We start from the raw sequence: 57,379 nt of genomic DNA, 5'->3' as shown, positions 1-57,379 counted from the left end.
GATTGATGCGTCGTTCGGCATTGGTGAAGGTGCCGTCCTTCTCAAGGAAGGTCGAGCCCGGCAGGAAGACATGGGCGTAATTGGCGGTCTCGTTGAGGAACAGATCCTGCACGACGACGCATTCCATCGCCGCAAGCCCGGCCGCGACATGTTTGGTATCGGGATCGGACTGGAGGATGTCTTCGCCCTGGATGTAGATGCCTTTGAAGGAGCCGTCGACTGCTGCATCCAGCATGTTCGGAATACGCAGGCCCGGCTCGTTGTTGAGCTTCACGCCCCAGAGCTTTTCGAAGATATCGCGCGTCGCATCGTCGGAAATGTGCCGGTAGCCCGGCAGTTCGTGCGGGAACGAGCCCATGTCGCAGGAGCCCTGCACATTGTTCTGGCCGCGCAGCGGGTTCACGCCGACGCCGGGACGGCCGATATTGCCGGTCGCCATCGCCAGGTTGGCGATGGCGATGACCGTGGTCGAGCCCTGGCTGTGTTCGGTGACGCCGAGCCCATAGTAGATCGCGCCATTGCCGCCCTTGGCATAGAGCCGTGCCGCACCGCGCAGATCCGCCGCCGGCACGCCGGTGAAGATCTCGGTCTCTTCGGGACTGTGCTGCGGTTCGGCGACGAAGGCGGCCCAATCCTCGAACTCCGACCAGTCGCAGCGCTCGCGGATGAACGCCTCGTCAAAGAGGCCTTCGGTGACGATCACATGCGCCAGCGCCGTCATGACCGCGACATTGGTGCCGGGCTTCAGCGGCAGGTGATAGGAGGCCTCGATATGCGGCGAGCGGACGATATCGGTGCGGCGCGGGTCGATGACGATGAGCTTGGCGCCCTGGCGCAGCCGCTTCTTCAGCCGCGAGCCGAACACCGGATGTCCGTCGGTCGGATTGGCGCCGATGACGATGACGACGTCGGAATGCTCGACGCTGTCGAAATCCTGCGTGCCCGCCGACGTGCCGAAGGTCTGGCCGAGGCCGTAACCGGTCGGTGAATGGCAGACGCGGGCGCAGGTATCGACATTGTTGTTGCCGAAGCCGGCGCGGATCAGCTTCTGCACCAGATACGTTTCCTCATTGGTGCAGCGCGACGAGGTGATGCCGCCAATCGCCTCGCGGCCATATTGATACTGGATGCGGCGGAACTCCAGCGCCACATGCGCGAAGGCTTCATCCCAGCTCACTTCCCGCCAGGGATCGCTGACCTTTTCGCGGATCATCGGATTGAGGATGCGGTCCTTATGGGTGGAATAGCCATAGGCGAAGCGGCCCTTGACGCAGGAATGGCCGCGATTGGCCTGACCGTCCTTCCACGGCACCATGCGCACCAGTTCCTCGCCGCGCATTTCCGCCTTGAAAGAACAGCCGACGCCGCAATAGGCGCAGGTCGTCACGGCCGAATGCTCCGGTTGGCCGATCTGGATCACCGACTTCTCCGTCAACGTCGCCGTCGGGCAGGCCTGGACGCAGGCGCCGCAGGAGACGCATTCGGAATCGATGAAATGCTCATGCATGCCGGGCGAAACGCGCGAGCCAAAACCGCGCCCCTCGATCGTCAGCGCGAAGGTTCCCTGTACTTCCTCGCAGGCGCGCACGCAGCGCGAACAGACGATGCACTTGGAAGGATCATAGGTGAAATAGGGATTGGACTCGTCCTTCGGCATCCATTTCAGATTGATGTCGCCATTGCTGCGCGCCTTGACGTGATTGTCGCCCTCATAGCCGTAGCGCACATCGCGCAGGCCGACGGCGCCTGCCATGTCCTGCAATTCGCAATCGCCGTTGGCTGCGCAAGTGAGACAGTCGAGCGGATGGTCGGAAATATAGAGTTCCATCACGCCGCGGCGGATATCCTTCAATCGCCCCGTCTGCGTGTGCACCACCATGTTTGCCGCCACCGGCGTCGTGCAGGAGGAGGGCGTGCCGTTACGGCCCTCGATCTCGACGAGGCAGAGCCGGCAGGAGCCGAAAGCATCGACCATATCGGTGGCACAGAGCTTCGGCACCTTAATGCCAGCCTCCATTGAGGCGCGCATGATCGAGGTGCCCTCGGGCACGCTGATCTGCTGTCCGTCGATGGTAAGCGTCACCATGGCCTCGGATTTGGAAGCCGGGGTGCCGTAGTCGATTTCATGGATGAGAGACATGATGGGTCTCCTTGCTTGAGATGGTGAGGTCAGCGCAGGCGTTCCATGAAAAACGCGTCATTCCGCCGCCTCCACCAGAGGTGCCGGCGAAAAATCCTCGGGGAAATGCGTCATGGCGCTCATCACAGGATAGGGCGTGAACCCACCCAGCGCACAGAGCGAGCCAAACTTCATCGTGTTGCAGAGATCGGCAAGCAGCACCCGGTTCTTTTCCGGCTCGATGCCGCGAGCGATCTTGTCGGCCGTCTCCACGCCGCGCGTCGAGCCGATGCGGCAGGGCGTGCACTTTCCGCAGCTTTCGACGGCGCAGAATTCCATGGCGAAACGCGCCTGCTTCAGCATATCGGCCGTGTCGTCGAAGACGACGATGCCGGCATGGCCGATCAGCCCGTCCTTGGCGGCGAAGGATTCGTAATCGAACGGCGTGTCGAACAGCGCCCGGGGGAAATAAGCGCCGAGCGGTCCACCGACCTGCACGGCCTTGACCGGCCGTCCCGTCGCCGTCCCCCCACCGATCCTGTCGACGATATCTCCGAGCGAAAGACCGAAGGCCGTCTCAAAGAGGCCGCCATATCTGACATTGCCGGCAATCTGCAGCGGGATGGTGCCGCGTGAGCGGCCCATGCCGAAATCGCGGTAGAAGGCCGCGCCCTTTTCCATGATGACGGGCACCGAAGCCAGCGAGATCACATTGTTGATGACGGTCGGACAGTTAAACAGCCCCTTATGCGCCGGCAGCGGCGGCTTGGCACGCACGATACCGCGCTTGCCCTCGAGACTGTTGAGCAGCGCCGTCTCCTCGCCGCAGACATAGGCGCCGGCGCCGGTGCGCACCTCGATTTCGAAGGCGCGGCCGGAGCCGAGAACCGATGGTCCGAGAATGCCGGCCTGGCGTGCGATGCCGACAGCCTCGGTCATGACAGCGATCGCATGCGGATATTCCGAACGCGTATAAATGAAGCCCTTGGTCGCCCCGGTCGCGAGCCCTGATATCGCCATGCCCTCGATCAGCACGAAGGGATCGCCCTCCATGATCATCCGGTCGGCAAAGGTGCCGCTGTCGCCCTCATCGGCATTGCAGACGATATATTTGCGTTCGCCGGCGGCATCGAGAACGGTCTTCCACTTGATGCCGGTGGGAAAGCCGGCGCCGCCGCGTCCGCGCAAGCCGGAATCGGTGATTTCCTTGACGATATCGACTGGTGTCATCGAGATGGCGCGGCGAAGGCCGGCAAACCCGCCATGCGCCTCGTAATCGCCAAGCGAAAGCGGATCGGTGACGCCACAGCGGGCGAAGGTCAGGCGGGTCTGTTCCTTGAGGAACGGGAGGTCTTCAACCTCCCCGAGACAGAGCCGATGCTCGCCTCCATCAATCATCCCGGCATCGAACAGATCAGGCACATCCTTCGCCTTCACCGACCCGTAGCCGATGCGCTTGCCGGCAACCTCGACCTCCACCAGCGGCTCCAGCCAGAACATTCCGCGCGAGCCGTTGCGCACGATCTCGGCATCGAAGCCGCGGGCGGCGATCTCCTGGGCGATCGCCTTTGCCACCTTTTCGGCCCCGAGCGCCAGCGCTGCGGCATCGCGCGGAACATATATCCTGACCGTCATCGGCGTGCCTCCGCGACGAGTTCCGCCGCCGTCTGATCGTCGACCCGGCCATAGACCTCGCCGTCGAGCATAACTGCCGGCGCGCAGGCGCAGAGCCCGAGACAGTAGACCGGCTCCAGCGTCACGCCGCCATCGAGCGTCGTTTGATGAAAATCGATGCCGAGCAGCGCCTTGACGCGTTCAGCCAGCGCATCGCCGCCCATCGACTGACAGGCTTCGGCGCGACAGAGCTTCAGCACATGCCGGCCGGCGGGATGGTCGCGATAATCGTGATAGAAGGTCACCACGCCATGCACCTCAGCGCGAGAGAGGTTCAATTCCTCCGCGATAACAGGCATGGCTTCCTGCGGCACGTAGCCAAATTCTTGCTGAACCTCGTGCAGAATGGGAAGCAGCGGCCCTTCGAGAAAGCGAAGATCGGCGACGATGGCTCGGGTGCGTGCTGCAATATCGCCTTCGGCGATATGAATGGTCATAAGGCAGCCCTCCCAGCGGCTTGCTCGTTGCGGAATAGCGGGCCTCCCCCGGCCGAGTGCTATTCCGTCACCACCATCTCAGGGAAGCAGCCGGCGATCAATAAAGCTATCTCGTTGCTTGATAGGTTTTCTCTATCAAAGTTCTTCATCTTGCACGAGCACTCTCGCTTCATGCAGCAAGGCCGAGACAAGCGGCGTGAAGGGCTCGCGATAAGGCGCAACAAGGCCGACCAGATGATGCGCCTCCGGCTCGACGATCGGGATCATGCGGATTTCCACTGGAAATCCGAAGGATTTGGCGACGTTGCGCGGCATGATGCTCGCCCAGCGTCCAGTCCTGACATGCGAGAACAACACAATCATCGAGTTCGATTCGAGCGTCGGATGCGCGGTGGCGCCTGCTTCCGTCAAGTGGCGGTTGATGATCCGGCGGTTCTGCATGTCGGCAGTCAATAGACAAAGCCGAAGGTCGCCGATCTCCCGCCAGGTCACGTTGTCGCGATCAGATAGCGGGCTGCCGGCAGCCGTGATCAGATTATAGCGCTCGGCATAAAGGGGAACGGTCGTGACGCGGCCGAGCGGTTCGTTTTCGAGATAGGTGATGCCGGCATCGATTTCGAGGTTTTCGAGCATGCTCAGCACCTGCAGCGAATTCCGCGAGACGATCGAGAAGGTCACGCCGGGATGGCGCTCCTGAAAAGGCGTGGTGATGCGCGACAGCATCGCGAGCGCGGTCGGAATGGCGGCGAGGCGGATGTGGCCGGAAAGACCGCGGCGCGCGGCGCGCATCTCCTCGCGCATGGTGCGGGCATCGCCGACGATGCGCCGGGCCCATTCGAGCACGCGCTGCCCCTCCGGCGTCAGCCCCTGGAACCGCGAACCGCGCTGCACCAGCATGACGCCGAGCTGATCCTCGAGCTGCCGGATGGCGGCCGAAAGCGTCGGCTGCGAGATCCCGCACTCCTCCGCGGCGCGGCCAAAATGCTTTTCATTGGCAAGGGCGATGAAGAATTCCAGCTTGTCGATCATCCGGTCTCCCGATCCGGCGTGACATCGTCCGGGTCAGTTTATCTTCGACGCAGCAGCCGTGTTCCGCAAGGGCGATCTCTAGATCAGGATGATTTTAGGCCCGATCGGCCTAAAATCTGAATTCTGATCTAAATCAAAGAAATAGAGCATGATGTCGTCCGAAAACCGCGCACACTTTTCGGCATCATGCTCTAGCTGTTTTCTGCAGCCGGGAAAAGATGGAACACCGATTCGAGGAAGGCAAGCACGCTGACATTGCCGATGCTGTAATAGACCAGCCTGCCCTGGCGGCGCGTATGGACCAGGCCTTCGAGCCTTAACCGCGCCAGCTGCTGCGAAACCATTGCCTGTTGGATGCCGAGGATATTTTCGATTTCACCCACCGTGCGTTCCTCGTTCGCCAATATGCAGAGGATCAGAAGTCGGGTCGGGTGCGCTAGCGCTTTCAGCAGATCGCTCGCTTCATGGGCTTTTCCAGCGAGTTTGTGCAATTCCTGGCCGGACATCCCCGGCTCGGGTTTGGGCAACGGCATCGGGTATCTCGGAAGGGAGGCAATGAGTAGATCAGCACAATAGCATATTCACACAAGCGAATTGGTCAAAAGTGATGAAATGTCAAAAAAAGTCCAAACAAATCAGCAGATAAGCTGACCTCCATTGATCTCGATCACCTGTCCGGTGATGTAGCCCGAGAGCGAGGGAGCCGCCAGGAACAGATAGGCGGGAGCACAATCCTCCGCCGTGCCGAGCCGCTGCAGGGGGATGGATTTTCTCGTCTGCTCCAGCTTTTCGCGGGAGGAATAGCGCTCATGGAAATCCGTCTCGATCGTTCCTGGCGACACGCAATTGACGCGGATGCCGTCCGGTGCAAGCTCACGGGCAAGCGCCTTGGAATAGGTCGCAACAAAGGCTTTCGAGGCCGAATAGATCGAGGAACCGGGGCTGCCGCCGGTCAGCGCCGAAATCGAAACCGTGTTGACGATGGCAGCACCACCAGCCGCCTTCAATGCTGGCAGCAGCGCCCGCGTCAGCGCCACCACCGATGTCTGGTTGAGCCGCACGACCGCCTCATATTCTGCATCGGTGAGTGTGGCGGCGGGAAAACGACCGAGCATGGTGCCGGCATTGTTGACCAGCACATCGACCTTATCGAAGAAGGCGAGAGTATCCTCGGCAAATTGCGCGGCGCCACCGACTGCAGAGAAATCGGCATTAAGCAGCAGCGCCCGTCTTTCGGATTCAGCCGTCAGCAGGAAATCCGGCAGGTCGCGTCCCGGCTTGCGCCCGGTATGGACGATCACCTTCGCGCCGCAGTCCAGGAACTGCCGGGCCACTTCAAGGCCGATGCCGCGGCCGGCGCCGGTCACCACGACATTGCGATTTTCGAACAGTCTGGGATGGAACACGAAGCCGTCCTCCTCGCGGACAGTGCCGCCGGTTGTGTCATTCGCCATTAACATATGAGCGCGCCGACTGAAAGAAAGGCGCGTATCGATCTTTCCCGGTGAAAACAGGGGTTAGTTTTCGGTCTCCAGAAGCCGCGCGCCCGGCCCTTCCTTGCCGAGCCGGTCGCAGGGGTTGCGCAACGGACAGCTTTCGATCGACAGGCAGCCGCAGCCGATGCAGCCGGTCAGCCGGTCGCGCAGCAGGCTAAGCCGCCTGATTCGCGCGTCGAGATCATCCTTCCACAGCGCCGACAGCGTCTGCCAGTCGGCGACGGTCGGCGTGCGTCCTTGCGGCAAGGACTCGAACGCCGCCTGGATTTCCGAAAGCGGAATGCCGACACGCTGCGCCACCTTGATGATCCCGAGCCGGCGAAGCACATCGCGCCCATAGCGCCGCTGATTGCCGCGGGAGCGGATGCTCGAGATCAGCCCCTTGGTCTCGTAAAAATGCAGCGCCGAGACGGCCAGGCCGCTGCGCTCCGCCACTTCGCCAACCGTCAGGAGCTTGCCGAGCGGCGCTGCCGGAATTGTATCCATCACCTCTTGACCTCAAGAATAGTTGAGGTTTTATAACCCTTGCTCCCGCAATCGTAAAGTTCAATCGCAACAAGGAGCGACGCATGCAAACACCAGATGATGGCGAGGGCTGGAATGGTGGACACGGGCGCTTGTTACCGCCCGCAGCAATCGTCCCTATGCCGACATAGAGCGCCGCGCGTCTTTTCAGACGCGCTAAAGACGCTCTATCACTTTGAATCTACGCATAATCCTTTCCGAAAACCGATTCCGATTTTCGGGGTTATGCGCTAGCCGCCTGAGGCAGGAAGCTCCGGTTCCGTTCCCGGCAGGTACGGAACCATTGGGAACACCCGGACAGGACCTCCGTCCGGGTGTTTCCCGTCACATCAGGCTCATTCCGACCGCACGGACGGGTTCGCAATTTTGCGGTTGCGGGGAGAAACCCCCGGTGATAGTTTCCGCGCAAATAACAGGGGAGCTCCGTATTGCCGGGGCTGAGATGTGAGGCGCAAGCCTCTGGACCCTTCAAAGCTGATCTGGGTAATGCCAGCGGAGCGAGGTTCAGATGTTCTCAGGCGCACAAGTGTCACTCTATCCGATGTCCGACAATTTCGTCGGCATCATTCTCGATGCCGTCAAGGCGCTAGATCCCTATCGCGACCGGCTGCGCATCGAGACCGATGACATCTCCACACTGCTGGTCGGCCCGCCTGACATTCTCTTCGCCGCCATGCACGATCTTTTCATCGCCGCCGCAAAGACCGGCGAGCATTGCGTGCTGTCCGCTGCCGTTTCACGCGGCTGCCCCGGCGAACCCGACGACGCCATCTGCGGCATCAACCCCTCCCTCGGCCAGGCGGAGCCGCTTGCCGAGCGTATAACAGCCGCACTTGCCGCCGTTGAAACCACTGCCGAGACCGGACAGCCGACCGCCGCGCAATTCTCGCTCTACGTCATGGGCACCGGTACCCATATGGACGAGATCTATGGCTGCATCGACTTCCTGAAGCGCTCCGGCACCTTCGACCGTGCCAAGAATTTCTGCACCAGGCTCTCTGGCGATGCCGGCGCGGTCTTCGCCACCATTCGTGAGGCCTTCTTTCGCTTCGGCGAACCCGAAGGGCATGTGACCCTCGACATCACGGTGTCGGCCAATACAGCGCCGCGCGTCTTTTCAGACGCGCAAAGGACGCTGTAACACTTTAGATTGCTGCATAATTTTATCCTTAAATCGATTCCGATTTAAGGAATTATGCAGTGCCCGACGAAAGCTTGAAATCGAACGCTGATGACACCGTCAAAACCATCGGATTCGCGCCTTGCCGCGCTCCGCTCCGCTCTCTACCGGGGCATACCCGCCTTGCTCGCCGGCTGCGCCTTCTTGGCGGCATGGGAACTCTATGTCGATCTATCCGGCATCAAACCGTCCATCCTGCCGGCGCCTTCGCGCATCGTCATCCAGGGCTGGCTGAACCGCGAGTCACTGATATCAAACACCTGGCCGACGCTCGGCGCGACACTCGGTGGTTTCGCCCTGTCGCTTGCCTTCGCCTTCGCCGCCTCGATCCTCATGGATTTCGTGCCTTTCATGCGCCGGGCATTGCTGCCGATCTTCATCGCCAGCCAGACCCTGCCGCTGGTGGCGATCGCCCCCCTCGTCGTCCTCTGGTTCGGCTTCGGCCTGTTGCCGAAGATCCTGCTGGTGGCGCTCGTCACCTTCTTCCCGCTGCTCGTCGCCTTGCTGCAGGGCTATGAATCGACCGATCGCGACATCGCCGAATTGCTGAATTCGATGAAGGCGAGCCGCTGGCGTATTTTCCGCCTGGCACGGCTTCCCTCCTCGCTGCCCTATTTCTTCGCCGGCCTGCGGATCTCGATCACCTATGCCGTCGTCGGCGCGATCTTTGCCGAATATGCCGGTGCCGCCCGCGGCCTCGGGATCTATATCCTCAACGCCAAGAACAACTTCCGCCCCGATCTCGTGCTCGCCGCCGTCGTCGTCAGCGCCGTGCTGACACTCTGCCTCTTCGGAGCGACGCTATTGATCCAGCGCCTCGTCATGCCCTGGCAACAATCCGGGGAGCTGCGCCGATGAGCGATGCAATGGTTGAACTGCACAACATCTCGAAGTCATTCGACGGCATGAAGGTGCTGGGCGATATTTCACTCGCTGTCGAAAGCGGCGAGTTCGTTTCGATCGTCGGCCCATCCGGCTCCGGAAAATCGACGGTACTGAGATTGCTGACACAGGCGCTTCGGCCCGATTCCGGCACCATGCTTTTCAAGGGCGCGCCGCTGGAACAGGCGCCGCATTCCTTCGCCTTCATGCCGCAGCGCGATGCGCTGATGCCCTGGCGCCGGATCATCGACAATGCCGCACTCGGTCTCGAGGTGCGCGGCATGAGCCGCCGCGCGGCCCGCGCCGCCGTCGCGCCTCTGTTCGAGCGCTTCGGCCTCGCAGGCTTCGAGCATCACTATCCCTCCGAACTGTCAGGCGGCATGCGCCAGCGCGCCGCGCTGCTGCGCACCGTCGTCCAGACCCAGGACATGTTGCTGCTCGACGAGCCTTTCGGCGCCCTCGACGCGCTGACGCGCACGCAGATCCAGGAATGGCTGCAGGGCATGTGGACCGAACACCGTTGGACGGCACTGCTGATCACCCATGATGTTCGCGAGGCCGTGTTCCTTTCCGACCGGATCTACGTGCTCTCGGCCCGTCCGGCGCGTATTATCCGCGAATTCCGCGTTCCCCTGCCCCGTCCGAGAAGCATTGCCGATCTCGGCTCGCCGGCGGCCCAGGCGATCGAAACCGAAATCCTGCAAACCCTGCTTCATCCGCTAGAACAGGATGATTTTAGACCGGTCGGCCTAAAATCTGAATCCTGTTCTAAGTTAAAGAGTTAGAGCATGATGTCGTCCGAAAACCGCTCACACTTTTCGGCATCATGCTCTAGAGACCTGAGGAGGTCACCATGCTGCTTCTCACCCGTCGCCAGACGATCTTCGCCGCCATCGCGGCAAGCCTCGCCGGCCACCCCGCCTTCGCCCAATCGGCGCCCGCAAAGGTTCGCATCGCGCTCGACTGGACGCCCAACACCAACCATATCGGCATCTATGTCGCCAAGGCGAAGGGCTTCTATGCCGATGCCGGGCTCGATGTCGAGATTCTTCCCTTCACCGATACCAGCGCCGGAACGCTGGTGTCGAACGGCGTTGCCGATTTCGGCATCAGCAGCGAGATCGAGACCCTGACGCAGCGCGCTGGCGGCGGTGACGTGAAGATGGTCTACGGCGTCGTCCAGACGGAAACCGCACGCCTGATCTTCAAGGGCGGACGCGACGACATCAAGAGCCCGAAAGACCTCGACGGCAAGACCTATGGCGGCTTTGGCGGCACCTGGGAGAGCGCGCTGATCTCCGCGATGATCCGCAATGACGGCGGCAAAGGCGACGTCAAGACCGTCACCCTCGGCACCTCCGCTTACGAGGCGCTGGACAATGGCTCGATCGATTTCACGCTGGAGATCTACACCTGGGAAGGCATCGCTGCCGAACTGGAAAACCGGAAGATCGGCCGCTTCCACTATTCCGATTATGGCATTCCCGATGAGCAGACGACGGTCATCGTCTCCAGCGACGCCTATCTCTCCGCAAGCCGGGAACACGCCCGCGCCTTCATCCAGGCGACACGAAAGGGTTATACCTACTCCGTCGACCATCCCGACGAAGCCTGCGACCTGCTGATCTCTGGAAGCAACGGCGCACTGATGAATACGGAACTGGTAAAGGCTTCTCAGAAGGCATTGATCGAGGGGCACTTCCTGAAATCCGAAGCCGGTGTGATCGGTAAGCTCGACCCGGCAAAAGCCGAGGCCCTCGGCAGCTTCCTGATGGAGAACGGTATTCTGGTCGATGCGAATGGCGCCGCACTCAAGGAGAAGCCGGACTTTTCCACCTATTATACCAACGAACTTCTCGACTGAGCCCAACGCCTGCCTTGCCCGTCGCGGCTTTCCGCTGCAAAATCCTAGATACGGATTCAGATCTTAGGCCGGATCGGCTTAAGGTCCGAATCCGTATCTAAATCAAAGAAGTAGAGCATGATGTCGTCCGGAAACCACTCACACTTTTCGGCATCATGCTCTGGGCAAGGTGGGGAGGCAGGATGCGACTACAAGAGAGACTGGCCGGAGCGGACTTTCTGCGCGCGACGGCCTGTCTGCTGGTGCTCGCCCACCACTTCGCGCTGCGGCTGGATATGCGCAGAATCCCTGATGAACTCGGACCGACCGCAAACATCCTCCGCTTCGGCAATTTCGGCGTCGCCGTCTTCTTCGTCCTCAGCGGCTTCCTTCTTGCCCATCCCTTCTGGCGCGCGCTCGACGCGGGCAGCGACATGCCGAGCCTGCGGCATTATACGATCCGCAGGATGGCGCGCATCGCTCCGGGCTTCTGGTTCGCCGCCACCACCGGCTTCGCCCTCAGCCTGACGCTGCTTGCCCTGCCGCTGACGCCTGAGCTTGTGCTCCGCTACGTCTCCGGGCTGCTGTTCATGAGCCAGTGGCATTGGCGCACCTTGTTTCCTGTCGAAGCCGACGGGCCGCTCTGGTCCATTCCCTTCGAGGTCACCAGCTATGTGCTCCTGCCGGTCTGCTTTCTCCTGCTGTTTCGTTTGCCATTCCTCAGGCAGCGCCCATTGCTTACCCGCTTCGCTTGGCTTTGTGTCATCACGGGCGTACTCCTCGCCCATGTGCTGATCCTGACCCTCTTTCCGCTCGACGACATCGAACGCGGCTGGCAGTACGGCCTGCAGGGCGGGGCGAAGGAATGGATGCCGAGATATAACCCGATCGGCTTCTTCGCCGTCTTCGCGCTCGGCGCGCTTGCCGCCGGCGTCGAGGTCATGCTGCCAAGAAGGCGCTCCTCCTGGTTCGATGCCGCAGCGCTCCTCGGCCTCGCCATTGCCGCCTACCGCCTCGTCATATCACCCGGCGGCTCTGCCGAAGCTTACGGCTGGCTCGAAATCCCCTACGGTTTTCCGGTCTTTCCGCTGGCGGTCGCAACGGCGCTCGTTTCGCTCAGCCATTCGCAACACCTGGGCAGGCTGCTCGACAACGCTCCTGTCCGCTATATCGCAAAGATCTCCTTCGGCATCTATATTTGGCAGGAGATCATTCTGATATTGATCCAGAGGCTCGACCCGGGTTCGTTCGGCGTTTCCTCGGAAAATGTCGTTACCGGCTGGCTGCAGTCTTGCGGATTGGCGGCAGCGCTCATCCTTCTGGTCGCAACCCTCAGCTACTTCCTGCTGGAAAAACCGGCGATCGATTTCGGCAACCGGCTGACATCTCGTCAACCCAATCGGGCTACTCCTTTCAAAGTATAAATTTCCCGTAAGCGCAACTACAGGCGTTAAGGTTAACGCGGAATACTCCCATTTTTGGCATCTTTAGGGTTATCAAATTCTTATTTATACCGATGACAAACGATACGTGACCATGTATTTGTCTCCATGTTGTTCAGTATCGCATCTAAACTTGTGGACCTTGCGTAATGAATGCTTTTACTTCGAAGACGAATCCACGCTTCGATCCGTCTCAGCGTCAGGACAAAACCAAGACCCTGGTTATAGCGAACTCCAACGTTCGCCAGCCGGATAGCTTTTCCCTTATCGAAAGAAAGATGGCTGTGCGGCTCAGCGTGAAGCGGTTGATCGACATCGTCGCCTCACTCAGCGCCCTCATCGTGCTGGCGCCGCTTTTTCTGGCAATCGCTCTTTTCATCAAACTCGACGATGGCGGTCCGGTGTTTTTCCGGCAGATCCGCTGGGGGCTGAACGGCCGGAAGATCACGGTCTTCAAGTTCCGGTCGATGCGCGCAGAAGCTTGCGATCCCAGCGGCATTCAACAGACCGTCAAGGGCGACAGCCGGGTGACAGGCGTCGGCGCGCTGCTGCGCAAGACCAATATCGACGAGCTGCCGCAGCTTTTCAACGTTCTCAGGGGTGAGATGTCGTTGGTCGGCCCGCGCTGCCACGCCATCAATATGCGGGCAGCCGGCCGGCTCTACGAGGAATTGGTGCCGGACTACCACCACCGCCACATCATGCGCCCCGGCATCACCGGCCTTGCGCAGACGCGCGGCTGGCGCGGCCCGACGGCGCGGCCGCTGGCAGCCCGCGCTCGCATCGCCTGCGATATCTATTATGTCAGGAATTTCAGCCTGCTGCTCGACGTGAAGATCCTGTTCAAGACGGTCGTCATCGAGCTGCGCGGCGGCACCGGTTTCTGAGACGATCCGGCATCACTGCCAGAGGTAGGCGACCCCTGCAGCGTCACGCGTCTTTTCAGACGCGCAAAGGTCGCATTAGCCCTTTGAATTGCTGCGGCCGCGTCTTAATTTCAACTCGGCCGATAGCGCTGTTTTCCGTACATCGACAGATAAAGGCAGAAACAAAAAAGCGGCCATCGCGGCCGCTTTTCATGGATCTTACCGATTGTAATCAATCCTGTTGAACGACGCCGCGCAGGTGCGTCAGTTCCATGATGAAGTGTTCGAGCTTCGACTTGTGCTCGTGCAGCTCGGCATGTTCGAGTTCCTTACGGGCGGCCTCGATGCGGCGCGTCAGTTCGTCCTTGTGGAGTTCCTCGACCGGAACTGCGGATTCGGCGAGCAATGTGCAGCCGGTCGGCAGGATATCGGCAAAACCGCCGAACACGACGTAGTCCTGCTTCTTGCCGGAGGCAGAACGCACGCTCACGACACCCGGCTTGATCGTCGTCATCGTCGGCGCATGGTTTGCCATGACCGTCATCTCGCCTTCTGTCGCGGGGATGACGACCTCGGTCACCATCTCCGACAGCAGCAGACGCTCCGGCGAAACGAGCTCAAAGTTGAAATTGTCAGCCATCAGTGACTTACCTTCTCGGCTATGGCTTTCGCATCTTGCAATTTAGTCCCGCAGAACGGGCAGTGCATTATCGCTTGGTCGAGATAACCGAGACCTTCCTCGCTCTGGACCAGCCCCACCACCATCATCAGCACGCCATTATCGGCGCGATAGACGGTCGGCGCTGCCGGTTCCGGAAGATCCGCCACGACCCCTTTCAGGGAGTCGCAGCAGAATATCTCGTCTAGCGCATCGCTCATTAAGCAGCTGCGAGCTTCTTGGCCTTTTCGACCGCTTCTTCCATCGAGCCGACCATGTAGAAGGCAGCTTCCGGCAGGTGATCGTATTCGCCGTTGACGAGGCCCTTGAAGCCCTTGATCGTGTCTTCGAGAGCAACCAGCTTGCCCGGCGAGCCGGTGAAGACTTCGGCGACGAAGAACGGCTGCGACAGGAAGCGCTCGATCTTGCGGGCGCGGGCGACAGCAATCTTGTCCTCTTCGGACAGTTCGTCCATGCCAAGGATCGCGATGATGTCCTGCAGGGCCTTGTAGCGCTGCAGCGTCGACTGGACCTTACGGGCGACGTCGTAATGTTCTTCACCGACGACCAGCGGATCGAGCATGCGCGACGTGGAGTCGAGCGGATCGACCGCCGGGTAGATGCCCTTTTCAGCGATCGAGCGCGACAGAACCGTCGTTGCGTCAAGGTGAGCGAACGAGGTTGCCGGCGCCGGGTCGGTCAAGTCGTCGGCCGGAACGTAGATGGCCTGAACCGAGGTGATCGAGCCGGTCGTCGTCGTGGTGATGCGCTCCTGCATCTGGCCCATGTCGGTTGCGAGCGTCGGTTGATAGCCGACGGCCGACGGGATGCGGCCGAGCAGAGCCGACACTTCGGAACCTGCCTGCGTGAAGCGGAAGATGTTGTCGACGAAGAACAGAACGTCCTGGCCCTGGTCGCGGAAGTGTTCGGCGACCGTCAGGCCGGTCAGAGCAACGCGAGCGCGGGCGCCCGGCGGTTCGTTCATCTGACCGTAAACCAGCGCCGCCTTCGAGCCCTCGCCGCCGCCATGCTTGTTGACGTTCGATTCGATCATTTCATGGTAGAGGTCGTTGCCTTCGCGGGTGCGTTCACCGACGCCTGCGAAAACCGAATAACCACCATGCGCCTTGGCGACGTTGTTGATCAATTCCATGATCAGAACGGTCTTGCCGACGCCGGCGCCGCCGAAGAGGCCGATCTTGCCGCCGCGTGCATAGGGAGCCAGAAGATCGACGACCTTGATGCCGGTCACGAGGATCTGCGATTCCGTCGACTGCTCGACATAGGACGGCGCCTCTTGGTGGATGGAGCGCTTGTGAGCGGTGACCAGCGGACCGGCTTCGTCGACCGGCTCACCGATGACGTTCATGATGCGGCCGAGCGTCTCGTTGCCGACCGGAACCATGATCGGAGCGCCGGTATCGGCGACTTCCTGGCCGCGAACGAGACCTTCGCTCGAGTCCATCGCGATGGTACGGACGACGTTTTCGCCAAGGTGCTGCGCAACTTCGAGAACCAGGCGGTTGCCGTTGTTGCTGGTTTCCAGCGCGTTCAGGATCTTCGGCAGTTCGCCTTCGAATGCAACGTCGACGACGGCGCCGATAACCTGGGTGACTCTGCCGACAGAGCCGATCTTGGGGGTAGCTGCCTCAGCCATTTTCTGACCCTCTTTTCCTAGCCTCAGAGCGCTTCCGCGCCCGAAATGATTTCAATGAGTTCCTTGGTGATCTGCGCCTGACGCTGGCGGTTGTAGCTCAGCGTCAGCTTGTTGATCATCTCACCGGCATTACGCGTCGCATTGTCCATAGCGCTCATCTTGGCGCCCATCTCGCCTGCGACGTTCTCAAGGAGCGCGCGGAAGATCTGGACGGAGATGTTGCGCGGGATCAGATCTTCGAGGATCGATGCCGGATCCGGCTCGTATTCGTAGACGGCGCCTGCATGTGCGGCATCTTCGGTCTGCACAGCTCCCGTTGAAGCCGGGATGAGCTGCTGCGCCGTCGGAATCTGGCTGATCACCGACTTGAACTCGGAATAGAACAGCGTGCAGACGTCGAACTCGCCGGCAGCATACATCTCGATGATGCGCTTGCCGATCTGGTCCGCATTCTCGAAGCCGACGCGCTTGACGTCGCGCAATTCCTTGCGCTCGATGATGAGCGAGGCGAATTCGCGGCGAAGGATGTCGTGACCCTTCTTGCCGACGGTGAAGATCTTCACCGTCTTGCCTTCGGCAAGCAGCTTGCGGACATGTTCGCGTGCAAAGCGTGCGATCTGCGAGTTGAAGCCGCCGCAAAGACCACGTTCGGCCGTGCAGACCACCAGCAGATGGACCTTGTCCTGGCCGGTGCCGGTCATCAGCGTCGGTGCGCCGTCGGCATCGGTGACGGCCTTGGCGATGTTCGCCAGAACCGCACCCATGCGCTGCGAATAAGGCCGGGCGGCCTCGGCCGCCTCCTGCGCACGCCGAAGCTTCGCCGCGGCGACCATTTTCATCGCCTTGGTGATCTTCTGCGTCGCCTTGACGGAGGCGATCCGGTTTTTCAGATCCTTAAGTGAAGGCATCCGTGATCCGTCCTAACTTAGGGCCTGATTACGAGAAAGACTTTGCGAAGCTATCGAGAGCAGCGTTGAGCTTGCCCTTGGTATCGTCGCTGATTGCCTTTTCCGTGCGGATCGCGTCGAGGATGGCGGAGCCTTCCGAACGCAGATATGAGAGGAAGCCCTGCTCGAACTTGCCAACCGAAGCGACCGGCAGCTTGTCGAGATAGCCGTTGACGCCTGCAAAGATCACGGCGACCTGCTCTTCCGTCTTCAGCGGCGAGAACTGCGGCTGCTTCAGGAGTTCGGTCAGGCGTGCACCGCGGTTCAGCAGGCGCTGCGTCGCAGCGTCGAGGTCCGAACCGAACTGAGCGAAGGCGGCCATTTCGCGATACTGGGCAAGCTCGCCCTTGATCGAGCCGGCAACCTGCTTCATCGCCTTGATCTGTGCCGACGAACCGACGCGGGAAACCGACAGACCGACGTTCACGGCCGGGCGGATACCCTGGTAGAACAGGTCGGTTTCAAGGAAGATCTGGCCGTCGGTGATCGAGATCACGTTGGTCGGAATGAAGGCCGACACGTCGTTGCCCTGCGTTTCGATGACCGGCAGAGCGGTCAGCGAACCGGCGCCCTTGTCGTCGTTCATCTTCGCAGCACGCTCGAGCAAGCGCGAGTGCAAGTAGAAAACGTCGCCCGGATAGGCCTCGCGGCCCGGCGGGCGGCGCAACAGCAGCGACATCTGGCGATAGGACACGGCCTGCTTGGACAGGTCGTCGTAACCGATCAGCGCATGCATGCCGTTGTCACGGAAATATTCGCCCATGGCGCAGCCGGCAAACGGAGCCAGGAACTGCATCGGCGCCGGATCGGAAGCGGTGGCGGCAACGATGATCGAATACTTCAGCGCGCCGCGCTCTTCGAGCACCTTGACGAACTGGGCGACGGTCGAACGCTTCTGGCCGACGGCGACGTAGACGCAGTAAAGCTTTTCGCCTTCCGGACCGTTGTCGTGAATGGCCTTCTGGTTGAGGAAGGCATCGAGAAGGATCGCGGTCTTGCCGGTCTGGCGGTCGCCGATGACCAACTCGCGCTGGCCGCGGCCGACCGGGATCAGCGCGTCGATGGCCTTGAGGCCGGTCGACATCGGCTCATGGACCGACTTGCGCGGAATGATGCCGGGAGCCTTGACGTCGACGCGCGAACGGCGCGTCGCGTTGATCGGGCCCTTGCCGTCGATCGGATTGCCGAGCGCGTCGACGACGCGGCCAAGCAGTTCCGGACCAACCGGAACGTCAACGATGGCGCCGGTCCGCTTGACGGTGTCGCCTTCCTTGATGTCGCGGTCGGAGCCGAAGATGACGACGCCGACATTGTCGGATTCGAGGTTCAGAGCCATGCCGCGGATGCCGCCCGGGAACTCGACCATTTCACCGGCCTGGACATTGTCCAGACCGTAGACACGAGCGATACCGTCACCGACGGAGAGAACCTGGCCGACTTCCGAGACTTCTGCCTCTTTGCCGAAATTTTTAATCTGGTCTTTGAGAATTGCGGAAATTTCCGCGGCGCGGATATCCATCAGCCAACCTCTTTCAATGCGAGCTTAAGGGTAGAGAGTTTGGTACGAAGAGACGTATCAATCTGACGGGACCCGACCTTCACGATCAGACCACCAAGAATTGACGGATCAACCGTGACGGCAATCGTCACGTCTTTGCCGGTAACGCTCTTGAGTGCCACCTTCAATTCGGTTTCCTGCGCTTGCGAAAGCGCATGCGCCGAGGTGACCTCGGCGGAGATTTCACCGCGATGGTTCGCGGCGATGATGCGGAAGGCCTTGATCATGCCCGGCAGGGCGAACAGGCGGCGGTTGCGCGCCACGACCTTCAGGAAATTGGCGAAGAAACCGCTGATACCGGCCTTCTCGCTAATGGCGACGATCGCCTTCAGCTGGTCTTCAGCGGAAAAAACCGGGCTTGCGACAAAGCGCTTCAGATCGGCGCTCTCATCCAGCATCGCCTGGAAATGATCAAGATCGGCGGTGACGCTGTCGACGGCGCCCTGCTCGAGCGCCAGTTCGAAAAGCGACGAGGCATAGCGTTCGGCAACACCAGAAGTAAGCTGGGACGTGTCTGCCACTGGCACAAATTTCCCTGATTTCAACCCAAAATCCGGCTCTCGGCGGGCGCCGAACCTATGATCTTGAATTCGTTTTGATTTCCCCCAGAAATCACAAGAGAAGCCTCTTGCTTCTTCCGAAATTCGGGGTCCGTCTAACATAGGATGTTCGGACTCGCAACACGCGTAATGCCCGAATACGCCTTTCGCATGAATTTCTGTCTGCAAAATCGCGCAATGGCCTGAAAGCAGGCCGAACAAGCCGTCTGCGGGCAGCGAGAGTCACGTCTGGATGAAGCCGAAAACGTAGAGCAGCGGTAGCGCGGCCAAAGCGATCTGCACAACCAGGAGTAAATAGTTGACGAGATTACTCCCCTTATCGGACAGGATCGAGACGATCCGGGCAAAGGCCGCCATCGCGAAGGAGGCGCCGAGCGCCATATAGATCGTGGTCTGGGCGAGCATGATCGCCGACAGGCCGAAGCCGAGATAGAAACCACCCATCGAGCGTCCCTCTCCATATCCTTCCGGCCGCCCCTCCTGCGCCTGCAAACCGAGAAGACGGAAAGTATGGCCCGGCGCGAACATCATGATGAAGCCGGCAAGCGCCGTGAAAGCCGCGGAGCAAAAGGCAAGCTGCTCGCCAAGCTCGGTCGGAAAGTAAAACTCCATGCATCAGCCCCAAATCACCTGGATGAATCAGTGTTTTATGGCATGGGCCGAAAAAGGAGGAAATGGCGACTTCACTTGATTTAGAGAAAACTCTGCGGATCGATATCCAGTTGCACCTGCACCGATCCGCGCTCCTTGGGCGATTGCGACAGCATCGCCCGCAGGAACCCCTGCATGTCCGAGTTCCGCCGCCCATGCACCAAAAGACGGAAGCGATGGCGGCCGCGCACCAGCGCAAGCGGCGCTTCGGCCGGACCGAGCACCGAGATGCCTGACACCTGCGGTGCGGCGTTGCGCATGCCGCGCGCATGGTTTTCGGCGTCGTGGCGGGTTTCGGCAGAAACGATGATCGACGCCAGCCTGCCGAAGGGCGGCAATAGGGCGCGTTCGCGTTCGGTGATCTCGCGCTCGTAGAAGGCGTCGGAATCGCCGGAGACAATTGCCTGCATGACAGGATGCTGCGGCTGGTAGGTCTGCAGCAGCCCATGGCTCTTGAGGCCGGTGCGCCCGGCCCGGCCGGTCACCTGCGACAAAAGCTGGAAGGTGCGCTCGGCCGCGCGCGGGTCGCCATTGGCAAGGCCGAGATCGGCATCGACGATGCCGACCAGCGTCATCAGCGGAAAATTGTGGCCCTTTGCCACAAGCTGGGTGCCGATAACGATATCGGCCTCGCCCTTGGCGATCGCTTCCAGCTCCAGCCGCAGCCGCTTCACCCCGCCCATGATATCGGAAGAGAGAACGATCGTTCGCGCCTCCGGGAAATGCCGTTCCACCTCCTCGGCGATGCGCTCGACGCCTGGCCCGCAGGCGACGAGATGGTCGAGCGTGCCGCATTCCGGGCATGCCTCCGGCGTGCGCTCGGCATGGCCGCATTGATGGCATTGCAGCTGCTTGCGGAAACGATGCTCCACCAGCCAGCTCGAACATTGCGGGCATTGGAACCGGTGGCCGCAGACCCGGCAGAGCGTCAGCGGCGCATAACCGCGCCGGTTGAGAAACAGCAGCGCCTGTTCGCGCTTCTCCACCGTCTTGCCGATCGCCCGGATCAGCACAGGCGACAGGAAGCCGCCCCGCTCCGGCGCATGCCTGCGCATATCGACCAGATGCAGGTCCGGCATCGCCGCATCGCCGAAACGCGTCGGCAGGTGGACGGTGCTGTAGCGTCCGCTCTGGCCGTTGACCTGGCTTTCGACCGACGGCGTCGCCGACACCAGAATAACGGGAAAATCACCGATGCGGCCGCGCACGACGGCCATGTCGCGAGCATTGTAGAACACGCGATCCTCCTGCTTGTAGGCGGGATCGTGTTCCTCGTCGACGATGATCAGGCCGAGATCCTCGAAGGGCAGGAAGAGCGCCGAGCGAGCGCCGGCCACCACCCGCACTTCGCCGGTCACCGCCTGGCGCCAGACCTTTTCGCGCATGCGCGGCGCAAGATCGGAATGCCATTCGGCCGGCTTTGCCCCGAAGCGGTCCTGGAAACGCTCCATGAAACTGGCCGTCAGCGCGATCTCCGGCAGCAGGATCAGCACCTGCTTGCCGCGTTTCAGCGTCTCGGCAATCGCCTCGAAATAGACCTCCGTCTTGCCGGAGCCGGTTACCCCGTCGATCAGCGACACCGAAAATTCGCCCTTGCGGACATCGGAAACGATCTCTTCGGCCGCCTGCTTCTGCGGCCCTTCGAGACGTGCTGCGGCAAAATCCGGATCCGGCATCGCGACAACCGGCGGCGGCGGCAGGAATACAGTCTCGAAGATACCGAGCGTGATCAGCCCGTCTACGACACTCGTCGAGACACCCGCCGCATGCGCAAGGCCGCTGCGTGTCCAGGAAAAGCCGTCGGAGGCCGTATCGAGCACCCGGGCGCGCGCCGGCGTCATCCGCTCCGGTTCGCCGCCGACGAGCTTCAGCCCCTCCACCATCGGTTCCGGCTCGAAGGCGTTCGGCGCCCGGAGCGCCATGCGCGCGACGAGGCCGGGCGGCGAGAGCGTATAGGTCGCCACCCAATCGATGAAGTCCCGCATCTCCCTGGAAAGCGGCGGGCAGTCGAAGACATGGCTGATCGGCCGAAGCTTCTTCGGATCGACGCCGTCTTCGCCGCCGTCCCAGACGACGCCGATCACCTGCCGCGGGCCAAGCGGCACCTGCACGACCGAACCGGGCTCGACCGCCATGCCATCCGGCACCGAATAGGAATAGGGTTTCGGCGCCGGCATCGGCACCAGCACGGGAACCGTTCGGTTCGCGGGCGGTGCCTCGAAAAGCGCGCCAAAGAGATCGGACGAATCTGTGCTCATCGCGCGAGACCATGCCCGCAAATCGATGGAATTGGAACCGCAAAGACGGAGCGACGCGTTCCGGGTCGTCGCGACGATTTAAACCGTGAAGCTCAGAAACTGCGCTTCACCTGGCAAGGCGGTCGCCACTGCCGGAAGTGGCTTCATTTGTCTCGGCAGCGCGCTGCCGCAGGCGCAGGATCGCCGATGCCTCACGCGGATTGGGCGGCAGGACCGCGTTCTTCAAGGCGATCGAATAGGCGTGTTTCGGATTTTCCAGCACGTCCCTGGCATCGCCGCTTTCCACCACCACGCCCTTGCGCATGATCACCACACGGTCGGAAATGTAATAGGCCGTCGCAAGGTCATGGGTGATGTAGACGATCGAGACGTTGAGAGCATCACGCAGATCGCGGAAGAGATTGACGATCGACATGCGAAGCGATGCGTCGACCATCGAGACCGGCTCGTCCGCCACGATCAGCTTCGGCTCGGGTATCAGCGCACGGGCGACCGCGATGCGCTGCAATTGGCCGCCTGAAAGCTCGTGCGAGAAGCGGCCCTTTATCTCCGCCATCGACAGGCCGACGCGTTGGAGGGCAACGTCGGCAAGCGCCTCTTTCTCGGCGCGGCTATTTGCTCCCTTGAAGCGATGGGCGGTGGCCAGCAGATACTCGTCGATCCGGGTCAGCGGATTGAAGGCCTCGAACGGATTTTGGAAGACCGGCTGGACCTTGGCCATGAAAGCCTCGCGATCCCTGCGGGACCGGACCGCCTTCACATCCGTGCCGTCGAAATGAATACTGCCCCGATCGGCCTTTTCGCTGCCGAGGATCATCTTCGCCAGCGTCGATTTTCCGGAGCCGGATTCGCCGACGATCGTGAATATCTCGGGCTTGTCGGCGCTGAGCGCGAAGCTGACATCGTCGACCGCCTTCATCTTTTCGCGCGAGAAGAAACCGCCGATCGGAAAGAGCTTGGTCACATGGTCGAGTTCGAGGAGATTGCTGCTCATTGAATCTGGTACTCCCCGGCACGGAAGCATGCGACCCGCCCTCCCGTCGCGCTCGGCAGCATGGCCGGCACTTCACGTGCGCATTTGTCGATCGCGATCGGACAGCGCGGATGGAAACGGCATCCCGAAGGCGGATCCGAAAGTGCCGGCGGCTTGCCCTTAAGGCTCTTTCGCGTCGAGACATCACCGATGCGTGGCAGGCTGCCGATCAGGTGAACGGTATAGGGATGCTGGGGATTGTCGAAGATCGCCTGCGTCGGCCCCTCCTCCGCCAGCCGTCCCGCATACATGATGGCCAACCGGTCGGTGATGGCGGCATGCACGGACATGTCGTGGGTCACGAAGATGACCGAGGACTGCAAGCGGGCCTGCACTTCCTTGATCAGCGCCAGAACGTCCTGCTGCACGAGCACGTCGAGCGCCGTCGTCGGCTCGTCGGCGATGATGAATTCCGGCTCGCAGACAGTCGCGAGAGCAATGGTCAGACGCTGGCGCATGCCGCCGGAAAGCTGGTGCGGAAAGGCCTCGAGCACATGCGGATCGAGATGCAGCCTGGCAAGATGCGCCTCGACGCGCGCCCGGAAGGCGGCGGGATCGAGGTTCATATGGCGGGAGGCGAAATCGGTGAAGGCGTGTTTGACCCTTCTGACCGGGTTCAGCACGTTCATCGAGCCCTGCATGATGTAGGAAAGGTGACGCCACCGTGCCGCCTTCATCTTCGCCGGTTCGCCATAGACATCGATCGGCCCGTCGGCAAAATTGAATTTCACCGTGCCGCCGACGACGCGCATCGGCGGGCGGATGGCGCCGGCAAGCGTCTTGATCAGCGATGTCTTGCCGCTCGAGGATTCGCCGGCAATGCCGTAGATCTCGTTCCTGCGGATGGTCAGGCTGATATCGTCGACCGCGCGGATTTCCCGCCGCACACCGAAATAGTCGTTGACGTAATAGCATTTCAGCCCGTCGATCGTCAGTGCGTCCATGGTGTTTTCGGCAAGGGTCAAAGGCTGCGTCCTCATCAGGTTCTGCATCTCCTCAAGCTCCCATGCGGGCGAGCCGCGAGCGCGGATCGATATATTCGTTCACCGACATGGCCAGCATGAACAGGCCGAGGAACAGGATGACGACGAAGAGCATCGGAAAGGCGACCCACCACCATATGCCCGATACCATCGCGGAATGCGCATTGGCCCAGTAGATCATGCCGCCGATCGTCGGCCGGTTGATGTCGGAAAATCCGAGCACCGAGAGCGTCACTTCGAGACCGATCGCCCAGATCATGTTGTTCATCGTCGTGAAGAAGACGATCGGCATGACATAGGGCAGGTGTTCGCGGATGAGGATCTGCGGTGTGCGCATGCCCGAGAAGACCGCGTGCCGGGTGAATTCCCGCTGACGGAGAGACAGGGCGACGGAACGGATCAGGCGGCTGTCGTGCGTCCATCCGAGCAGCGCTGCGGTGATCGCCAGCATGAACCACGTCATCTGGTCGCGGAGCACGAAGACCAGAAGCAGCAGGATCGGAATATTAGGCAGGGCGCCGAGCGTATCGTTGACCGCCATGATGATCTGGTCGGTCCGCCCACCGATATAGCCGGAGATCAGCCCGACGGCGATGGCGATGATCCGGCTGACGAAGGCGACGATGATGCCGAAGAACAGAGTATTGCGCATCGAGGCGGCGATCTGCCAGAAAACCTCCTGGCCGCGCGAGGTGGTGCCGAGCCAGAATTCGGCCGAAGGCGGCATGTCGGGCGCGACGACATAGATGGCATTCTCGTCATAGGGCGAGAAGAACGACGCCACGATCAGCGCCAGGATGATAGAGATCAGGATGGTTCCGAGCAGGAACTCCTTGTTATAGCGCAGCAGGTCTCTGAGGACTTTGAACATCACGGATTACCCCAGTTTCACGCGTGGATCGATCAGCGGATAGATGATGTCGATCACGAAGACCGCGGCGGCAACCGCGATGATGGCGATTGTGGTGACACCGAGCACGAGGCTGTAATCGCCGGAATAGATGCCGGAGATCAGAAGCTTGCCGATCCCGGGATAATTGAAGACGAACTCGACGATGACGGCGCCGCCGAAGACGTTTCCGAGACTGAGTGCCAGGCCGGTGACCTGCGGCAGCATGGCGTTGCGCGCCACATATTGCGAAAAGATGCTGCGCGAGCGCACGCCGCCAAGTTCGGCATAGACGACGTGGTCGTCGGTGACGATGTTGGAAACCAGCGAGCGCATCGAGATGAACCAGCCGCCGATGCCGACGAGCACGAGGGTTAGGGCCGGGAGGATGCCGTGCTCGATCACCGAGCTGATGAAGGCCCAGTTGAAGGCCGGCGCGAGATTGACCTGCGCGCCGTCGCTGATCGGCAGGATCGGCCAGATGAAACCGAAGAGGATCACCAGGCTGAGACCGATGATGTAGGTCGGGATCGGCTGCAGCGCCATGATGACGATGCCGGCAACCTTCAGCAGCTTGCTGCTGCGGAAATAGCCGGCAAGCGCGCCGAGAAAATTCCCGATGATCCAGGAAATGATCGTTGCAAGCGTCAGGAGCCCGACGGTCCAGGGCAGTGCGCGGCCGATAACGGTCATCACGGGGGTCGGGAAAGAGGAAAGCGACGGGCCGAAATCGCCGGTCAGGACGCGGCCCCAGAAGGTGAAATACTGCTCCAGCAGCGGGCCGCCGGTGCCGTAGAGCTCGCGCAGCGATTCGCGGAGGATTTCGACGGCCTGCGGATCGGTGGAGCCGAAGCTCGTCAACAGCGACACGGTCTGCTCGATCGGATCGACCGGCGAAAAATGTGCGATCAGGAAGGCCAGCGTGATGCCGGTGAAGACCACGAAGAGAAATTGCAGAAAGCGTTTTGCCGCATAGATCAGAAAGCCGTTCATGACATCGACCCTTCAATAGCAGAACGGAAACAGCCGGCGGCCGGCTGCTTCCTTTGTTGTGCCTCGATCAAGGCTTCGGCGCATCCGGATTGGCCTTCAGCCCGACCACCATGTAGCGGATGTTCGACCAGTTCGGACCCGAGGCCGAATAGGGGTTGTCCGCGCTCGGATAGTTGGTCCAGTAGGTCGTATCGAGCGGTGCGAACTTGTTGTAGGCCATCAGCGGGATCATCGGCATTTCCTCGACGGCAAGCTTCAGGAAGTCCTGGCCGAGCTTGGCGACATCCGGCGAATCGAAGGCGATCGATCGGTTCTTCTCGATCAGCTGATCGAGACGCGGATCCTGCCAGCGCTGAAGATTGCGCGGCGGCTGGATCTGCCCGACCGGCTTGATGAACTCCGAATGATAGCTGTCGAGGAAGAAGGAGAGGTCGGGATGACCGCCCCAGGTCTCGATGCTCCAGTAGATCGCGGTCTCGAAATCGCCGGTGCTGAGGCGCTGGCCATTGGTCGGGCCGGCGACATCGACCTTGGTTGCGATGCCGGCTTGCGACCATTGCTGGGCAATCACCGTGCCGGCGCGGGCAAGCGTTGGGATGGCATCGCCTTCCACCTGCAGGCGGATCGTAAAGGGCGTGCCGTCGGGCTTCACCCACTGGCGGCCGCTCTTCTTGAAGCCTGCCTTCTGCAGCAGCTCGGTTGCAGCCTGAACGTCCTTCTTCCACCAGCCGAAGCCGAATGTACGCTGCAGCTTGGCCGGATCGGTCGGGATCTGATCGGCCCATTGGCCGCGCACCATATTGGCGATCTGCGACGAGATATTGGGATCGTAGGGCTTGATCTTGCGGGAACCGGTGTCGAGTTCGAAATTCGTCAGCCAGTCCTGCATCGGTGCGTAATAATCGTCCGGGGCAGAACCCGTCGGCGGCGTGGCAAGGGCGGCGATATTGGCCGCGCCGCGGTAGGAGCCGAGCGCCACTTCGCGGATATCGATCAGCAGAGCAAGAGCCCAGCGAACGTCCTTGTTGTCGAAGGGCGCCTTCTTCGTATTGAAGAGAACGGAAGGCAGCGTCGGGTCCGGATGCGCGAAAGGAAAGCCCTTTAGCCAGGAGGCCGTGCTCTTGCTGTCGCGCATGATCGAGAACATGCCCTCGGGCGCCATGTCGTTGATGACGTCGAGATTGTGGTTGCGCTGTTCGATGACGCGCGCTTCCGGATTGCCGGCGGCCCGATAGACGACGTATTTGACCTCAGGCGGTTGTGCAGCAGCCAGGCCGATCGACGTGCGCTGCCAGTCGTCGCGCAGCTTCCAGATCGTCCAGTTGCCGCCCTTGTCATAGCTCTGCAGCTGGTAGGGCCCGAGCGAAACCGGCGGATTGTTGTTGAAGGACAGCGGATCTGCGGCCTTCTCGAAGACGTGCTTCGGCATGATCCAGGCGGCATTCCAGCGCACCGTGAACAGCGTGTGGAAGCGCGAGTTCGGCTTCTTTAGATGGAAGACGACCGTCTGCGGATCCGGATTTTCGATGCTCGCGACATTGACGGTGAAGGGCGCGCTCCAGGCCATGCCGGGATGGTCGATCTGCGTCTGCACGGTATAGACCACGTCGTCGCTGGTGAATTCGACGCCGTCGCTCCAGAAGATGCCCTTGCGCAATTTCACCGTCATCTCGGTGAAATCGGCATTGTAGCTCGGCGGTTCGCTGGCCAGCGCATTCTGCCAGGCATCCTTGCCGCCCTCGGGATTGATGAACCACAGCGTATCGGTAGTCAGCTGCTGCAGGCCGTTGAGGTTTGCCGCCGCCCCGCCGCCCGGAGCCCAGACGTTGAACCAGTCGGCATTCTGCTGCGGCGTGCCCTGGATGATCAGCGTTTCGTTGCGCGGTATGCCGGCAATGAAATCCTGCGCAGATGCCGGAAGGGCCATGAGAGACAATAAGGCAATGGCTGCATATTTACGGAACTTCATCGGATGTTCCTCCTCCTCAACTCGCCACGGCGAGCGCTTCCCGTAATCAATTGACGATAGCGTCCAGCGAACCCCACCTGCACGTGTCCGGGGACACATGCACTCCTCGGCGGCGGGCGAACTCACGCCACAGTTATCGACAATTTTTTGAGAAACGGCAACTGATAATTTTGACGGTCATAAAAAATAGCGCATTTTCAGGTGTTTTTGCCGCGTGGCGACGATCGACTTTTTTATATTATTGACAAAGTGAGCATTTCGCTTAGCTTTTGCGGCGAGCGCGGCGCCCCTCCCAAGAGGCCGCACTTCATCACCAGACAGGTCGCCTGCTTTCGGGAGGAGGCTTTGGCATGACCGTTCAAGAGGACACCAGGATGAGCAGCCCCTATGACGTGACAATCTCCGTTCACGCCAACCGGCCGACCGGCAAATACGAACCCTTGTGGAACTGGTTCGGATACGACGAGCCGAACTACACTTACTCCCCGCACGGCAGGAAGCTGCTCAAGGAACTGACAGAGCTCAGCCCCGAGCCCCCCCGCATCCGCGCGCACAATCTTCTGACCAGCGGCGATGGCCTGCCTGCCCTCAAATGGGGTTCGACCAATGCCTATACCGAGGATGCGAACGGCAATCCGGTCTATGATTGGACGGTCATCGACAAGATCTTCGACACCTATGTCGAAGCCGGCAACATTCCGCTCATCCAGATCGGCTTCACGCCCGAAGCGCTCTCCGATTTCGACGGTCCCTATCGCCACCAATGGGAGCCGGCCGACAAATACGCAACGATCACCACCGGCTGGACGGCCCCGCCAAACGACCTGAAGAAATGGGGCGACCTGATCGAAGCATGGGCGCTCCATCTGGCCGAAAGATATGGCGAGGACGTCGTTTCAAGTTGGCCGTGGGAAGTGTGGAACGAGCCGGACGGTCACTATTGGACCGGCACCATCCCGCAATTCTGCGAAATGTATGACGTCAGCGCCAAGGCCTTGAAGCGCGCGCTTCCGAAGGCCCGCGTCGGCGGGCCGCACACCTGCGGCGCCTTTGCCAATGAAAAGGCCCAGACCTTTCTGCGTGCCTTCCTCAAGCATGTCGTCGACAACAAGTCGCCGATCGATTTCCTCGCCTTCCACGCCAAGGGCAATCCGGTGATCTACGAGGGTCACGTGCGGATGGGCCTGCACAAGCAGCTCCGCGACATCGAGACGAACCTTGCCATCATCAATGAGTTTCCGGAACTCCGCCACCTGCCCGTGGTGATCGGCGAATCCGATCCGGAAGGCTGTGCGGCCTGCTCCGCACGCGTTCATCCCCAGAACGGCTATCGCAACGGCCCGCTCTACGGCGTCTATGTCGTCGAGAGCATGATCCGCACTTATGAGCTTGCACGACGCGCCAACATCCACATCGAAGGCGCGGTCACCTGGGCCTTCCTCTTCGACGACCAGCCCTATTTCGACGGCTTCCGCGATCTTGCGACCAACGGCGTCGACAAGGCTGTTCTCAACGGCTTCCGTATGCTTGGCAAACTCGGCGGCGAATGGCTGGAATCGGAAAGCGATTATCGCCGCGACATCGAAGATATCATGAGCCATGGCGTTCGCGGCAAGCCCGATGTCAATGTCGTGGCGACCCGCGACGACAAGGGCGTTTCCATTCTCGTCTGGCACTACCACGACGATGATGAAGCCGGCCCGTCCGCCAATATCACGGTCAATCTCGACGGCTGGGGCGACAAGTCCGCCTCGCTCAAGCATTTCAGGATGGACGAGGAGCATTCCAACGCCTTCGGCGTCTGGAAGGCGATGGGCAAGCCGCAGGAGCCGGCCGGCGAAGACTATGCCAGACTGGAAGCCTCGGGAAAGCTCGCCGAGATCGACGGTGAAGCGTCGGTCAAGGTCGATGACGGCAGGATCGCCCTCAAGGTCTCCCTACCGCGTCAAGGCGTGTCTCTCCTGCGCCTCGATTGGTGAGCCGGTAGGCGAAGGGAGCGCAATCGAATGATTGCGCTCCCTTCAAACGAGCCGGTCAATTGTCGCTGACATAGGCAAGATAACGTTTCTTGCTCGGCTGCAAATGGTCGACGCAGAGCTGGGCGAGAACCCAGTTATCCCCACCGCGCAACATCTCGATCATCAGCCGGTGGTGCTCATGCGAGATGCGCAGCGACTCCTTGCTCGACATTGAATTGGCGCGCACCGGCAGGCTGAGCCGCATATAGAGCTCGATCGATTGCACCAGATGGGCATTGCCGCAGGCGCCAAAGAGCGTCAGGTGAAATTTGTCGTTGGCCTCGTGCACACCCCTGAGATAGCCGGATTCGACGTGCCGGCCATGCTCCTCGTGCATCGCCAGCAGTTCCTCGATCAATGCCTCGGGTGCCGGCAGCTTTATCCACAGAGCCGCCTGCCGTTGCAGCAACTCACGCACATCGTAGATTTCCTGAACCTGGCGAGCAGTCAGCGAGCGGACGGTCGCTCCTTTGTTCCGCTCCCGAACCACGATGCCCATCGTCTCGAGCTGCACGATCGCCTGCCGGGCAAAATGGCGCGTGACATGAAAGCGGGCAAGGAGCGTGTCTTCGGTCAGGCGGGTTCCGGGCGCAAGCCGCCCGAAAATGATGTCTTCCTCCAGCGCGCGGGCAATACTTAGATCATCATGCTCGATGCCGTCTTCGCGGCTTTCGTTGAGCGTCTGCAATGTCATCTCCTCTGAAGCATAACCCCGAAAATCGAAGTCGATTTTCGGAAAGGGATTATGCGCCAATTTAATGTGATAGAGCGTCCTTAGCGCGTCCTGTCGGACGCGCGGCGCTCTAACGGCGGGCCATGTTACAGTGGATTGCGTTCCGGGTCGAACCGGCTCAGGCGATAGATATCCTCGACAAGCGCAAGCGTTTTGATGTTATCGCCCGGCGATGTCTCCATCGCGACCTTTCCATCGAGGCTGTCGAGAAAATGCGCAATGGTCGCGTCATAGGCGCCCTGGTAGGTCTCGTCAGGATCGAAGCTTTCCCGGCGCTGCTGCGCACCCTCGGCCGAGAGCAGATTGCCGTTAAGTTCGAGCGTGCCGCGCGCCCCGAAGATGCGCAGGTGATCGCGCGGCGCCGGTGGCGCGCCATGCACGGCGAGATTGGCATTGATGGTGACAAGAATGCCGTCGCTAAGCCGGCGCAGGACGACGCTTGCGACATCCTCTGCGACGATATCGCGATTGCTCCTCTCAAGCCGCGCACTCACCACCTCCATCTCGCCCAGAAGATATCTCAGCGTATCGAGATGATGGATCATGACTTCCATGACCAGCAGCCGCTTTTGTGTCCGGAAGAACGGCTGGCGTATCAGCGCCGGCCTTCTTCCCTCGGCATCCGCGATCATGCCGCTGGACAGGAATTCGAACTGCACCTGGCGGATCTCGCCGGCAAGCCCCTCGTCGAGCCACGCCTTCAGCCGCCGATAATAAGCGCGGAACCGCCAGTTCTCGTGGATCATCAGCCTGCCCCTGCCGGAAAGGCTTGCCACCAGGTCGACCGCCTCGTCGTAGGAGGGTGCGAGCGGCTTCTGGCAGATGATGTCGAGGTCCTTTGCTGCCGCCAGCCGGACCAGTTCGACATGGAATTCCCGCGGCGCGCAGATATCAACGGCATCGAGCTGCTCAGCATCCAGCATCGCCTGCACGCTCGTATAGTTGCGAGCGATATCGAAGGCGGCAAGCCGGGCCTCGATGGCGCTCGGCGACGGGTCGGCAATCGCCACGACCTCGGCTCTTTCCGATTGCCGCATCCATGCAGGCAGATGATAGGCGCTGACCCAGCCGGCACCGATAATGCCGATACGCCGTCGTTCCGTTCCCATCATCGCGCTTCCTCTGTATTCAATTCCATTTTATCAATAATCTACCCTGCTTCTTCGCAAAAGCCAACCGGTTGATTGTCGAACGAAAGCACCAATTTCCGAGATTACCCTTGTATTTTATGGTAATCGCCGAAGAAATCCAAAAATACGATACAGTGGCGCCATCTTATTTATTGACAATCATCCGTATCCCTCTACCCTGACAACACGGCCATGGATCAATTTGGCGAGGGAGGAACAGGTTTGTCGAACGGTCTTCGCCGCAAGCTGACGAGTTATGGCGATCAGGGATTCTCCCTTTTCCTGCGCAAAGCATTCATCAAGGCCATGGGTTATTCGGACGATGCGCTCGACCGCCCGATCGTCGGCATCGCCAATACCTACAGTGATTTCAATCCCTGTCACGGCAATGTGCCGCAACTCATCGAGGCAACCAAGCGCGGCGTGATGCTGGCCGGTGCGATGCCCATGGTGTTTCCGACGATCTCGATCCACGAGAGCTTTGCCTCGCCGACCTCGATGTATCTGCGCAACTTGATGGCGATGGAAACGGAAGAGATGATCCGCGCCCAGCCGATGGATGCCGTCGTTCTGATCGGCGGCTGCGACAAGACCCTGCCGGCCCAGATCATGGCGGCCGCCAGCAGCGAGATACCGGCGATCTTCCTGCCGACCGGGCCGATGGCCGTCGGCCACCACAAGGGCGAACGGCTTGGCGCCTGCACGGATTGTCGCCGTTTCTGGGGACGCTTCCGCGCCGGAGAGATCGACGAGGCCGAGATCGCCGAGGTCAACAACAAGCTGGCCAGCTCGATCGGCACCTGCACGGTGATGGGCACGGCGAGCACCATGGCGAACCTGACCGAAGTCATGGGTCTCTGCCTCCCTCGCGCCGGTTCGGCGCCCGCCGTCGAATCCGAACGTGTCCGCCTCGCCGAGGAGACGGGGCGTGTGGCCGCGCGTCTCGCCATGGATGAGGCTGCCCCGACGGTGCGCGATATCCTGACGCCGCAGGCAATCCGCAACGGTCTCGTCGCGCTGCAGGCAATGGGCGGCTCGACCAATGCCGTCGTCCATCTTGCCGCAATCACCGGCCGCCTCGGCCTGCGCCTCGACATGGCCGAACTCGACCGGCTGGGCCGGAGCATTCCCCTGCTCGTCGACCTGCAGCCCTCCGGCCAGCATTATATGGAGCAGTTCCACGAGGCTGGCGGCGTCCCCGCATTGTTGAAGGCGGTGCGCCATGAAATCGACGGCAGCGCCCCGACGGTCTACGGCAGAACGATCGGCGAGATCATCGACGATGTCGTCGACGAGCCGGGCCAGACCATCATCCGCACCGTCGAGAAGCCGTTGAAGCCGATCGGAACGATCGCCGTCCTGCACGGCAATCTTGCGCCGCGCGGCGCCGTCATCAAACAATCGGCTGCCTCCAAGGAACTGCTGCAGCATATCGGACGCGCCGTCGTCTTCGATTCCGTCGAGGATATGACGCTGCGCATCGACAGCGACGATCTCGACGTCCATGCCGATGACGTTCTGGTTCTGCGCAATGCCGGACCAAAAGGTGCGCCCGGCATGCCGGAAGCCGGCTATCTACCCATCCCCCGCAAGCTCGCGCGGCAGGGTGTGAAGGACATGGTGCGGATTTCCGATGCCCGCATGAGCGGCACGGCCTTCGGCACGATCATCCTCCATATCGCGCCTGAGGCGGCCGATGGCGGGCCTCTGGCGATCGTCCGCACCGGCGATCGCATTCGCCTCGACGTCGAGGGCCGGCGTATCGATCTCGATATCGACCAGGCGGAATTCGATCGCCGCATGCTTGAAGTCGTCAACCGGCCCTCCCCGGCCCCGGCGCGCGGCTATGCGAAGCTCTACCAGGAGCGCGTGCTCCAGGCCGACGAAGGCGCCGACTTCGACTTCCTGCAAAGCGAGGAGCTCGACGCGCGATGAGCGCCGCTGAGATGGAGGCACCGCTTTGCCTGCCCCGCCGGCCGCTAACGCGGCTGCCGCGGGCAACACTGCCGCAAGGTACGGTCGATACGCATTTCCACGTCTTTCGCGCCGGCGCTCCGCTCAACACCCCACGCAGCTACACGCCTGACCTAGCGACGATTGCCGATTGGATCGAATTCTCCGGCAGTCTTGGCATCGCCAGGGGCGTATTGGTGCAGCCAAGCGTCTATGGCCTCGACAACAGGGTGCTACTCGATGCGCTGGCCGCCTATCCAGATCGGCTGCGCGGCATCGTCGTCATCGATCCCGAAACCGCAGAAACCGAGATAGAGCGGCTTGACCGGCTCGGCGTGCGCGGCGTGCGGATCAATACGCGCAACAAGGGCGGCCTCCCACTCGCCGCCGCCAGGACACTGGCGGAAAGCATTGCCCCTCTCGGCTGGTCGCTGCAGTTGCAGATCAATCCCGAACAACTTCCCGATATTGCGGCAACGCTGTCCGGCATCCGCCTGCCCATCATCATCGATCATCTCGGCTTCATTCCGCTTGCCAGAGAGACGAGATCGTTGCATGTCGATGCCCTGAAAAGGCTGATGGACAAAGCCGAGGCCTACGTCAAAGTGACCGCGCCCTATCGTCTGAAGGATGTGAATTACGACGGTTTCACCGAGGTCGGCCGCGCCCTTGCCGCCAGCCATACGGAAAGGCTGCTCTGGGGCAGCGATTGGCCGCACACCGAATTGTGGGACGGCATGCCCGATGACGCTGAGCTGATAGAAACCATGCAGGCCGCCATCGACGACTCCGCGATTGCCGAAAAGATTTTTGTTCGAAATGCCGAAGCGCTGTTCTTCGGCCGCTGAATTGGAGAGCACCAATGGCCAGACTGACTGAAGATGCCAAGGGCGTCTATGTGATCGCCGTAACCCCGTTCACCGATGACGGCTCGCTCGATCTCGCCAGCATCGACAGCATGGTCGATTTCTACGAAGGTGCCGGCGTTACCGGCCTGACCGTGCTCGGCCAACTGGGCGAGGCGCCGAAGCTGACGGCCGAAGAATCGCGAATCGTGGTCGAGCGCGTGCTGAAGCGCCTCGACGGGCGCCTTCCCGTCGTCGTCGGCGTGTCGGCGCCTGGGCTTGCGCCGATGAGCGAACTCGCCGAAGCCGTCATGGGCGGGGGTGCCGCCGGCGTCATGGTCGCGCCACCCTGGACCGTCAAGACCGACGATCAGGCTTTCGCCTTCTACCAGTCGGTCGGCGAGGCCCTGGGCGATACGCCCTTCGTGCTGCAGGATTATCCGCTCACCACCAACGTGACGATCGCGCCCAAGGTCATCGAGCGCATCGTCAACGAGGTACCGAATTGCGTCATGCTCAAGCATGAAGATTGGCCGGGGCTGTCGAAAATCTCAGCACTTCGCGCCGCCAGCGACAAGGGCGCCATGCGGCGTATCTCCATCCTCTGCGGCAATGGCGGGCTTTTCCTGCCCGAAGAGATGGGCCGCGGCGCCGATGGCGCCATGACCGGCTTTTGTTATCCCGAGATGATGGTTGGTGTCGTCGAGGCCTATGCAGCCGGAAATCCCGATCGCGCCCATGCGATCTTCGATGCCTATCTGCCGCTCGCCCGCTATGAACAGCAACAGGGCATCGGCCTTGCCTCGCGCAAATATGTGCTTGCCAAGCGCGGTGTGATCAAGTCCGCCACCCTGCGCAAGCCGGGCGCCAAGCTCTCGACACTGGATATTGCCGATGTCGAGCGCTTGCTGGCGCGCCAGGCCATCCGCCTCAAGGAGATCGGGGCGTAACGCGCTGACGCAAATCCGAAGCTGCTGGATCATCGCTACGACGCTGCAGCTCAAGCAGATGGGTATGTCCATCTCGTCCGTGGGGCTGAAACCCGAGCGATTCCCAGAACCTCGCCGCACCCTCGTTTCCCGCATGAACGGTGACGACAGTGCAGAAGGAACACGCGCGGTCAAGCAGAGCCATGGCAAGCATCCGGCCGATGCCGCGCCCGCGCATTGCGGGACGAATGTAGAAACGCCGCATGCGCAGCGCCCCTGATATGTCGGAGTCGACGGTCATGCCGCCGATGCCGACGAGCGCGTCATCGGCATAGGCGCCAAGCAGCCTTTCGCCGTCACGCTGGAACCTGTTGTCGCCGATCGACCATTCGTCGATAAGGCGGGCGACATGGCGATAGCCTTCCTGTCGAGCTTCGCTTTCGAGATCTGCGATCTCCCGCGGCAATCGATCGCTGAGCCTGCGGATATCGATTGTCATGGCGGTGCCGGTGGTTAGATAGCAGGAACCGGCATCTCGCGGTGCGTAGCCGCAACCGGCAGGCCGACCGGCACGAAACTCGCGTCACCATCTCTAGCCATGTCATGCACCGTATGTTTCTCCAGCGCCTTCGTCACCTCGTTGAGGTCGCCGTCCAGCTGTTCGGCCGGAATGAGATTGCCGATGACGAAATCGAAGCGGTCGCCGCGTTTGTTCAGCAGTTCGTGAAAGACCGTCATGTCGCGAAGCTCCGTCGACCATTTCGCCAGCCAGTAGAACAGGCCGGAATTGCGCGCCGTCATATGGACGGGAAGGATCGGCAGATTGTATTTGCGCGCCAGCCCGACAGCCGAGGTCTTCCATGGACGCTCATTCAGCCGGCCGTTCGCCCAATAGGCGATGCGGCCTGAGGGAAAGAGCACTGTCGCCTTGCCTTCCTTCACCGCATGGTTGGTTAGCTGCAGCGTTTCGCGCGCTTTCAGCTTGCTCTTATGCTCCTCCCGCCATTCGACGGGAATGATCATCTCGGCAAAGCGCGGATTGACGCGGATAGCATCGCGATTGGCAAAGAACATCATGTCCGGCCGGCGCGTTTTCAAAAGATCGAACACGGCAACGCCGTCGGCGATGCCGGTCGGATGGTTGCTGACGAGGATGAAGCCGCCGGTATCAGGAATGCGTTCGCCATTGGTGATGCCGATGTCGAGCTTCAGCACATCGCTCAGATATTCGAACGACTGGAAGCCCGGCATTTTGGCGACCGCATTGGCGAATTCGAGCGCCTTGTTATAGCGCAGCAGCGTGTAGAGGAACGGCCGCATAACCGGCCAAAGCGGATTTTTCACGATCCTCTGGCCGCGTTCAGCAATCAGCGTATCGACGATATGACCGGGCTTTCCCTGTGAAATGAGAGCGATCGCTTCCGCGAGCTGTCCGAAAGCCGTCATGGAATCGCGCCGTGCCATGAAAGATCCTGTCTATGGGGTATAAGCTATCGCAGTTGAATATGATCGAAGGATGACAAAGGCTTGGCCGGCATTATCAATTCCATAACTGTTCCTGCTCCAAATTGGCGGACTTGAAGGCAAAATCAAGGCCCGCAACGTGAACGAACTGCTTGTTATCGCCGATCAGCGCCTGATGGCGGAACGGGCCGCGTGGCTCGAAAACCTCGCCAGTGAGCGCCGTCTTTCCGAGCACACGCTCGACGCTTACGAGCGTGATACCCGCCAGTTCCTGACCTTTCTGACCGGCCATCTCGCCGGCCCGGTGACGCTTGGCGATATCAGGGAGTTGCGCTCCGCCGATTTCCGCGCCTTCCTGGCGGCCCGGCGCAAGCAGGGCTCCGGCGCTCGCTCGCTCGGCCGCAATCTCGCGGGTCTTCGTTCGCTGCTGCGCCACCTCGAAAAGAAAGGCTTGGTCAATGCCGCCGGCGCTGGCGCGGTGCGCTCGCCGAAACAACCGAAATCGCTGCCCAAGCCGCTGTCGGACACCCAGGCGATCACCGTCGTCAGCGACGACGCCCAGCTCCATGACGAACCCTGGATCGCGGCGCGCGACGCGGCGGTCATGACGCTGCTCTACGGCTGCGGCCTGCGCATCTCCGAAGCGCTGGATCTGACTCCCGCCGACCTGCAGAAGGGCGCGACGACGCTCCGCATCACCGGCAAGGGCAACAAGACGCGGCTGGTGCCGCTGCTGTCTGTGGTCTTCGATGCCGTCGAGAGATACCGAGCGCTCTGCCCATATCATCTCGAAAGCGGAGAACCGCTGTTTCGCGGCGCTCGCGGCGGCAAGCTGCAAGCGGCGATCATCCAGCGCACCATGCAGAAGATGCGCAGCGCCTTCGGTCTGCCGGAGACGGCGACACCGCATGCACTGCGCCACTCCTTCGCCACCCACCTGCTTGCCGGCGGCGGTGATCTGCGCACCATCCAGGAATTGCTCGGCCATGCCAGCCTGTCCACAACGCAGGTCTATACCGGCGTCGATGCATCGCGGCTGCTCGAGGTGTATGATCGGGCGCATCCGCGAGCGTAATGGATGTCGCCCAAAAGTGCGCAGCGGTTTTGGGGCAACGACATGCATAAACGATAGGCTTAAAGCGTATCGCATGGATGCGATTGAATGTGAGGCGCTTTAAGCTCTCGTTAAGGCATTCTCTTAAAGGAATATGCGCAAGCCGGGCGTAGAGCATGAAGCCTATAGAGCATGTGATCGGAACACCCATCATGACGACATCAATCGGCCGCCGGACGTCTTACCTCGCAGTGCCGGCCAATCTGTTGCTCTGGCTGATCGCAGCCTTTCACATGCTGCTTCTTGCCGCCCTGTTTGCCGCCTTCCTGACTGCAAGGCCGGCAGCGGCCGAAGACGTCGCCTGCACCGGCCGCAATCTGATGGTCGAGCTGCAGCAGAACGACCCTGCCCGCTACGCAGAGGCGCTGAAGGAAGCCGACGCCACGCCGAACGGCAAGGGCATCTTCTGGAAGATCGAGAAGCCGGGACTTGCACCGTCGTGGCTGCTCGGCAGCATGCATGTCACCGATCCGCGCGTGCTTGCCCTGCCGCCGCGCGCCCAGGCAGCCCACGACGCCGCCGACACGATCATCATCGAATCCGACGAGATCCTCGATGAGCGGAAGGCGACCGCCGCCCTGCTCGCAAAGCCGGAACTGACGATGTTCACCGACGGCACGACGATCGACAAGCTGCTTTCCCCCGAGGATTACACGCGTCTCGAAACCGGCCTCAAGCAGCGCGGTATCCCGATCAGCGCCGTTTCCCGGATGCGGCCCTGGATGATTTCCAGCGCCGTCGCCCTGCCGGCCTGCGAAATCGCCCGCAAGGCAAAAGGCGCGCAGTTCCTCGACCAGAAGATCGCCACCGATGCCATTGCTCAGGGCAAGCAGGTCAAGGGGCTGGAAACCCTTGCCGAACAGATCCAGGCCATGGCCGATCTGCCGGTCGAATTCCATCTGAAATCACTGATCGAAACGTTGGAACTCGGCGACAAGATGAGCGACGTCGTCGAGACGATGACCGACCTCTACCTCTCCGGCAACATCGGCATGACCATGCCGATGCTGAAAACCGTGACACCGGAGGAAGAAGGCGAAAACAGCGATTATGCCGCCTTCGAACAGCGCGTCATCCTTGACCGCAACAAGGTGATGGCTGAGCGCGCAGCGCCCATCCTCGACAGCGGCAACGTCTTCATGGCCGTCGGCGCCCTGCATCTGCCCGGCAAGGACGGTGTCATCGAACTGCTGCGCCAGCAGGGCTTCACCGTGACGGCGGTGAATTAAGGCCGCCGGCGGTCAGCCGAGCGTCATGCGGCGCAGAGCATTGCTTTTCCAATAGAACTGATGGACGAGGGCGCCGGCGACATGCGCCGCGATCAACGCCCAGACAATGATCTTCAGCACATCCGCGTGGAACGAACCGGCGGGATCGATACCGAAATAGTAGGCGGCGATGCCCGAAAGCGGCATCGCGAAGATCAGGATATAGAGGCCAGCATGGGCAAGCCTCGCTGCAAGACGGAAGATCGCCGGCTCCTGCGCGACCTCGTCCGGAACGCCCTTGGCAAAACGCAGCCCGAGCCTGAGGACGGCAAGCAGCAGGATGGCGATGCCGACATAGGCATGGATATTTGCCGACGAAATCTGCTCCAGTGTCGGTACCTGGCCTCTGCGCATCAGCCGATGCCAGATATTCATGCCGTCGGGAAACAGCAGGTTGAAGAAGATCAGCAGCGCTACGGCCCAGTGAAGAAGACGCTGGCTCAGGCTGTAACTCACGATGGACGGCTGCTGCATTTTCTGGACCTTCGCGGATGCTTGAACTCTATGATACGCAACAACTAAAACAGCCGCCTGCCTTCCGGCAAGCGGCTGTATGCTTTGTTACGGATATGTAAGATTACATATGGATCGGCTTGAAGAAGGTTGCGAGCGCAGCCTCTTTCACCGCTTCCGACATGGTCGGATGCGCGTGGCAGGTCCGGCCGAGATCTTCCGACGAACCGCCGAATTCCATCAGTACGGCGATCTCGTGGATCATCTCGCCGGCGCCGAAGCCGACGATATGGCCGCCGAGCACCCGGTCGGTTTCCTTGTCGGCAAGGATCTTGACGAAGCCGTCGGTCGCCAGCATCGCACGCGCCCGGCCGTTCGCCGTGAACGGGAACTTGCCGACCTTGTAGGCGACGCCTGCCGCCTTCAGCTCTTCCTCGGTCTTGCCGACGGAAGCGATTTCCGGCTGGGTGTAGACGACACTCGGAATGACCTCATAATTCACATGGCCATGCTGTCCGGCGAGGATTTCGGCAAGCGCCACGCCCTCGTCTTCCGCCTTGTGCGCCAGCATCGGACCCTTGACCACATCGCCGATCGCATAGATGCCGGCGACATTGGTCTTGTAGTGACCGTCGATCTCGACACGGCCGCGATTGTCGAGCGTAACACCGGCTTCTTCGAGGCCGAGGCCCGCCGTATAGGGCTTGCGGCCGGTGGCGATCAGCACGACCTCGGCGTCGAGCGTTACCTTGTCACCGCCCTTGACCGGCTCGAAGGTGACCTTGGCGCCCTTGTCACCCTTTTCGACGCCGGTGACCTTGGCGCTGAGATTGAAATCGATGCCCTGCTTGGCGAGCATGCGCTGGAACTGCTTGGAGACTTCGCCGTCCATGCCGCCAAGGATGGTGTCGAGATATTCGACGACGGTGACCTTGGCGCCGAGACGCGACCAGACCGAACCGAGTTCGAGGCCGATGACGCCGCCACCGACGACGATCAGCGTTTCCGGCACCTTCTCCAGCGCGATGCCGCCGGTGGACGAGATGATGGTCTTTTCATCGATCTCGACCTGTACGCCGGGAATGCCGGCGACGTCGGAGCCGGTGGCGATGACGATGTTCCTGCCCTCGATCTCCTGCACCTTGCCGTCATCGGCGGTGACGGAAACCTTGCCGGCCGAAACGACCTTGCCGATGCCCTGGAAGGTATCGATCTTGTTCTTCTTGAAGAGGAAGGCGACGCCGTCGACATTCGACTTCACCGTCGCATCCTTATGGGCCATCATATTGCCGAGATTGAGCGTCGGCGCCGGGACGTCGATACCGAGCGCGCTCATCCCGTGGCCGGCCTGATGGAACATTTCGGAGGCATGCAGCAGCGCCTTCGACGGAATGCAGCCGACGTTCAGGCAGGTGCCGCCATAGGTCGCCCGCTTTTCGACGACGGCGACCTTGAGGCCAAGCTGGGCCGCCTTGACGGCGCAGACATAGCCGCCCGGGCCGGTTCCGATAATGATCACATCGTAGGACATTGCTTCTTTCCCTTTGGATTTTTCGTTTAATCGGCCGCGCGCGACAAAGCGAGGCGGAAGCCGAAGCCGACGAGTGCCGCTCCGGTGATGCGGTTGAACCATTTGCCGCTGGCGATGAAGCGGTCACGGATCGCCTTGACCGTGAAGAAATAGGAGACGCCGGCAAACCAGGCAACCAGCGCCGTCGCCATGCCGATGCCGTAAGAGAACTGGATCAGCGCCGGCGTGTCGTGATGCACGAGCGTCGAAAACAGCGACAGGAAGAACAGCACCGGCTTCGGGTTCAGCGCATTGGTGATGAAGCCCATGCCGAGGCATTTCAGCATCGAGACCGGCTTGCGGTCCTCAGCCGTCACCTCGATATCCTGCACCTTGAAGCCCGGCTCGCGGAACGACTTGATGCCGAGATAAACCAGATAGGCGACGCCCGCCCATTTGATGGCGGCAAACAGCATCAGTGATTTCGACACGATCAGGCCGAGGCCGAGGATGGTGTAGCTGATGTGGAAGAGCAGGGAGAAGCCCATGCCGAGCCCGGTCATGATGGCGGCGCGTCGACCATGCACGATGCTCTGGCGCAGTATAACGGCAAAATCGGCGCCCGGCACGACGATGAAGATCGAAAAGACGGCCATCAGGCCGAGGAATTCGAGAATATATTGCATGCTGTTTTTCGCCCTGTCGATCTAGCGGCCGCCGCTCACATTGAGGATCGCGCCGGTTACATAGGAAGCCGAAGGTGACAGAAGATAGAGGATCGCATCCGCCACCTCCTCGGGCGTGCCCGCGCGCTGCATCGGGATCGACGGCGCCAGCTCGCGCGGCCGATCCGGCAAACCGCCGGAGGCATGCAGGTCGGTTTCGATGACGCCTGGCCTTATCGCATTCACGCGGATACCCTCGGCAGCGACCTCGCGTGCCAGCCCGACGGTGAACGTGTCGATCGCTGCCTTCGAAGCGGCATAATCGACATACTGCGTCGCCGAACCGAGAATCGCCGCCATCGACGAGATGTTGACGATCGCCCCGCCCTGGCCGCCATGCCGGCTCGACATGCGGCGTATGGCCTCTGCGGCGCAGAGTATCGAGCCTGTCACATTGACGCGCAGCATGCGCTCGATCCGCTCCACCGACATCTCGTCGACGCGCTGGGGATAGTCGACGATACCGGCATTGTTGACGAGCCCGTCGAGCCGGCCGAAATGCCGGTCGACTGCCGTAAACATCGAGACAATATCCGCAGCCTTGCCGACATCGCCCTGGATCGCCACGGCCTCGCCGCCATCCCCAACGACCGCCGCAACGACGGCATCCGCGGCTTGGCGGTTGGCGGCGTAGTTCACCGCGACACGCCAGCCCTGGCGCGCGGCGAGCCGTGAAGCCGCGGCGCCGATACCCCGGCTTCCGCCGGTAATGAGAACAACAGGTGCATCGCTCATGTCGCACACTCCTTAAATGTCAGCACGTCCCAGGGTGCCACCGTAGCCTTGCCCTCGCCCCAGGCGCTGGATTCGCGGATGGCAGGACCAAGGCCGGGAAGCACGAGTTTTTCAGCCGCCGCCGCACCTTCGGGCTGCAGATTGTCCATCTCGCCCTCGGCATCCATGCCATAGACGGCGCCCTGCCAGACCGTGCAGGCATTGAGATCGGCGCCGGTCGCATCACCCTCGGGACAGTTGAACATCAGGATGCCGATGGCGCGCACCGGATCTTCCGACGGCATGACATAACCTTCCATCACGACAGGTGTCTTCAGCGCGCTGACCTTGAACTGGTTGCTGGCGGCAGCCGATGGAGAATTCAGCGGTGAAAAGCGCAATTCATAGGCACCGTCGCGATCGGCGTAGACAGCCTGTTCCTGCTTGCATGCGGCACCGAAGGTGGACGCCGGAACGACAAAAAACGCGGCGGCTGCGATTGCAGCCACGCCTGTCCGTCTCGTCGTGATCCCGGTCCTTCCGCTCATTGCAGCTTCGGCTCCTTCCGCCCGTCGGCATTCTCGACAACGCTGAAATCCGTCAGCAGCACCAGCGCGCGGCCATCCCTGTCGAGCCCCCAGAAGACCGGATAGAAACCGTCGCCCCAGCCGCTCCAGAACACCGCGACATTGCCTCGTCTGCCGGCGACCGGCCGGTGCAGCGCATAGATGCCCTTGTTGGCGTCGAGGTCCGACGCCAGCACGTCGTCGTAATAGTTGACGTCGGAATCCGGTTTCTGCACCTGCACCTGGGCCTCACGCTCTCCGATCAAATCAAGCGTATCGGCATCCATGTAGCAGCCGAGGCCGGCATCGACGGGGTAGCCGAAGATCTCGCCGTCCTTCAGCGTCGCCAGGTCCTGCCCTGGCAGGACCGCAAGCTCCCAACGATCCGGCTTGCCCTCGGCAAACCGCATGCTGGCAGCGGCGATGCGCCCGAAGGCCTGGTAGAGCGTCACCGGATACTCGCCAGGCGCAACCGTTCTTGCGAGTGCCGGACGGTCGGGCTGAGCGAGGGGATCGGCTGCAACGATGCGCCCCGATGTCAGCTCGACATTGCCCATATGGATCACGCCGATCGACCGGCCGGAAAGCTCGGCATCACCAAGCGCCACCAGCTCGAAATTGCTGCTTGCCTTGGCGATATCCCAGCCGGCAGCCGATGCGGCGACCGGGACATGCGCGGCGGCAGCGCAAAGAAGAAGACGCGCCGCTCGCATGATCCGGTTCCGCATCGAAAGCGCTCCCTTAGAGATCGAGAACCAGACGTTCAGGATCTTCCAGGCTTTCCTTGACGCGCACGAGGAAGGTGACCGCTTCCTTGCCGTCGACCATGCGGTGATCATAGGACAGCGCCAGATACATCATCGGGCGGATGACGACCTGACCGCCGATCGCAACCGGCCGCTCCTGGATCTTGTGCATGCCGAGAATGCCGGACTGCGGTGCGTTGAGGATCGGCGAAGACATCAGCGAACCGTAGACGCCGCCATTGGTGATGGTGAAAGTGCCGCCCTGCATGTCGGCCATAGAGAGCGAGCCATCACGGGCTGCCTTGGCAAGACGGCCGAGCTCCTTCTCAATTTCGGCGATCGACATCTGGTCGGCGTCGCGGATGACGGGAACGACGAGGCCTTTGTCCGTGCCGACGGCCATGCCGACATGGCAGTAGTTCTTGTAGATGACGTCAGTGCCGTCAATTTCGGCGTTGACGGCCGGCAATTCCTTCAGCGCATGCGTCACCGCCTTGGTGAAGAAGCCCATGAAGCCGAGCTTGACGCCGTGCTTCTTCTCGAAAATGTCCTTGTACTTGTTGCGCAGGTCCATGACCGCCTTCATGTCCACCTCGTTGTAGGTGGTCAGCATGGCGGCGGTGTTCTGCGCATCCTTGAGGCGCTTGGCGATCGTCTGGCGCAGGCGCGTCATCTTCACGCGCTCTTCGCGCGAGGCATCCTCGACCGTCGACGGGCCGCGCGCGGCGGCAGGCGTCGCCGCAGGTGCGGCCGCCGGAGCGGAAATGCCCTTGGCGACGGCGGCGATGACATCGCCCTTCAGCACCTGGCCGCGCTTGCCGCTACCGTCGACCTGATCGGCGGAAAGGTTGTTTTCGGCAAGCATCTTCGAAGCCGCAGGCGCCGGCGGCATGGTGGAGACGGAGGCGCTCGATGACGACGCAGCGGCGGCGGCAACCGCCGGCTGGGCCGGAGCAGCAGCGGCCGGCTGGGCGGGAGCCGGAGCAGCAGGAGCGGCAGCCGGCGCGGCGGCAGCGGCGGCACCTTCGGCGATCTGGCCGAGCAGCGCGCCGAGGCCGACGGTCTCGCCGGCGGCAACGACGATTTCCGAAAGCGTGCCGGAGGCGGGTGCTGGAACTTCGATGGTCACCTTGTCGGTTTCAAGCTCGAGAATCGGCTCGTCGGCCTTGATGGCGTCGCCGACCTTCTTGAACCAGGTGCCGACGGTTGCCTCGCTGACGGATTCACCGAGAGTTGGAACGCGGATTTCTGTGGCCATTGTTCAGATCCTGATTTCGTGTGTTTTCGTTTATGCGTTTCAGACGGCGGGCGGCCGCGAGATGATCGAGGGCATCGGCAGGATATCGAAGCGGAAACCGAAACCGGAAGCGATGATCGGATCGCCGTCGGCAAGAAGCTGCGCCGCCGCCTGATCCTCGACCTCGACGATCGCCATGCCCCAGGCGCCTTCACCCTCGAAGACGGGGCCGACGATGATCGCCGATCCCGCAAGAGCGTTCCGATGCCAGTATTCGGCATGGCGTTTCATCGCCGCCATTTCCTCCCCGGTCCCGTCATGCGGGAAAGTGGGGCGCGGCGGCTGCAGTCTCAGAAAGAAATAAGCCATTGCGCCCCCTTGTTTTAACCGCCCAATGCATCCTCGAGGAATGCGGCGAGCTGCGACAGATGCTTGGACATCAGGCCCGTCGCCGGCGAGGCGGCGGCCGGACGGCCGGTATAACGGACGCGCTGGTACTTCGCGTCGATATGGGCGAGCACCCATTCGAGGAAGGGGTCGATGAACGACCATGCGCCCATGTTCTTCGGCTCTTCCTGGCACCAGACCATCTCGGCATTGCGGAAGCGCGACAGCTCGTTGATCAGCGCCTTTGCCGGGAACGGATAGAGCTGTTCGACACGTAAGAGATAGATGTCGTCGATGCCGCGCTTTTCACGCTCTTCGAGGAGATCGTAATAGACCTTGCCGGAGCACATGACGACGCGGCGGATCTTGTTGTCCTTTTGCAGCTTGATCGGGCCGTCCTTGATCACCTCGGCATCGTCCCAGAGAAGGCGATGGAAGGCGGATTCGCCGGCCATTTCGGCAAGCGTCGAGACCGCCCGCTTGTGGCGCAGCAGCGACTTCGGCGTCATCAGGATCAGCGGCTTGCGGAAGTCGCGCTTCAGCTGCCGGCGCAGGATGTGGAAGTAGTTCGCCGGCGTCGTCACGTTGGCGACCTGCATGTTGTCTTCGGCGCAAAGCTGCAGGAAACGCTCGAGGCGGGCCGAGGAATGTTCCGGACCCTGACCTTCATAGCCATGCGGCAGCAGGCAGACGAGGCCCGACATGCGCAGCCACTTGCGTTCGCCCGACGAGATGAACTGGTCGAAGACCACCTGCGCGCCGTTGGCGAAATCGCCGAACTGCGCTTCCCAGAGCGTCAGCGCATTCGGGCGGGCAAGCGAATAGCCGTATTCGAAACCGAGCACGGCCTCTTCCGAAAGCATCGAATTGATGACTTCGTAGCGCCCCTGCGTCGGCGAAAGATTGGCGAGCGGGATGTAGCGTTCTTCGGTTTCCTGATCATAGAGAACCGAGTGGCGCTGCGAGAAGGTGCCGCGTTCGCAATCCTGGCCGGAGAGGCGGATCTTGCTGCCTTCGACGCAGAGCGCGCCGAAGGAGAGCGCTTCGGCCATCGCCCAGTCGATACCCTCGCCGGTGGTGATCATATTGGCGCGGTTTTCCATGAAGCGCTGGATCGTCCGGTGCGCATTGAAGCCCGCCGGGATCTCGGACAGCTTGCGGCCGATCTCCTTCAGCGTCTTCATCGGCACAGCGGTCTTGCCGCGGCGCTGCTCGTCGGCATTGTCGGCCGTGCGCAGGCCCGACCACTCGCCGTCCAGCCAATCGGCCTTGTTCGGCTTGTACTGCTGGCCGGCTTCGAACTCCTGCTCGAGGTGGAGGCGCCAATCGGCCTTCATCTTCTCGACCTCACCTTCGGTGAGCAGGCCCTCGGCGACGAGACGGGCCGCGTAGAGCTGCAGCACGGTCTTGTGGGCGCGGATCACCTTGTACATCTTCGGCTGCGTGAAGGACGGTTCGTCGCCTTCATTGTGGCCGTAGCGGCGATAGCAGAACAGGTCGAGCACCACAGGCTTGTGGAACTTCATACGGAATTCGGTGGCGATCTTCGCCCCATAGACCACCGCTTCCGGATCGTCGCCGTTGACGTGCAGGATCGGCGCCTCGATCATCTTGGCGACGTCGGACGGATAGGGCGACGAGCGCGAGAAGGCCGGGTTCGTGGTGAAGCCGATCTGGTTGTTGATGATCACATGCATGGTGCCGGCGACACGATGGCCGCGCAGACCGGAAAGGCCGAGGATTTCGGCAATGACACCCTGGCCGGCAAAGGCCGCGTCGCCGTGGATCAGCAGCGGCAGAACCTTGGCGCGTTCGGAAAGCGGGATGATGTCACCGTCCCAGACCGTGGCATTCATGTCCTGCTTGGCGCGGGCCTTGCCCATGACGACAGGATCGACGATTTCGAGATGCGACGGGTTCGCCGTCAGCGAAACGTGGATCTTATTGCCGTCGAATTCGCGGTCTGAGGAAGCGCCGAGATGGTACTTGACGTCACCCGAGCCCTCGACCTCGTCGGGAGCGGCCGAGCCGCCCTTGAACTCGTGGAAGATCGCCCGGTGCGGCTTGCCCATGACCTGGGAGAGCACGTTCAGGCGGCCGCGATGGGCCATGCCGAACAGGGCCTCCTTGAGGCCGAGCTGGCTGCCACGCTTGAGGATCTGTTCCAGCGCCGGGATCAGCGATTCGCCGCCGTCGAGGCCGAAACGCTTCGTGCCCTTGAACTTGACGTCGAGGAACTGCTCGTAGCCTTCGGCTTCGACGAGCTTGGCAAGGATCGCCTTCTTGCCTTCCGGCGTGAAGGCCACACCCTTGTCCGGTCCTTCGATGCGCTCCTGGATCCAGGCCTTCTCTTCAGGATTGGAGATATGCATGAATTCGACGCCGAGCGTCGAGCAATAGGTGCGCTCGAGGATTTCGATCATCTCGCGGATGGTCGCGTATTCCAGGCCGAGCACGTTGTCGATGAAGATCTTGCGGTCGTAATCGGCAGCCGTGAAGCCGTAATTCTCCGCCGAGAGCTCGTGATAGTCGTCAACGGGAGCGGCGATGCCGAGCGGGTCGAGCTTGGCGTGCAGGTGGCCGCGCATGCGGTAGGCGCGGATCATCATGATGGCGCGCACGGAATCGCGCGTCGCCTGCAGCACCTCGGTGCTGTCAGCAGGCTTGCCGTGAGCTTCGGCCTTGGCCTTGACCTTGGTCTCGATCACCTTCTCGACGATGCCCCAGTCGCCATCGAGAGCCGATACCAGATCGCCGCTTGCCTGAAGCGGCCAGTTCTTCTTGCGCCAGGAAGCGCCCTTGGCCGCCCTTTTCACATCGCTGGGATCCTCCTCCAGCGCCTTGAAGAAGGACCGCCACTGATCGTCGACCGATGCGGGATCTTCTTCGTACCGCGCGTAGAGCTGCTCGATATAGGCAGCGTTGGCGCCATCCAGAAACGAGGTGATCTGAAACTGCTCGTTGGCTTCTTGCCGTGCCATGGTGATATGCGGACGCTTCCGTCCGCCTCCTGACTTTGATGAATTTGCCGGCTTGATGGCCGGCTGCCGCATTCCGATTGCCGCCTGTCCGCGGCGCATCTGCTGAGTCTCGTGTTGTCGAGGCCGGGCGGAAGACGCAGATGCCGTTCCTCCGCCCGGTCTATATAGATGGCTTAGCCCTTGAGGACTTCAACCAGCGTCTTGCCGAGGCGGGCCGGAGAGGGCGATACCTTGATGCCCGCCGATTCCATCGCCGCGATCTTCGATTCCGCATCGCCCTTGCCGCCGGAAACCACAGCGCCGGCATGGCCCATGGTGCGGCCCTTCGGCGCCGTACGGCCGGCAATGAAGCCAGCCATCGGCTTCTTGCGGCCCTTCTTGGCTTCGTCCTTGAGGAACTGGGCTGCGTCTTCTTCCGCCGCACCACCGATTTCGCCGATCATGATGATCGACTGGGTGGCTTCGTCGGCCAGGAACATTTCCAGGACGTCGATGAACTCGGTGCCCTTGACCGGGTCGCCGCCGATGCCGACGGCGGTCGTCTGGCCGAGACCTTCATTGGAGGTCTGGAACACGGCTTCATAGGTCAGCGTGCCCGAGCGGGAAACGATACCGACCGAACCCTTGCGGAAGATCGAGCCCGGCATGATGCCGATCTTGCATTCTTCCGGCGTCAGGATACCCGGGCAGTTCGGACCGAGCAGGCGCGACTTGGAGCGGTCGAGGCGAGCCTTGACCCGCACCATGTCCATGACCGGGATGCCTTCGGTGATGCAGGTGATGAACGGGATCTCGGCGTCGATCGCCTCGATGATCGCGTCGGCGGCTCCTGCCGGCGGTACATAGATGACGGTCGCGTTGGCGCCGGTCTTTTCCTTGCCCTCTGCAACGGTTGCAAAGATCGGCAGGCTTTCGCCTTTTGCACCGGTCCAGGTTTCGCCACCCTTCTTCGGATGGATACCGCCGACCATCTGCGTGCCGTAGTAAGCAAGCGCCTGTTCGGTGTGGAACGTGCCGGTCTTGCCGGTCAGACCCTGAACGAGGACCTTGGTGTCTTTATTGACGAGAATAGACATTCTTTCAGATCCTTCAAAATTAGCCGTTGATCGCCGCAACGATCTTCTTGGCCGCATCGTCCAAGTCGTCAGCCGCCGTGATCGCCAGACCCGACTCGTTCAGGATCTTCTTGCCGAGCTCGACATTGGTGCCCTCAAGGCGCACGACGAGCGGAACCTTGAGGCCGACTTCCTTGACCGCGGCAATGACGCCCTCGGCAATGACGTCGCACTTCATGATGCCGCCGAAGATGTTGACGAGAATGCCTTCGACCTTGGGGTCTGCGGTGATGATCTTGAAAGCTGCAGCAACCTTCTCCTTGCCGGCGCCGCCGCCGACGTCGCAGAAGTTAGCCGGCTCCTTGCCGTAAAGCTTGATGATGTCCATCGTCGCCATGGCAAGGCCTGCACCGTTGACCATGCAGCCGATATTGCCGTCGAGCGCGACATAGGCGAGGTCCCACTTCGAGGCCTCGATTTCCTTGGCGTCTTCTTCGGTCTCGTCGCGCAGCACCTTGACGTCGTCGTGACGGAAGAGCGCATTGCCATCGAAAGACATCTTGGCATCGAGGACGCGCAGGTGGCCGTCCTTCATGACGATTAGCGGGTTGATCTCCAGCAGAGCCATGTCCTTCTCGCCGAAGGCCTTGTAGAGCATCGGGAAAAGCGTCTTGGCGTCTTCGGCGGCAGCACCCTCGAGCTCAAAAGCCTTGGAGATCGCAGCAACGTCGGCAGCCGTCACGCCGGCTTCCGGATCGATGGCGATCGTCTGGATCTTCTCAGGTGTGTCGTGGGCGACAGCTTCGATGTCCATGCCGCCTTCGGTGGAGACCACGAAAGCCACGCGACCGACCGAGCGGTCGACCAGCAGCGAGCAATAGAGCTCGCGAGCGATGTCGGCGCCGTCTTCGATGTACAGGCGGTTGACCTGCTTGCCGGCTTCGCCGGTCTGCGCCGTCACCAGCGTGTTGCCCAGCATTTCCTTGGCATGGGCGACGACTTCGTCGATCGACTTGGCGAGACGCACGCCGCCCTTGGCTTCCGGCGACAGTTCCTTGAACTTGCCCTTGCCGCGGCCACCGGCATGGATCTGGCTCTTGACCACGTAAAGCGGACCGGGAAGCGACTTGGCGGCAGCCTCGGCTTCTTCAACCTTGAGAATAGCCACACCTTCGGCAACCGGCGCGCCATAGCCCTTCAGCAGAGCCTTGGCCTGATATTCATGAATGTTCATGGGTGTATCCCTGTTTCGATTACTTCAGCCCAGCGACTACTTGAGGGCAGGCGCGATGTTGATGCAGGCTTCGCAGAGACCGGCGACGGCGCCGACGGACTTGTCGAAGGCTTCCTTCTCGGTCTTGTTGAGATCGATCTCGATGATGCGCTCGACGCCGCCGGCGCCGATGACGGTGGGAACGCCGACATACATGTCCTTGACACCGTACTGACCAGAGAGGTGGGCTGCGCAGGGCAGAACGCGCTTCTTGTCCTTGAGGTAGGATTCGGCCATCTCGATCGCCGAGGCAGCCGGGGCGTAATAGGCCGAGCCGGTCTTCAGCAGGCCAACGATTTCGGCGCCGCCGTCACGGGTGCGCTGGATGATCTCTTCGAGGCGCTCCTTGGTGACCCAGCCCATGGTGACGAGATCGGTGAGCGGAATGCCGCCAACCGTCGAATAGCGGGCGAGCGGAACCATCGTGTCGCCATGGCCGCCGAGAACGAAGGCCGTGACATCCTGGACGGACACGTTGAATTCCTTGGCGAGGAAAAGACGGAAACGCGAGGAGTCGAGAACGCCGGCCATGCCGACGACCTTGTTGGCCGGAAGGCCGGAAAACTTCTGCAGCGCCCAGACCATGGCGTCGAGCGGATTGGTGATGCAGATCACGAAAGCGTTCGGCGCATATTTCTTGATGCCGGCGCCGACCTGCTCCATGACCTTGAGGTTGATGCCGAGAAGGTCGTCGCGGCTCATGCCGGGCTTGCGGGCGACGCCCGCCGTGACGATGCAGACGTCAGCGCCTTCGATCGCGGAATAGTCGCTGGCGCCCGTCAGATTGACGTCGAAGCCTTCGACCGGCGACGACTGGGAAATATCGAGACCCTTGCCCTGGGGAATACCGTCCGCGATGTCGAAGAGAACGATGTCGCCCAGTTCCTTCAGGCCGGCGAGGTGCGCCAGCGTGCCACCAATCATGCCAGAACCAATGAGTGCGATCTTGTTACGCGCCATTTTCGCTGTTTCCTTTGCGATCAAATTCGTCGAACGGACGCGCAAGGCACCGCCCAATGACGCAATCGCATAGACCCAAAGCCAAAAAATGGCAATTCATTATTTTTGATGCAGCGTTTTCAATCGTTTAGATACAAAAATTCTTACGTAAACGTAAGGTATTCTGTCACCAAATTGTTACTCTGCGGCGCGTTTCTCATGGTGCAGCGCAAGATATTCCGCACTGCGCATCTCGAACAGGCGCGATGTCGTGCGGTCGAATTCGAAGCCCTCGGTGCCCCGGCGATGCAGCAGCAATTCCTCCGGCATCGCCGCCGCGGAAATGTAAAGCCGTACGGCATGATCGTAGAACGTATCGACAAGAATGATGAACCGTTTGATCTGGTTCCGCTTTTCCGGCCCGAGCAAGGGAATGTGATCGACGAAGACCGTATCGTAACGCTCGGCGATGGCCAGGAAGTCGACCGCCCCGAGCGGTTTGTCGCAAAGGTCGGCGAAGGAAAACCGCGCCATTCGGTCGACGGCGAGCGGCACATGGATGTGGCGCCCCTTCATCGGAATATCCAGCGGCTGCGCCTTGCGCCCATGCAGCGCCTGGGTCCAGGACGCATCCATCGCCATGTCGTTATGCTCGTTGATCGGCACCAGATAGACCGGCTGGCTGCTCAGCTTCTCCATCCGGTAGTCGGTCGACGAATCCAGGCTGACGACATCGACATGCTGCTTGAGCAAGGCGACGAAGGGCAGGAAGAGGCCGCGATTGAGACCATCCGCGTAGAGATTGTCGGGCTCGACGTTCGAGGTCGCGACCAGCACGCATCCGCGCGCAAAAAGCTCGGAGAACAGCCGCGACAGGATCATCGCATCGGCGATGTCGGTGACCGTGAACTCGTCGAAGCAGAGCAGTTCTGCCTCGTCGTAAAGCGCTGCGGCGACCGGCGGCATCGGATCGGCCTGCTTCGTCTCGCCGTTCTTGAGCTTCAGCCGGTGCGCTGCAATGCGGTTGTGCACATCCGCCATAAATTCGTGGAAATGCGCCCGCCGTTTCTTCCTGCACGGCGCCATCGCGAAAAACATGTCCATCAGCATGGTCTTGCCGCGCCCGACGCTGCCGTGGATGTAAAGCCCCTTGATGCCGTCGGCGGATTTCTTCTTGGCGGCAAACAGCCAGCCGAGCGCGCTCGATTTTGCCGCCGGCCGCCGCTGCTTCAGGCCGGCAAGCACCCGGTCGAGGCTCTTTGCCACGTCCATCTGGGCGGAATCGACCTGGAGTGCGCCCGATGCGGTCAGCGCTTTAAGCTGTTCGCAGACGCTGAGCGCATAATCCGGCATTGGTTGCATGAGGGCATATCCGCCTGTAAGTCAACGGCGGAGACCCGCCGGAACATTTACCGGCTGAGACTGATCGACTGGCCTGTGCTCGTCTGTCCCTGGAAGCGGTTGTCGGCCGTCTTGTAGACGCTGCCGAGCTGGTTGCCCGAGCGGTCCTTGAGCAGCACCTGCTTGCCGGCGACCTCCCAGGAGCCCATCGCCGTCAGCTCGCCGACACAGCCACGCGTTCCGCCGCGCGAACCGCTGCCGAGATTGGTGAGCGTCAGGAACATGTCGCAACTGCCGTTAACACGCCAGCTTCCTACCATCGATTCCTTGGTGATATCGAGCGCATTCGCGGCCATTGCACCAGGCTCAGCGCCCGGCATCGGCGCCGTCGTCGTCGGCGCGGCCGGAAACTGCGAGCCGCCGGTCGGCGGCGGAAGCTGCCCGCCCTGCACCGAGGGCACCGGCTGCGCCGTCAACGGCGCCGGGCCGGCACTGGCGTTGGAGCTGTAATCATATGCCGTACGCTGACAACCGGCTAGCGACAGAACCACCACCAGACCTGTCATCGCATATCGCAACTGCATCATCATACTCCTGAATTCGGCTATCGCCGTAGAGAAACGGGCGTGAGACAAGTCCGATTATCGTAATTCGATTTGGTTAATCAAGTCGTGCTGCATAAATTGCCCGTGACAACAACTAACCGAAAAACGATACAGTTCAACTGTCCCGCTGCAAAACTTCCTGCACACAGAATTTGTCAGCAAGGTGTTATGCGCGTTCATCTCTATCAGTATCCCTGTCGAACTCGCGCAATGTCTCGGAATAGCGCTCCGGGCGAACCCCGCCGAAGGATTGCACCAGCACCGATGCGGAGGCCCTGCTCGCGCACCGAGGCGAGCCTCGACCTGATCTCGGTGACGGCTTCGGGATCGAAGCCGTCTATTCCGCCATCGGTACCGAGGCTGATCAAACCCGGCGCTCGACCATCATCTTCTTGATTTCGGCGATCGCCTTGGCCGGGTTGAGGCCCTTCGGGCAGGTCTGCGCACAGTTCATGATCGTGTGGCAGCGATAGAGGCGGAACGGGTCCTCGAGATTGTCGAGGCGCTCGCCGGTCGCCTCGTCTCTGGAATCGATCAGCCAGCGATAGGCCTGCAGCAGAACGGCCGGGCCGAGATAGCGGTCGCCGTTCCACCAGTAGCTCGGACAGGAGGTCGAGCAGCAGGCGCAGAGGATGCATTCATAAAGGCCGTCGAGCTTCTGCCGGTCCTCGTGGCTCTGCTTCCACTCCTTGGCCGGTGCCGGCGACACCGTCTTCAGCCATGGCTCGATCGAACGATGCTGGGCATAGAAGTTGGTGAGGTCCGGAACCAGATCCTTGACGACGGGCAGATGCGGCAGCGGATAGATCTTCACCGCACCCTTGATATCGTCGAGGCCCTTGGTGCAGGCGAGCGTGTTCGTGCCGTCGATATTCATCGCGCAGGATCCGCAGATGCCCTCGCGACAGGAACGGCGCAGCGTCAGCGTCGGGTCGATCTTGTTCTTGATGTAGAGAAGACCGTCGAGCACCATCGGCCCGCAATCGTCGACATCGATATAGAAGGTATCGATCGACGGGTTCTGACCATCGTCCGGGCTCCAGCGGTAGACGCGGAACTCGCGGGTGTTCTTGGCACCCGCCGGCTTCGGCCAGACCTTGCCTTCGCGCATCTGAGAATTCTTGGGGAGAGCGAGTTCAACCATGTCCGGTTCCTCTTGAGATCAGTACACGCGAGCCTTCGGCTCGATCTTATGCGGATCGATGCCTTCGGCGATGAGCTCGGTGTGAACCGGCCGGTAGTCGAGCTTGACGTCGCCGGCCTCATTGACCCAGGCGAGCGTGTGTTTGCGCCAGTTGATGTCGTCGCGGCCGGCGAATGCACCCTCGGTATAATCTTCGCGGGCATGCGAACCGCGGCTCTCCTTGCGGGCCTCGGCGCCGTAGATGGTCGTGATGGCGTTGGCCATCAGGTTCTGCAGCTCCAGCGTCTCGACCAGATCCGAGTTCCAGATCATCGAGCGGTCGGTGACCTTGATGTCCTTCATCTCGCCCCAGATCGCCGAGATACGCCGGCAACCGGATTCCAGCGATTCCTGCGTGCGGAAGACGGCGGCGTCTTCCTGCATGGCGCGCTGCATCTTCTCGCGCAGTTCCGCCGTCGGCGTGCCGCCGCTGGCATGACGCAGACCGTCGAAACGGTCCATGATCTTGTCGCAGGCTGCGACGTTGAGATGCGGGATCGGCGCAGCGCGGTCGATCACCTCGCCGGCGCGTATCGCAGCGGCGCGGCCGAAGACCACGAGGTCGATCAGCGAATTGGAGCCGAGGCGGTTGGCGCCGTGCACCGAGGCACAGCCGGCCTCACCCACAGCCATCAGGCCGGGGATGATCCGTTCCGGATTGGCGCCGTCGGCGTTCAGCACTTCGCCCCAATAATTCGTGGGAATGCCGCCCATATTGTAGTGAACGGTCGGCAGAACCGGGATCGGTTCGCGCGTGACGTCGACGCCGGCGAAGATCTTGGCGCTCTCGGAAATCCCCGGCAGGCGTTCATGAAGAACGGCCGGATCGAGATGGTCGAGATGCAGGAAGATGTGGTCCTTCGCCTTGCCGACACCGCGGCCCTCGCGGATTTCCAGAGTCATGCAGCGCGAAACGACGTCGCGCGAGGCAAGGTCCTTGGCCGAAGGCGCGTAACGCTCCATGAAGCGCTCGCCCTCGGAGTTGACGAGGTAGCCGCCTTCGCCGCGCGCTCCTTCGGTGATCAGACAGCCCGAACCATAGATGCCGGTCGGGTGGAACTGAACGAATTCCATGTCCTGCAGCGGCAGGCCGGCGCGCGCCACCATGCCGCCGCCGTCGCCGGTGCAGGTATGGGCTGACGTTGCCGAGAAATAGGCGCGGCCGTAGCCACCGGTCGCCAGCACCACCATCTTGGCGGCGAAGCGATGGATCGTGCCGTCATCCAGGCACCAGGCGATGACGCCGGTGCAGCGGCTGCCGTCTTCCGACATGATCAGGTCGAGCGCAAAATACTCGATGAAGAACTCGGCATTGTTGCGCAGCGACTGGCCGTAGAGCGTATGCAGGATGGCGTGGCCGGTACGGTCGGCAACGGCGCAGGTGCGCTGTACCGGCGGGCCTTCGCCGTAATTCTGCATGTGGCCGCCGAACGGGCGCTGATAGATCTTGCCTTCCTCGTTGCGCGAGAACGGCACGCCGTAATGCTCGAGCTCATAGACCGCCTTCGGCGCTTCCATGGTGAGATACTGCATGGCGTCGACGTCGCCGAGCCAGTCGGAACCCTTGACGGTGTCGTAGAGGTGCCACTGCCAGCTATCCGGCGTCATGTTGCGCAGCGAGGCGGCGATGCCGCCCTGGGCTGCGACCGTATGCGAGCGGGTCGGGAATACCTTGGTGATGCAGGCCGTGCGGAAACCCTGCTCGGCCATGCCGAGCGTGGCGCGCAGCCCGGCGCCGCCGGCGCCGACGACGATCACGTCGTAGGAGTGATCGACATACTTGTAGGCCTTGCCATTCTGGGCGGGTGAAGTCGGTGCCATGTCAGCTTATCCTACGAATGCGATTTTCAGAATGGCGAAGAGACAGAGGCCGGCAATCAGGATCGCAAAGAACGTGTTCAGCATCAGGAGAACGATCTTGCTGAATTCGCCATGCACGTAATCCTCGATGATGACCTGCATGCCGAGTTTCATGTGGATGACACCGGAGATCACCATCAGCCCCATGACCACGGCGACGAAGGGGTTCGACAGCGCGCGAACCACATCCGCATAGGGCGCGCCGGCATAGGCGAGCATGAAGAAGACGAAGAAGAGGATCAGCGGAACATTGGCGACGGCCGTCAGCCGCTGGCGCCAGAAATGATCCGTTCCGTCCTTGGCGGAGCCGAGCCCGCGAACCTTGCCGAGGGGGGTGCGCATATCCATGAGAGGACCTTCAGAAGCGAATGAGGAAGCCGATCACCCAGACCAGCACGGTCAGACAGAGCGACCCGATGATGTTGGCGATAGCGAGTTTGGTCGAGAACTCTTTCCCGAAGCCATAGCCGAGATCCCACATGAAGTGGCGGAACCCGCCGAGCATGTGGTGCAGCAGCGCCCAAGTATAGCCGAGAAGCACAAGCTTGCCGAGAAGGCTGCCGAGCACCCAGTTGGCCCAGTCGTAGGAGCCCTGGCCGCTTGCTGCCGCGATCAGCCACCAGGCGACGAGCAGCGTGCCGACGTAGAGCGCGCCACCGGTAATGCGGTGGACGATGGACATGACCATGGTGGGAATAGGC

The 57,379-nt window shown here is 61.4% G+C and carries 54 protein-coding genes, 1 pseudogene and 1 riboswitch (2 of these 56 only partly in view); of the genes and pseudogenes, 13 read left to right on the top strand and 42 right to left on the bottom strand.

The window, feature by feature from the left end:
- The 7 genes from fdhF to soxR form a co-directional block, all read right to left on the bottom strand.
- On the bottom strand, nt 1-2,140 hold the 5' portion of the coding sequence (gene fdhF / locus HX899_RS15300; RefSeq protein WP_181292765.1) for a formate dehydrogenase subunit alpha. The gene continues 740 nt to the left of window position 1, outside the view; only the first 2,140 of its 2,880 coding nucleotides appear in the window; its start codon is at nt 2,138-2,140; its stop codon lies off the left edge, out of view.
- A gap of 57 nt (nt 2,141-2,197) precedes the next feature.
- Nucleotides 2,198-3,754 carry an NADH-quinone oxidoreductase subunit NuoF gene (locus HX899_RS15295; RefSeq protein WP_181292764.1) on the bottom strand — a complete coding sequence of 519 codons (1,557 nt, stop codon included), beginning with the start codon at nt 3,752-3,754 and terminating at the stop codon, nt 2,198-2,200.
- Entirely contained in the window at nt 3,751-4,230 is a 480-nt protein-coding gene (locus HX899_RS15290; RefSeq protein ID WP_138389524.1) for a formate dehydrogenase subunit gamma, read from the bottom strand. Before HX899_RS15290 ends, HX899_RS15295 begins: the two co-directional genes overlap by 4 nt.
- Nucleotides 4,231-4,365: 135 nt before the next feature.
- Nucleotides 4,366-5,259 (bottom strand): LysR family transcriptional regulator, encoded by an 894-nt coding sequence (locus HX899_RS15285; protein WP_003543441.1) that lies wholly within the window; start codon nt 5,257-5,259, stop codon nt 4,366-4,368.
- A gap of 191 nt (nt 5,260-5,450) precedes the next feature.
- The gene (locus tag HX899_RS15280; RefSeq protein WP_181292763.1) at nt 5,451-5,792 is read right to left on the bottom strand and encodes a helix-turn-helix transcriptional regulator; all 342 of its coding nucleotides are present in this window, start codon (nt 5,790-5,792) and stop codon (nt 5,451-5,453) included.
- Between the two features lie 102 nt (nt 5,793-5,894).
- The gene (locus tag HX899_RS15275; protein ID WP_028743625.1) at nt 5,895-6,665 is read right to left on the bottom strand and encodes an SDR family NAD(P)-dependent oxidoreductase; all 771 of its coding nucleotides are present in this window, start codon (nt 6,663-6,665) and stop codon (nt 5,895-5,897) included.
- Between the two features lie 111 nt (nt 6,666-6,776).
- Nucleotides 6,777-7,241 (bottom strand): redox-sensitive transcriptional activator SoxR, encoded by a 465-nt coding sequence (soxR, locus tag HX899_RS15270; protein ID WP_017962353.1) that lies wholly within the window; start codon nt 7,239-7,241, stop codon nt 6,777-6,779.
- Between the two features lie 109 nt (nt 7,242-7,350).
- Between soxR and HX899_RS35580 the strand changes: the two are divergent.
- From HX899_RS35580 to HX899_RS15240, 7 genes and pseudogenes are all read left to right on the top strand, one after another.
- Nucleotides 7,351-7,440 (top strand): annotated as a pseudogene (locus HX899_RS35580) (FMN reductase); the annotation flags it as partial.
- A gap of 244 nt (nt 7,441-7,684) precedes the next feature.
- Nucleotides 7,685-7,798, top strand: a riboswitch (TPP riboswitch).
- Nucleotides 7,789-8,421 (top strand): YkoF family thiamine/hydroxymethylpyrimidine-binding protein, encoded by a 633-nt coding sequence (locus HX899_RS15265; protein ID WP_181292762.1) that lies wholly within the window; start codon nt 7,789-7,791, stop codon nt 8,419-8,421. It overlaps the preceding riboswitch by 10 nt.
- A 90-nt stretch (nt 8,422-8,511) precedes the next feature.
- Entirely contained in the window at nt 8,512-9,318 is an 807-nt protein-coding gene (locus tag HX899_RS15260; protein WP_138331745.1) for an ABC transporter permease, read from the top strand.
- Nucleotides 9,315-10,127, top strand: a complete 813-nt coding sequence (locus HX899_RS15255; RefSeq protein ID WP_138331746.1) for an ABC transporter ATP-binding protein — start codon at nt 9,315-9,317, stop codon at nt 10,125-10,127. Before HX899_RS15260 ends, HX899_RS15255 begins: the two co-directional genes overlap by 4 nt.
- 68 nt (nt 10,128-10,195) lie before the next feature.
- Nucleotides 10,196-11,206 (top strand): ABC transporter substrate-binding protein, encoded by a 1,011-nt coding sequence (locus tag HX899_RS15250; protein WP_138331747.1) that lies wholly within the window; start codon nt 10,196-10,198, stop codon nt 11,204-11,206.
- 182 nt (nt 11,207-11,388) lie between these two features.
- Nucleotides 11,389-12,609 carry an acyltransferase gene (locus tag HX899_RS15245; protein ID WP_138389521.1) on the top strand — a complete coding sequence of 407 codons (1,221 nt, stop codon included), beginning with the start codon at nt 11,389-11,391 and terminating at the stop codon, nt 12,607-12,609.
- A gap of 167 nt (nt 12,610-12,776) precedes the next feature.
- A complete protein-coding gene (locus tag HX899_RS15240; protein WP_138331749.1) occupies nt 12,777-13,514 on the top strand; it encodes a sugar transferase in 738 nt (245 codons plus the stop codon).
- A 211-nt stretch (nt 13,515-13,725) separates the two neighbouring features.
- Here the strand turns inward: HX899_RS15240 and HX899_RS15235 are convergent, their stop codons facing one another.
- From HX899_RS15235 to HX899_RS15175, 13 genes are all read right to left on the bottom strand, one after another.
- A complete protein-coding gene (locus HX899_RS15235) occupies nt 13,726-14,133 on the bottom strand; it encodes a F0F1 ATP synthase subunit epsilon (protein WP_012759246.1) in 408 nt (135 codons plus the stop codon).
- Nucleotides 14,133-14,372, bottom strand: coding sequence for a hypothetical protein (locus HX899_RS15230; protein ID WP_003543462.1), 240 nt, complete (start codon nt 14,370-14,372; stop codon nt 14,133-14,135). The genes HX899_RS15235 and HX899_RS15230 overlap by 1 nt, the downstream gene beginning before the upstream one ends.
- Nucleotides 14,372-15,808 (bottom strand): F0F1 ATP synthase subunit beta, encoded by a 1,437-nt coding sequence (atpD, locus tag HX899_RS15225; RefSeq protein WP_017995355.1) that lies wholly within the window; start codon nt 15,806-15,808, stop codon nt 14,372-14,374. The genes HX899_RS15230 and atpD overlap by 1 nt, the downstream gene beginning before the upstream one ends.
- A 23-nt stretch (nt 15,809-15,831) precedes the next feature.
- Complete coding sequence (locus tag HX899_RS15220) at nt 15,832-16,716, bottom strand: F0F1 ATP synthase subunit gamma (protein ID WP_025396266.1); 885 nt, start codon at nt 16,714-16,716, stop codon at nt 15,832-15,834.
- 28 nt (nt 16,717-16,744) lie between these two features.
- Nucleotides 16,745-18,274: a F0F1 ATP synthase subunit alpha gene (gene atpA / locus HX899_RS15215; RefSeq protein WP_012759250.1), complete on the bottom strand. Its 1,530-nt coding sequence runs from the start codon at nt 18,272-18,274 to the stop codon at nt 16,745-16,747.
- A complete protein-coding gene (locus HX899_RS15210) occupies nt 18,274-18,840 on the bottom strand; it encodes a F0F1 ATP synthase subunit delta (RefSeq protein WP_012759251.1) in 567 nt (188 codons plus the stop codon). Before HX899_RS15210 ends, atpA begins: the two co-directional genes overlap by 1 nt.
- Nucleotides 18,841-19,095: 255 nt before the next feature.
- Nucleotides 19,096-19,485, bottom strand: coding sequence for a DUF4345 domain-containing protein (locus HX899_RS15205; RefSeq protein WP_138389520.1), 390 nt, complete (start codon nt 19,483-19,485; stop codon nt 19,096-19,098).
- Nucleotides 19,486-19,565: 80 nt separating this feature from the next.
- Nucleotides 19,566-21,782 (bottom strand): primosomal protein N', encoded by a 2,217-nt coding sequence (locus tag HX899_RS15200; protein ID WP_003543473.1) that lies wholly within the window; start codon nt 21,780-21,782, stop codon nt 19,566-19,568.
- Nucleotides 21,783-21,888: 106 nt separating this feature from the next.
- Nucleotides 21,889-22,776 (bottom strand): ABC transporter ATP-binding protein, encoded by an 888-nt coding sequence (locus HX899_RS15195; protein WP_171600161.1) that lies wholly within the window; start codon nt 22,774-22,776, stop codon nt 21,889-21,891.
- On the bottom strand, nt 22,773-23,807 hold the full coding sequence (locus HX899_RS15190) for an ABC transporter ATP-binding protein (protein ID WP_181292761.1): 1,035 nt from the start codon (nt 23,805-23,807) through the stop codon (nt 22,773-22,775). The genes HX899_RS15195 and HX899_RS15190 overlap by 4 nt, the downstream gene beginning before the upstream one ends.
- Nucleotides 23,808-23,811: 4 nt before the next feature.
- Nucleotides 23,812-24,669: an ABC transporter permease gene (locus tag HX899_RS15185; protein WP_017995361.1), complete on the bottom strand. Its 858-nt coding sequence runs from the start codon at nt 24,667-24,669 to the stop codon at nt 23,812-23,814.
- A gap of 6 nt (nt 24,670-24,675) precedes the next feature.
- Entirely contained in the window at nt 24,676-25,680 is a 1,005-nt protein-coding gene (locus HX899_RS15180; protein WP_003543481.1) for an ABC transporter permease, read from the bottom strand.
- A 67-nt stretch (nt 25,681-25,747) separates the two neighbouring features.
- Nucleotides 25,748-27,649: an ABC transporter substrate-binding protein gene (locus HX899_RS15175; protein WP_181292760.1), complete on the bottom strand. Its 1,902-nt coding sequence runs from the start codon at nt 27,647-27,649 to the stop codon at nt 25,748-25,750.
- A gap of 350 nt (nt 27,650-27,999) precedes the next feature.
- Here HX899_RS15175 and HX899_RS15170 point away from each other — a divergent pair, with 350 nt between their 5' ends.
- On the top strand, nt 28,000-29,628 hold the full coding sequence (locus HX899_RS15170) for a GH39 family glycosyl hydrolase (protein ID WP_181292759.1): 1,629 nt from the start codon (nt 28,000-28,002) through the stop codon (nt 29,626-29,628).
- Nucleotides 29,629-29,683: 55 nt separating this feature from the next.
- Here HX899_RS15170 and HX899_RS15165 read toward each other — a convergent pair whose 3' ends face one another.
- Nucleotides 29,684-30,355 carry a GntR family transcriptional regulator gene (locus tag HX899_RS15165; protein WP_171600164.1) on the bottom strand — a complete coding sequence of 224 codons (672 nt, stop codon included), beginning with the start codon at nt 30,353-30,355 and terminating at the stop codon, nt 29,684-29,686.
- 131 nt (nt 30,356-30,486) lie between these two features.
- Complete coding sequence (locus HX899_RS15160) at nt 30,487-31,512, bottom strand: Gfo/Idh/MocA family protein (protein ID WP_171600165.1); 1,026 nt, start codon at nt 31,510-31,512, stop codon at nt 30,487-30,489.
- Nucleotides 31,513-31,752: 240 nt separating this feature from the next.
- On the opposite strand from HX899_RS15160, the gene HX899_RS15155 reads away from it, so the two are divergent.
- The 3 genes from HX899_RS15155 to HX899_RS15145 are packed head-to-tail and all read left to right on the top strand — an operon-like array spanning nt 31,753 to nt 35,278.
- Nucleotides 31,753-33,465, top strand: coding sequence for an IlvD/Edd family dehydratase (locus HX899_RS15155; protein ID WP_171600166.1), 1,713 nt, complete (start codon nt 31,753-31,755; stop codon nt 33,463-33,465).
- Nucleotides 33,462-34,331: an amidohydrolase gene (locus HX899_RS15150; RefSeq protein WP_171600167.1), complete on the top strand. Its 870-nt coding sequence runs from the start codon at nt 33,462-33,464 to the stop codon at nt 34,329-34,331. The genes HX899_RS15155 and HX899_RS15150 overlap by 4 nt, the downstream gene beginning before the upstream one ends.
- Nucleotides 34,332-34,345: 14 nt before the next feature.
- Entirely contained in the window at nt 34,346-35,278 is a 933-nt protein-coding gene (locus tag HX899_RS15145; RefSeq protein ID WP_171600168.1) for a dihydrodipicolinate synthase family protein, read from the top strand.
- Here HX899_RS15145 and HX899_RS15140 read toward each other — a convergent pair.
- Complete coding sequence (locus tag HX899_RS15140) at nt 35,259-35,756, bottom strand: GNAT family N-acetyltransferase (protein WP_171600169.1); 498 nt, start codon at nt 35,754-35,756, stop codon at nt 35,259-35,261. The genes HX899_RS15145 and HX899_RS15140 overlap by 20 nt on opposite strands.
- A gap of 14 nt (nt 35,757-35,770) precedes the next feature.
- The gene (locus HX899_RS15135) at nt 35,771-36,721 is read right to left on the bottom strand and encodes a GNAT family N-acetyltransferase (RefSeq protein WP_171600170.1); all 951 of its coding nucleotides are present in this window, start codon (nt 36,719-36,721) and stop codon (nt 35,771-35,773) included.
- Between the two features lie 139 nt (nt 36,722-36,860).
- Here HX899_RS15135 and HX899_RS15130 point away from each other — a divergent pair, with 139 nt between their 5' ends.
- Nucleotides 36,861-37,796 carry a tyrosine recombinase XerC gene (locus tag HX899_RS15130; protein ID WP_171600171.1) on the top strand — a complete coding sequence of 312 codons (936 nt, stop codon included), beginning with the start codon at nt 36,861-36,863 and terminating at the stop codon, nt 37,794-37,796.
- Between the two features lie 191 nt (nt 37,797-37,987).
- Complete coding sequence (locus HX899_RS15125; RefSeq protein ID WP_171600172.1) at nt 37,988-39,064, top strand: TraB/GumN family protein; 1,077 nt, start codon at nt 37,988-37,990, stop codon at nt 39,062-39,064.
- A gap of 12 nt (nt 39,065-39,076) precedes the next feature.
- Here HX899_RS15125 and HX899_RS15120 read toward each other — a convergent pair whose 3' ends face one another.
- The 18 genes from HX899_RS15120 to sdhC form a co-directional block, all read right to left on the bottom strand.
- Nucleotides 39,077-39,577 (bottom strand): cytochrome b, encoded by a 501-nt coding sequence (locus HX899_RS15120; RefSeq protein ID WP_181292758.1) that lies wholly within the window; start codon nt 39,575-39,577, stop codon nt 39,077-39,079.
- Between the two features lie 103 nt (nt 39,578-39,680).
- Complete coding sequence (gene lpdA, locus HX899_RS15115) at nt 39,681-41,087, bottom strand: dihydrolipoyl dehydrogenase (RefSeq protein WP_171600174.1); 1,407 nt, start codon at nt 41,085-41,087, stop codon at nt 39,681-39,683.
- Between the two features lie 26 nt (nt 41,088-41,113).
- The gene (locus tag HX899_RS15110; protein ID WP_138331765.1) at nt 41,114-41,752 is read right to left on the bottom strand and encodes a LysE family translocator; all 639 of its coding nucleotides are present in this window, start codon (nt 41,750-41,752) and stop codon (nt 41,114-41,116) included.
- Nucleotides 41,753-41,773: 21 nt separating this feature from the next.
- Nucleotides 41,774-42,526, bottom strand: coding sequence for an SDR family oxidoreductase (locus tag HX899_RS15105; RefSeq protein WP_171600175.1), 753 nt, complete (start codon nt 42,524-42,526; stop codon nt 41,774-41,776).
- Nucleotides 42,523-43,053 carry a hypothetical protein gene (locus HX899_RS15100; RefSeq protein WP_180194818.1) on the bottom strand — a complete coding sequence of 177 codons (531 nt, stop codon included), beginning with the start codon at nt 43,051-43,053 and terminating at the stop codon, nt 42,523-42,525. The genes HX899_RS15105 and HX899_RS15100 overlap by 4 nt, the downstream gene beginning before the upstream one ends.
- On the bottom strand, nt 43,050-43,799 hold the full coding sequence (locus tag HX899_RS15095; RefSeq protein ID WP_171600177.1) for a DUF4241 domain-containing protein: 750 nt from the start codon (nt 43,797-43,799) through the stop codon (nt 43,050-43,052). Before HX899_RS15095 ends, HX899_RS15100 begins: the two co-directional genes overlap by 4 nt.
- 13 nt (nt 43,800-43,812) lie before the next feature.
- On the bottom strand, nt 43,813-45,075 hold the full coding sequence (gene odhB / locus HX899_RS15090) for a 2-oxoglutarate dehydrogenase complex dihydrolipoyllysine-residue succinyltransferase (RefSeq protein ID WP_171600178.1): 1,263 nt from the start codon (nt 45,073-45,075) through the stop codon (nt 43,813-43,815).
- Between the two features lie 39 nt (nt 45,076-45,114).
- Nucleotides 45,115-45,423 carry a YciI family protein gene (locus HX899_RS15085; RefSeq protein WP_033181816.1) on the bottom strand — a complete coding sequence of 103 codons (309 nt, stop codon included), beginning with the start codon at nt 45,421-45,423 and terminating at the stop codon, nt 45,115-45,117.
- A 14-nt stretch (nt 45,424-45,437) separates the two neighbouring features.
- Nucleotides 45,438-48,422 (bottom strand): 2-oxoglutarate dehydrogenase E1 component, encoded by a 2,985-nt coding sequence (locus HX899_RS15080; RefSeq protein WP_181292757.1) that lies wholly within the window; start codon nt 48,420-48,422, stop codon nt 45,438-45,440.
- 173 nt (nt 48,423-48,595) lie between these two features.
- Entirely contained in the window at nt 48,596-49,498 is a 903-nt protein-coding gene (sucD, locus tag HX899_RS15075) for a succinate--CoA ligase subunit alpha (protein WP_011653811.1), read from the bottom strand.
- Nucleotides 49,499-49,517: 19 nt separating this feature from the next.
- On the bottom strand, nt 49,518-50,711 hold the full coding sequence (sucC, locus tag HX899_RS15070; RefSeq protein ID WP_011653813.1) for an ADP-forming succinate--CoA ligase subunit beta: 1,194 nt from the start codon (nt 50,709-50,711) through the stop codon (nt 49,518-49,520).
- 36 nt (nt 50,712-50,747) lie between these two features.
- Nucleotides 50,748-51,710 carry a malate dehydrogenase gene (gene mdh / locus HX899_RS15065; RefSeq protein WP_003543522.1) on the bottom strand — a complete coding sequence of 321 codons (963 nt, stop codon included), beginning with the start codon at nt 51,708-51,710 and terminating at the stop codon, nt 50,748-50,750.
- A 177-nt stretch (nt 51,711-51,887) separates the two neighbouring features.
- Nucleotides 51,888-53,051: a cell division protein ZapE gene (zapE, locus tag HX899_RS15060; RefSeq protein ID WP_181292756.1), complete on the bottom strand. Its 1,164-nt coding sequence runs from the start codon at nt 53,049-53,051 to the stop codon at nt 51,888-51,890.
- Nucleotides 53,052-53,098: 47 nt separating this feature from the next.
- On the bottom strand, nt 53,099-53,614 hold the full coding sequence (locus HX899_RS15055; RefSeq protein WP_011653815.1) for a protease inhibitor Inh/omp19 family protein: 516 nt from the start codon (nt 53,612-53,614) through the stop codon (nt 53,099-53,101).
- Between the two features lie 385 nt (nt 53,615-53,999).
- On the bottom strand, nt 54,000-54,779 hold the full coding sequence (locus HX899_RS15050) for a succinate dehydrogenase iron-sulfur subunit (RefSeq protein ID WP_003567268.1): 780 nt from the start codon (nt 54,777-54,779) through the stop codon (nt 54,000-54,002).
- An 18-nt stretch (nt 54,780-54,797) separates the two neighbouring features.
- Nucleotides 54,798-56,639, bottom strand: a complete 1,842-nt coding sequence (sdhA, locus tag HX899_RS15045) for a succinate dehydrogenase flavoprotein subunit (RefSeq protein WP_181292755.1) — start codon at nt 56,637-56,639, stop codon at nt 54,798-54,800.
- 6 nt (nt 56,640-56,645) lie between these two features.
- On the bottom strand, nt 56,646-57,026 hold the full coding sequence (sdhD, locus tag HX899_RS15040; RefSeq protein WP_181292754.1) for a succinate dehydrogenase, hydrophobic membrane anchor protein: 381 nt from the start codon (nt 57,024-57,026) through the stop codon (nt 56,646-56,648).
- 10 nt (nt 57,027-57,036) lie between these two features.
- Nucleotides 57,037-57,379, bottom strand: the 3' portion of a protein-coding gene (sdhC, locus tag HX899_RS15035) for a succinate dehydrogenase, cytochrome b556 subunit (RefSeq protein WP_012559217.1). The gene runs 53 nt beyond the window's last position; the window shows 343 of its 396 coding nt (coding positions 54-396); the start codon falls outside the window, past its right edge — the gene reads right to left on this strand; the stop codon is at nt 57,037-57,039.

Source organism: Rhizobium sp. WYCCWR 11146 (genome assembly GCF_013591995.1).
Lineage (GTDB): Bacteria > Pseudomonadota > Alphaproteobacteria > Rhizobiales > Rhizobiaceae > Rhizobium > Rhizobium indicum.
The sequence above is the reverse complement of the archived record's forward strand: the minus strand, read 5'-3'. Positions and strand labels throughout refer to the sequence as shown.

Bases quoted from the DNA above. Each gene is read 5' to 3' on its own strand.
- HX899_RS15290 (WP_138389524.1), bottom strand. From the start codon at position 4,230: ATGACCATTCATATCGCCGAAGGCGATATTGCAGCACGCACCCGAGCC.
- HX899_RS15145 (WP_171600168.1), top strand. From the start codon at position 34,346: ATGGCCAGACTGACTGAAGATGCCAAGGGCGTCTATGTGATCGCCGTA.
- atpD (WP_017995355.1), bottom strand. From the start codon at position 15,808: ATGGCTGAGGCAGCTACCCCCAAGATCGGCTCTGTCGGCAGAGTCACC.
- HX899_RS15100 (WP_180194818.1), bottom strand. From the start codon at position 43,053: ATGAGCGGAAGGACCGGGATCACGACGAGACGGACAGGCGTGGCTGCA.
- odhB (WP_171600178.1), bottom strand. From the start codon at position 45,075: ATGGCCACAGAAATCCGCGTTCCAACTCTCGGTGAATCCGTCAGCGAG.
- HX899_RS15110 (WP_138331765.1), bottom strand. From the start codon at position 41,752: ATGCAATATATTCTCGAATTCCTCGGCCTGATGGCCGTCTTTTCGATC.
- mdh (WP_003543522.1), bottom strand. From the start codon at position 51,710: ATGGCGCGTAACAAGATCGCACTCATTGGTTCTGGCATGATTGGTGGC.
- atpA (WP_012759250.1), bottom strand. From the start codon at position 18,274: ATGGATATCCGCGCCGCGGAAATTTCCGCAATTCTCAAAGACCAGATT.
- HX899_RS15140 (WP_171600169.1), bottom strand. From the start codon at position 35,756: ATGACAATCGATATCCGCAGGCTCAGCGATCGATTGCCGCGGGAGATC.
- HX899_RS15205 (WP_138389520.1), bottom strand. From the start codon at position 19,485: ATGGAGTTTTACTTTCCGACCGAGCTTGGCGAGCAGCTTGCCTTTTGC.
- sdhA (WP_181292755.1), bottom strand. From the start codon at position 56,639: ATGGCACCGACTTCACCCGCCCAGAATGGCAAGGCCTACAAGTATGTC.
- HX899_RS15085 (WP_033181816.1), bottom strand. From the start codon at position 45,423: ATGGCTTATTTCTTTCTGAGACTGCAGCCGCCGCGCCCCACTTTCCCG.
- soxR (WP_017962353.1), bottom strand. From the start codon at position 7,241: ATGGATACAATTCCGGCAGCGCCGCTCGGCAAGCTCCTGACGGTTGGC.
- HX899_RS15185 (WP_017995361.1), bottom strand. From the start codon at position 24,669: ATGTTCAAAGTCCTCAGAGACCTGCTGCGCTATAACAAGGAGTTCCTG.
- HX899_RS15175 (WP_181292760.1), bottom strand. From the start codon at position 27,649: ATGAAGTTCCGTAAATATGCAGCCATTGCCTTATTGTCTCTCATGGCC.
- HX899_RS15255 (WP_138331746.1), top strand. From the start codon at position 9,315: ATGAGCGATGCAATGGTTGAACTGCACAACATCTCGAAGTCATTCGAC.
- HX899_RS15220 (WP_025396266.1), bottom strand. From the start codon at position 16,716: ATGCCTTCACTTAAGGATCTGAAAAACCGGATCGCCTCCGTCAAGGCG.
- HX899_RS15245 (WP_138389521.1), top strand. From the start codon at position 11,389: ATGCGACTACAAGAGAGACTGGCCGGAGCGGACTTTCTGCGCGCGACG.
- HX899_RS15055 (WP_011653815.1), bottom strand. From the start codon at position 53,614: ATGCAGTTGCGATATGCGATGACAGGTCTGGTGGTGGTTCTGTCGCTA.
- HX899_RS15125 (WP_171600172.1), top strand. From the start codon at position 37,988: ATGACGACATCAATCGGCCGCCGGACGTCTTACCTCGCAGTGCCGGCC.
- HX899_RS15230 (WP_003543462.1), bottom strand. From the start codon at position 14,372: ATGAGCGATGCGCTAGACGAGATATTCTGCTGCGACTCCCTGAAAGGG.
- HX899_RS15170 (WP_181292759.1), top strand. From the start codon at position 28,000: ATGACCGTTCAAGAGGACACCAGGATGAGCAGCCCCTATGACGTGACA.
- sucC (WP_011653813.1), bottom strand. From the start codon at position 50,711: ATGAACATTCATGAATATCAGGCCAAGGCTCTGCTGAAGGGCTATGGC.
- HX899_RS15105 (WP_171600175.1), bottom strand. From the start codon at position 42,526: ATGAGCGATGCACCTGTTGTTCTCATTACCGGCGGAAGCCGGGGTATC.
- HX899_RS15285 (WP_003543441.1), bottom strand. From the start codon at position 5,259: ATGATCGACAAGCTGGAATTCTTCATCGCCCTTGCCAATGAAAAGCAT.
- HX899_RS15235 (WP_012759246.1), bottom strand. From the start codon at position 14,133: ATGGCTGACAATTTCAACTTTGAGCTCGTTTCGCCGGAGCGTCTGCTG.
- HX899_RS15250 (WP_138331747.1), top strand. From the start codon at position 10,196: ATGCTGCTTCTCACCCGTCGCCAGACGATCTTCGCCGCCATCGCGGCA.
- HX899_RS15150 (WP_171600167.1), top strand. From the start codon at position 33,462: ATGAGCGCCGCTGAGATGGAGGCACCGCTTTGCCTGCCCCGCCGGCCG.
- sdhD (WP_181292754.1), bottom strand. From the start codon at position 57,026: ATGGATATGCGCACCCCCCTCGGCAAGGTTCGCGGGCTCGGCTCCGCC.
- HX899_RS15120 (WP_181292758.1), bottom strand. From the start codon at position 39,577: ATGCAGCAGCCGTCCATCGTGAGTTACAGCCTGAGCCAGCGTCTTCTT.
- HX899_RS15190 (WP_181292761.1), bottom strand. From the start codon at position 23,807: ATGCAGAACCTGATGAGGACGCAGCCTTTGACCCTTGCCGAAAACACC.
- zapE (WP_181292756.1), bottom strand. From the start codon at position 53,051: ATGCAACCAATGCCGGATTATGCGCTCAGCGTCTGCGAACAGCTTAAA.
- HX899_RS15195 (WP_171600161.1), bottom strand. From the start codon at position 22,776: ATGAGCAGCAATCTCCTCGAACTCGACCATGTGACCAAGCTCTTTCCG.
- HX899_RS15295 (WP_181292764.1), bottom strand. From the start codon at position 3,754: ATGACGGTCAGGATATATGTTCCGCGCGATGCCGCAGCGCTGGCGCTC.
- HX899_RS15050 (WP_003567268.1), bottom strand. From the start codon at position 54,779: ATGGTTGAACTCGCTCTCCCCAAGAATTCTCAGATGCGCGAAGGCAAG.
- HX899_RS15265 (WP_181292762.1), top strand. From the start codon at position 7,789: ATGTTCTCAGGCGCACAAGTGTCACTCTATCCGATGTCCGACAATTTC.
- sucD (WP_011653811.1), bottom strand. From the start codon at position 49,498: ATGTCTATTCTCGTCAATAAAGACACCAAGGTCCTCGTTCAGGGTCTG.
- HX899_RS15095 (WP_171600177.1), bottom strand. From the start codon at position 43,799: ATGCGGAACCGGATCATGCGAGCGGCGCGTCTTCTTCTTTGCGCTGCC.
- HX899_RS15080 (WP_181292757.1), bottom strand. From the start codon at position 48,422: ATGGCACGGCAAGAAGCCAACGAGCAGTTTCAGATCACCTCGTTTCTG.
- HX899_RS15280 (WP_181292763.1), bottom strand. From the start codon at position 5,792: ATGCCGTTGCCCAAACCCGAGCCGGGGATGTCCGGCCAGGAATTGCAC.
- HX899_RS15260 (WP_138331745.1), top strand. From the start codon at position 8,512: ATGACACCGTCAAAACCATCGGATTCGCGCCTTGCCGCGCTCCGCTCC.
- HX899_RS15240 (WP_138331749.1), top strand. From the start codon at position 12,777: ATGAATGCTTTTACTTCGAAGACGAATCCACGCTTCGATCCGTCTCAG.
- lpdA (WP_171600174.1), bottom strand. From the start codon at position 41,087: ATGTCCTACGATGTGATCATTATCGGAACCGGCCCGGGCGGCTATGTC.
- HX899_RS15180 (WP_003543481.1), bottom strand. From the start codon at position 25,680: ATGAACGGCTTTCTGATCTATGCGGCAAAACGCTTTCTGCAATTTCTC.
- HX899_RS15135 (WP_171600170.1), bottom strand. From the start codon at position 36,721: ATGGCACGGCGCGATTCCATGACGGCTTTCGGACAGCTCGCGGAAGCG.
- HX899_RS15200 (WP_003543473.1), bottom strand. From the start codon at position 21,782: ATGAGCACAGATTCGTCCGATCTCTTTGGCGCGCTTTTCGAGGCACCG.
- HX899_RS15160 (WP_171600165.1), bottom strand. From the start codon at position 31,512: ATGATGGGAACGGAACGACGGCGTATCGGCATTATCGGTGCCGGCTGG.